Consider the following 55,757-nt stretch of genomic DNA (forward strand, 5'->3'; position numbering starts at 1 on the left):
CAACCGAGGCGCGCATTCTACAGCGCCCCGTGTATYTGTCAAGCGGTTATTTTAAGARGTTTTCAAAGTTTCCTTTGCAACTTCAACCACTTGCGCTTCCGATCTCTCGTTAGCGGGAGGCGAATTCTACAGCGTTACTCGCTGCTGTCAACACCTCTTTTTCACCGCTTTCGACCGAGAAGATCGAACCGCCAATAGAGCCAAACAACACCGCTCTATCTGCTCCTTCCGGGCTTCGATGAACTGAAGCCCAACACCTTCGAAACTTACTTAACTCATTGAATCTCAAGGAGTTTTCCGTTTCGACTGCGCCGGAAGTGGGGCGAATTATAGACTTCCAGAATCTGCCGTCAACNTCGTTAGCGGGAGGCGAATTCTACAGCGTTACTCGCTGCTGTCAACACCTCTTCTTCACCGCTTTCGACCGAGAAGATCGAACCGCCGACAGAGCCAAACAACACCRCTCTATCTGCTCCTTCCGGGCTTCGATGAACTGAAGCCCAACACCTTCGAAACTTACTTAACTCATTGAATCTCAAGGAGTTTTCCGTTTCGACTGCGCCGGAAGTGGGGCGAATTATAGACTTCCAGAATCTGCCGTCAACCCTTAATTTCGCTTTTCTATCAATAAGTTGCGCAACACAGGCAAACCCGCTGCTTTGCCCTTAAGAACCTCCCTCTATATAGAAGAGAAGACTCAAAGAACCCCCGCCTCCCTGAATGCCGTCACCGCAGCTTCGTCCAGCCCCAACACTCGCTGCAACACCTCCAGCGTATGCTCCCCTAATAAAGGCGGCGCATTGCGATATTCCACCGGCGTCTCGGAGAGTCGAATCGGACTGGCCACCTGGGGCACGCTACCAGCCAGTACGTGAGGTAATTCCATCGCCAATCCACGCGCCTGTACCTGAGGATCGGCAAACACCTGGGCAAGATCGTTGATTGGCCCACACGGCACGCCCGCCTGCTCCAATTGAGTCACCCACTCGGCGGTGGTCTTGAACACCGTCGCCTGGCGAATCAACGGAATCAACACCGCCCGATTCGCCACCCGCAGCTTGTTTGTGGCAAAACGCGGGTCATCAGCCCACTGCGGTTGACCGGCAACCTCAGCGAATTTTCGGAACTGGCCGTCATTACCCACCGTAAGGATGAAATCGCCATCAGCCGTAGGAAAATCCTGATAAGGCACGATGTTCGGATGTGCATTGCCCAGCCGTTTCGGCGCGTTGCCCGTGGTCAGGTAGTTCATCGCCTGATTGGCCAGGCAAGCCACTTGAACATCCAGCAAGGCCATATCGATGTGCTGCCCGCCGCCAGCATGATCACGATGCGCCAGCGCCGCCAAAATAGCAGCAGTCGAATACAGCCCCGTGAGGATATCCGTCAGCGCAACCCCCACCTTCACCGGCCCCGCCCCCTCATCGCCCTCGGGGCGGCCGGTCAGGCTCATCAAGCCCCCCAACCCCTGAATCATGAAGTCATACCCGGCGCGCTTGGCATAAGGGCCGGTCTGACCAAACCCGGTGATCGAGCAATAGATCAATTGCGGATTGATCGCCTTTAGCGAGTCATAGTCCAAACCATAAGCCGCAAGCCCGCCAACCTTGAAGTTTTCGATCAGGATATCGGACTTGGCCGCCAGCTCTCGCACCAGCCGCTGCCCCTCCGGACGCGTGAAATCGATGGTCACCGACTGCTTGTTGCGATTGGCCGACAGATAATAAGCAGCCTCGGTCGTGTTCTCGCCTCGGGCATCCTTCAGGAAAGGCGGCCCCCAAGCGCGGGTGTCGTCACCGTTGCCGGGGCGCTCGACCTTGATGACATCAGCCCCCAGGTCCGCCAGGATCTGTCCCGCCCACGGCCCGGCCAGGACCCTCGATAAATCCAATACCCGCAGATGCGAAAGCGCGCCCATGAACGTTCCCCTATTAATAGAACGCCTGGATACCGGTTTGTGCACGCCCCAGGATCAGCGCATGAACGTCGTGGGTGCCTTCGTAGGTGTTTACGACCTCCAGGTTCACGAGATGACGAGCGATGCCGAACTCATCGGAAATACCGTTGCCGCCCAGCATGTCCCTCGCCATGCGAGCGATATCCAGGGATTTGCCGCAGGAGTTGCGCTTCATGATCGAGGTGATCTCGACCGCCGCGGTACCTTCATCTTTCATACGCCCCAGACGCAGGCATCCCTGCAGGGCCAACGTGATCTCGGTCTGCATGTCGGCCAGCTTCTTCTGGATCAACTGATTGGCAGCCAGCGGACGCCCAAACTGCTGGCGGTCCAGTGTGTACTGGCGAGCGGTATGCCAGCAGAACTCAGCGGCCCCCAAGGCGCCCCAGGAGATGCCGTAGCGCGCCGAGTTCAGGCAGGTAAACGGGCCCTTCAGGCCACGGACATCCGGGAAGATGTTCTCTTCCGGAACGAATACGTTGTCCATCACGATTTCGCCAGTGATCGAGGCGCGCAACCCGACCTTGCCATGAATCGCCGGCGCACTCAGGCCCTTCCAGCCTTTCTCGAGGACGAAGCCGCGGATATCGCCGGCGTCATCCTTACCCCAGACGACAAAGACGTCGGCGATCGGACTGTTGGTAATCCACATTTTGCTACCCGTCAGGCTGTAGCCGCCTTCCACTTTGCGCGCACGAGTAATCATCGCGCCCGGGTCGGAGCCATGGTTCGGCTCGGTCAGACCAAAGCAACCGATCCATTCACCAGACGCCAGCTTCGGCAGATACTTCTGTTTTTGCGCCTCGGTACCGAATTCATTGATCGGCACCATGACCAGCGAAGACTGCACGCTCATCATCGAGCGATAACCGGAATCGACGCGCTCGACTTCACGAGCGATCAGGCCATAGCTGACGTAGTTCAGCCCACTGCCGCCGTACTGCTCTGGGATGGTTGCCCCCAGCAGGCCCACCTCACCCATCTCGCGGAAAATCTCTGGGTCGGTCTTCTCATGGCGGAACGCTTCCAGCACCCGCGGCGCGAGCTTCTGCTGGGCGAACTGCTCGGCAGTGTCGCGGATCATGCGTTCTTCTTCGGTGAGCTGCTGATCCAGCAACAATGGATCGATCCAGTTGAAGCTCGCTTTACCGGCCATGAAAGAGTCCTCGCCAATTAAATGAAAATCGTGGATTGATCCTAGGCGCGCTTTCCTACAAGGGCAAACGAGGATTGCGCACTATCTTGTGCTAATTTCTCACTCCGTAAACGCCATAAACCCCGTTTATGTCGATATCGAGTGAGGCTTGCGTACATGCGCCGTAAAATCCCCAGCACCACCGCCCTGATCAGTTTCGAGGCTGCCGCACGTCATGAGAGCTTCACCAAGGCGGCGCACGAGCTTTCTCTTACGCAAGGCGCGATCTGCCGACAGATCGCCAGCCTGGAAGACTTCCTCAGCGTGGAGCTTTTCCGACGCTCACGCCGAGGTGTCAAACTGACCGAAGCGGGCCTTTCCTACAGCCGTCGAGTGGCCACCCAACTGGATGCCGTCGAGCGCGACGCTCTTTCAGTGATGGGGCACACCGGTGCGAACGTGATCGAACTGGCCGTGGTTCCAACCTTCGGCACTCAATGGCTGCTACCACGCCTCAAGGATTTCCAGCAGCAACATCCGGAAGTCACCGTCAACCTGACCAACCGCACACGGCCCTTTCTCTTCGCGGACACAGAGTTTGATGCCGCCATCTATTTTGGTGATGCGGACTGGTCCGGTACCGAATCCCACAAACTGATGGGCGAAAATCCGATGCCGGTATGCAGCCCTACGTTACTGGGAGACCGGACGAGCCTGACACCAGAGGCCATCGCCGAATTGCCCTTGCTCCAGCAGACCACTCGCCCCTATGCCTGGCGCCAGTGGTTCAACGCCCAGAACCTGAACATTGCACGAGACCTGACAGGCCCGCGTTATGAACTATTCTCCATGCTTGCCCAAGCGGCCATGCACGACATGGGCATTGCGCTGATTCCGCCCTTCTTGATCCAGCGCGAGCTGGCAGAGAAACGACTGGTCGTGGCCAACCGTAGCGCGCTATCGAGCATCAAGGCCTACTACCTGATGATTCCAGAGCGAAAGGTCGAATCCGCCTCTCTTCGAGCTTTTCGCGATTGGCTCGTGAAGCAAGCAAGCAACTATCACCTTGATTAATAAAGAAAAACTTAAAACAGACTTAGGTAGTAAACTAACAGAAGACGCTACAGATATAAGTTTATGTCGCATTCAGTCAATCTGTTATGAAGTCCGTGCAGTAGTCTCCAAAGCGTTTAAATACATGGCTTTGAGCCATATTGCGCAGCGCATCAGGGCCTATTCATCTGGCCGATGGGAAAAGTTGTCAATTTGAACCTGAATCCTTGGAAAGCACGGCCTACAAGGGATGCCGATCGATAATTGCGACATTCGGTCACAGGGTGACTTGTAGTTAATTTTCCGTCACCCGTCATAATCCCTTGAAGGGCTGAATTTTCGCCTGCAAAATGCCGCGCCCCGCCTGGTTTGGCGGGATCGTGCTGATCGGCCGCCCCAGCCGCACCATCCGAAGTGCCTGGGTTTACTCAATAAGATCACGCAGGAGATTTGACGTGCACATTGGTGTTCCCCTCGAAACCCAAACGGGTGAAACACGGGTTGCTGCTACCCCGGAAACCATCAAGAAGCTGATCGGCCAAGGCCATAAAGTCACTGTTCAAAGCGGCGCCGGCATCAAGGCCAGCGTTATCGACAGTGCCTATGAGGCGGCGGGCGCAACCATTGGCAGTGCCAGTGATGCATTCGGAGCCGAGCTGATTCTCAAGGTGGTTGCCCCCAGCGACAGCGAACTGACGCTGATCAAGAGCGGCACCGTTCTGGTGGGCATGCTCAATCCGTTCAACAACGAAACCATCGCCAAGCTGGCCGAATGCGGCATCACCGCTTTCGCCCTCGAGGCCGCGCCACGTACCTCCCGTGCCCAAAGCCTGGATGTGCTGTCGTCTCAAGCGAACATTGCCGGCTATAAAGCCGTGCTGCTGGCCGCCCACCACTACCCGCGCTTCATGCCGATGCTGATGACCGCCGCAGGCACCGTGAAAGCGGCGCGCGTGCTCATTCTCGGCGCGGGCGTGGCCGGGTTGCAGGCGATTGCCACGGCCAAGCGCCTGGGCGCGGTGATCGAAGCCTCGGATGTGCGTCCGGCGGTCAAGGAACAAATCGAATCCCTCGGCGCCAAGTTCGTCGACGTGCCTTACGAGACCGACGAAGAGCGTGAATGCGCCGTCGGCGTCGGTGGTTACGCCCGGCCGATGCCGGCCAGCTGGATGCAGCGCCAGGCCCAAGCGGTGCACGAGCGCGCCAAGCAGGCGGACATCGTCATCACCACCGCTCTGATTCCGGGCCGCAAGGCACCGACACTGCTGAGTGCCGAAACCGTCGCGCAGATGAAACCCGGCTCGGTGGTCATCGACCTCGCGGCAGCCCAGGGCGGTAACTGCCCGCTGACCGTGGCCGATCAGGTGGTTGTCGAGAATGGCGTGACCATTTGCGGTCCGACCAACCTGGCCGGTGAAGTCGCGGCTGACGCTTCGGCGCTGTACGCCCGCAACCTGCTGGACTTCCTGAAGCTGGTCTTCACCAAGGAAGGTCAGTTCGACGTGAACCTGGAAGACGACATCGTTGCCGCGTGCCTGATGTGCCGCGACGGCCAAGTCATCCGCAAAAACGCCTAAGCAGGGATTCAGACAATGGAAGAGCTTATCTCCCCCGGTATCTACAACCTGATCATCTTCGTGCTGGCGATTTATGTCGGTTATCACGTGGTCTGGAACGTAACACCCGCGCTGCACACGCCGTTGATGGCGGTAACCAACGCCATTTCGGCGATCGTGATCGTCGGCGCCATGCTCGCTGCCGCGCTGACCGTAACGCCTCTGGGCAAGACCATGGGCACCCTCGCCGTGGCCCTCGCCGCGGTCAACGTATTCGGTGGCTTCCTGGTGACGCGCCGCATGCTTGAGATGTTCAAGAAAAAAGCCCCGAAAGCCGTAAAAGAAGAGGCGCCCAAGTAATGAGCATGAACCTGGTAACGACGCTCTACCTGATCGCGTCGATCTGCTTCATCCAGGCCCTCAAAGGCCTGTCGCACCCCACCACCTCTCGTCGTGGCAATCTGTTCGGCATGCTCGGCATGGCGCTGGCAGTGCTCACCACTGTGGGCCTCATCTATAAGCTGGGCGCTGAGCTAGCGACAGCCGGCATCGGCTACGTCATCGTCGGCCTGCTGATCGGCGGCACCGCCGGTTCGATCATGGCCAAGCGCGTCGAGATGACCAAGATGCCGGAGCTGGTAGCGTTCATGCACAGCATGATCGGCCTGGCGGCGGTGTTCATTGCCATCGCAGCGGTCGTCGAGCCGCAATCGCTGGGCATCGTCAAGCAACTGGGCGATTCGATTCCGGCCGGTAACCGCCTGGAGCTGTTCCTCGGCGCCGCCATTGGTGCAATCACCTTCTCCGGCTCGGTGATCGCTTTCGGCAAGCTCTCGGGCAAGTACAAGTTCCGTCTGTTCCAGGGCGCACCGGTACAGTTTGGTGGCCAGCACAAGCTCAACCTGATCCTGGGCCTGGCAACGCTGGGCCTGGGCCTGACCTTCATGTTCACCGGCAACCTCGGCGCGTTCGCCTTGATGCTGGCCCTGGCGTTTGTCCTGGGCGTGCTGATCATCATCCCGATCGGCGGCGCGGACATGCCGGTGGTGGTCTCGATGCTCAACAGTTATTCCGGTTGGGCCGCAGCAGGTATCGGTTTCTCGCTGAACAACTCGATGCTGATCATTGCCGGTTCGTTGGTAGGTTCGAGCGGTGCGATCCTGTCGTACATCATGTGCAAGGCGATGAACCGTTCGTTCTTCAACGTGCTGCTCGGCGGCTTCGGCAACACAGCAGATGCTGCTGGCCCTGCAGGCTCCAAAGAAGCCCGCCCAGTGAAATCCGGCTCGGCTGACGACGCGACCTTCCTGTTGACCAACGCCGACACGGTGATCATCGTCCCAGGCTATGGCCTGGCGGTGGCACGGGCTCAGCACGCGCTGAAAGAGCTGACCGAGAAGCTGACCCACCACGGCGTGACCGTTAAGTACGCGATCCACCCGGTGGCCGGTCGCATGCCTGGGCACATGAACGTATTGCTGGCCGAGGCCGAAGTGCCTTACGACCAGGTGTTCGAGATGGAAGACATCAACTCCGAGTTCGGCCAGGCCGATGTGGTGCTGGTACTGGGCGCCAACGACGTGGTCAACCCGGCGGCGAAGAACGATCCGAAGTCGCCGATCGCCGGCATGCCGATCCTCGAAGCCTTCAAGGCCAAGACCATCATCGTCAACAAGCGCTCGATGGCCAGCGGCTACGCGGGCCTGGACAACGAGCTGTTCTATCTCGACAAGACCATGATGGTGTTCGGTGACGCCAAGAAGGTCATCGAAGACATGGTCAAAGCGGTGGAATAACGCTAACGGCTTCACCATCAACGCCCCGACTTGTCGGGGCGTTTTGATTTGTATCAAGGCCGAACGTTACCGATCCGGTAATAATGTTTTGCCTGAAACACCCGTAATAGAGGCCTTAAATGCGACCTTTGTAGCGGGTCGGGCACCGCGCGAATTCACTAGACTGCGCATCTTGCTTTCCAGCCCGAGATAACAACCTATGTACCGTGATCGCATCCGCTTGCCTTCGTTATTGAATAAAGTGATGAGCGCTGCCGAAGCAGCCTTGTTGATTCAGGACGGCATGACCGTCGGCATGAGCGGCTTTACCCGCGCCGGAGAAGCGAAAGCAGTGCCCCACGCCCTGGCTGAGCGCGCCAAGGTCACTCCGTTGAAAATCAGCCTGATGACCGGTGCGAGCCTGGGTAATGACCTCGACAAGGAGCTCACCGAGGCCGGCGTGCTGGCACGGCGTATGCCATTCCAGGTCGACAGCACGTTGCGCAAGGCGATCAACGCAGGCGAGGTGATGTTCATCGACCAGCATCTCTCGGAAACTGTTGAGCAACTGCGCAACGGCCAGCTCAAGCTGCCCGACATTGCCGTGATCGAAGCGGTGGCCATCACCGAGCAAGGGCATATCGTACCGACCACATCGGTGGGTAACTCGGCCAGTTTCGCCATCTTCGCCCGGCAAGTGATCATCGAGATCAACATGGCCCACAACCCGAACCTGGAAGGGCTGCACGACATTTATATCCCGACTTATCGCCCGACCCGCACCCCAATCCCCCTGGTGAAAGTCGACGACCGTATTGGCAGCCCCGCTATACCGATCCCGCCGGAAAAAATTGCCGCCATTGTCATCACCAACCAAGGGGACTCGCCTTCGACCGTCGCGCCACCGGACAGCGACACCCAGGCCATCGCCGATCATCTGATCGACTTCTTCAAGCAGGAAGTTGCAGCCGGGCGCATGACCAACAAGCTCGGGCCGTTGCAGGCCGGGATTGGCAACATCGCCAACGCCGTAATGTGCGGGCTGATCGATTCCCCGTTCGAAGACCTGACCATGTATTCCGAGGTCCTGCAGGACTCGACATTTGACTTGATCGACGCTGGCAAGCTGAGCTTCGCCTCCGGCAGCTCTATCACGCTGTCGAGCCGACGCAACGCCGATGTATTCGGAAATCTGGAAAGGTATAAGGACAAACTGGTCCTGCGCCCACAGGAGATCTCCAACCATCCCGAGGTCGTACGCCGCCTGGGCATCATCGGTATCAACACCGCGTTGGAGTTCGACCTGTACGGCAACGTCAACTCCACCCATATCTGCGGCACTCGGATGATGAATGGCATTGGCGGTTCGGGGGATTTCGCCCGCAACGCCCACTTGGCGATTTTCGTTACCAAGTCGATTGCCAAGGGCGGTGCCATTTCCAGTGTCGTGCCGATGGTCAGCCACGTGGACCATACCGAGCACGATGTCGACATCCTGGTGACCGAGATCGGCCTGGCCGACCTGCGCGGCCTGGCGCCAAGGGAGCGGGCACGGGTGGTCATCGACAACTGCGTGCATCCGTCCTACCGCCAAGCTCTGAATGATTATTTCGAAGCAGCCTGCGCCCTGGGTGGGCATACCCCGCACATCCTGCGCGATGCACTGAGTTGGCACGTCAACCTCGAAGAGACCGGGCGCATGTTGGCCGTCTGATACAGCTGGATTACAGCTATCGCAAATACAGTTTTGATTGAAGGCCGCCACTCGAGCCTTGCGCGACAAAAACTGTACTGCTGTACCGGTGTTTTCTTACAGTCTTTTCCCACAAAACTTCTGTCAACCGCCTAAAACGCACCATTACAGTGCAGATAGGTACAGTTGCCTCAATATTGACCAGTACACCGCTCTTTAACAGTTAACTGGTCTCTCACAATACAGGTGAACTGTATCTAGAGAGACTGGCCAAACGAGAGGATCATGGGCACCAGTTAAACCACTACCTAATCCCGCCACAAGCGGAAGGATGTCAACCATGGAACGTACACTCAGTTCCGAGCTGTTTTTCGAAGACAAAGCTGAAAAAAACCAGGCTTCCCTGCCTCTTCGCGTTATCGCTAACCTGATGTTGTGGCAGCGCCGCATCGCCAGCCGCCACCAACTGGCTCGTCTGGATTCGCGCCTGCTGGCTGACGCCGGTATCAGCGAAGCACAACGTTACGAAGAGCTGAGCAAGCCGTTCTGGCGCTAACTCAGCGTCGCTGGCCCTGACCCACCGGGTCCACCGCCAGCACCGAATTGAATAAACAAGACCCGTCGCGGGAAACCGCGACGGGTCTTGTCGTTTCCGGGCCCGCTTTTATGGAAGACCGGAGAGATATAACAGTTACCTGAGAATTAAAAACATACCAGTACAGTTTATCTTGAGCCGTAGCGCCCAATGCGGGCATCATGCTGCCGATGACTGTCGCAAAGGGCTGCCAGCCAACGCGTTCTGTCCTAATATCGATGCGAACGTGGCGAAGCGAGTCGAGCATGCGTCTCTTCTTCCAGCTACACGCACCGGCATCACCTCATCCTTCAAGGAGTTTCCTCATGATCCGTCTTCGCCTGCTCAGCGCAGTTGCCCTGCTGGCCGTAGCCGCCCACTCCAACGCCAGCAGCTTTATCGTTACCACTGACTCCATCGTCGGCGCACTCAAGGCCACGTCCGACGTGACCTCTGATGCAACCTCATCACTGCGGGACAACAAGATCGTTCAAGCCGCCCGTGATGACGCCGCCAGCTTCGTGGCCAGCGAAGGCGCCATCCGTGGCGTGAAACTGGAAAGTGCCCTGGATTACATCCGCCAGCAGGCACCACAGCTCAACGCCACCGATGCACAGCTGGCCCAGGCCATCCTGGTGATCTGATGCAACATGAAACATCGGGCACCCAATGGTGTTCCGATGTTTCAGCGCTGGCTCTGGCCCGCAGGTTTGCGCTAGCCTTCAGGCTCGCCATCAACCGTCGAGTCCCATGCGCTTTTACTCAGATCTGTTCATCGCGTCTTTCTTCGTAGTTTTTTGCTGGTCTGTTCCGGCCCATGCCTTCGATGTGTCCACCCAGCAAGTGGTGGTCAGCGGCTATGCCACGAGCATGGTGACCTCTGCGCCCTTCGACCATAAACTGATCATCGCCGCTCACGATGACGCTGCGGCCTTCATTGCCAGTGACGGACAGTTGCGAGGTGCACAACTGGAATCGGCCCTGGATTACCTGCGCCGGACCCAGCCAAAACTTCACGTCAGCGACCTTGAACTGGCACAGGCAATTCTCGTCCAATAGTTATCCTTATTTCTCCGGAGTCGTTCCATGCGTAGCCCGCTGATTGCTGCCGCCCTAGGCCTGCTGGTGTTGGCCGATGTGGCCCAGGCACATACCCTGGTAGCCACCAGTAACATCATCGTTCGCGCTTCCCAGCGCACGATTGATTTCACTTCCGACACCACCACCTCCATCCGTGATTCGAAAATCGTCCGCGAAGCCCATGACGATGCGGCCAGTTTTGTCGCCAGCAATGGTGAAATTCGTGGCGCTCACCTCGAGGCCGCCTTCGACACCTTGCGCACCCGCGTGCCGGAAGCCCGCGACGCCAGTGACCAGGTTCTCGCCGAAGCCATCCTCGCATTGTGAGGCGGTTCGCCGCCTGGCTGGCGGCCGGGGTCTTGCTGCTCACGGGCAGCATGGCCCAGGCCGGCCTGCGACTGCACCTCAACGTCGAAGGACTGAGCCCGGCCCAACAGCAGGCCAGCCAGGCGCTGCTCGATGAAGCCATGCAGGCGCTGCCGCCGCGCTTCATCGAGCGGCTGGACCGGCGCATCGATGTCGGCTGGACCGACCAGATGCCGGCCAACGCCTACGGCCAGGCCTCGCTGGTGTCGCAACTGGACCTCAATAGCAACCTGCTCGACAGCCTTGTCGACGGCAGTGCCGCGACGCAAAAGACCCATCGCCCCCACGGCACCGTGCGACGGGAAATGCTCGCCACGGTCCTGCACGAACTGACCCACATTTATGACCGCTCGCGTCTCTGGCCAGATGCCGAGCGTACGCTGATCCAGCGTTGCACTCGACGCAACAGCAGCGCCGGGTTAATCGGCCTCCCCGATGAGTGCCGGGGCCAGAACGACCGCCGCTTCACCCTCAGCGATGATCCTCGGTTGCTGGACCTCGCCGGCTGGCCACAATACGTCGGCCGACGCGGTGAGCGGGAACAGCACAATCGCCAGGTCGCCCGCAGCCCGGATCTCTATGAAACGAGCAGCCCCAAGGAGTTCGTCGCGGTCAACATGGAGTACTTTCTCCTCGACCCGAGCTACGCCTGCCGACGCCCCGCCCTGTATCGCTATTACCAGGAACACTTCGGCTGGGCACCCGCCGCCAAGGACACCTGCGCCAAATCGTTCGCCTTCCTCAACGCCGGCAACGACTTCGCCAAGACGCCACTGGGCAAGGTCGATCCAGAGCGAGTCTATGCCATTGATTACCTGCTGGCCGAAGCCAACCAGAACTGGGTGAGCCGCTGGGGGCACAGCATGCTCCGGCTGGTGATCTGTGCACCGGGTCGCCCACGTGGCCCGGACTGCCGACTGGACCTGGACCAACACCTGGTGCTGTCGTACCGCGCCTTCGTCGGCGATGTGCAGCTATCGAGCTGGGACGGGCTGGTCGGAAAATATCCGTCGCGCCTTTTCGTATTGCCGTTGGCCCAGGTGATCGATGAATACACCAAGACCGAACTGCGCAGCCTGGCGTCGGTGCCGCTGAACCTGTCGCGCACCGAGATCGAGGAAACGGTCGAGCACGCCGCCGAAATGCATTGGAGCTACGACGGCAACTATTACTTCCTGTCCAATAACTGCGCCGTGGAAAGCTTGAAGCTGCTGCGCAGCGGCAGCAATAACGCGCAGCTCAACGGCCTGGACAGCATCATGCCCAACGGTTTGCTGGAAGTCCTCAAGGGCCGGGGCCTGGCGGACACCAGCGTGCTGGATGATCCCAAGGAAGCCTTGCGCCTGGGCTACCGCTTCGACTCATTCCGCGAGCGATACCAGGCGATGTTCGATGTGCTGAAGAAGTATCTGCCGATCAAGCAGCAAACGGTGGAAGACTGGCTGGCCCTGGATGCCGTCGAACGCCGCGTCTGGTTCGAACAGGCCGACCTGCGCACCAGCGCGGCGCTGTTACTGCTGGAACAGGCCAGTTATCGTCGGCAACTGTTGTTGGCCCAGGATGAAGTCAAACAGCGTTATCTCGGAGCCCGTGAATTGCAGAATGGCGGCATGGAAAGGGCTAATGCAACGCTGCAGCAGATCCTCGCCAACAGCGGCTTCCTGAGCCGTCCGGCCGAACTGCTGGGCAGTAGCGGCTACGGCTTGCCGCAACCCAGCGAGTGGCAACGCTTGGAATCGGAAAGCAGCTTGCGTCAGAAACAGCTTCAAACGCTGACAGGCGACCTGGACAAGGAAGTCCGGGCATTGCTTGAGCCGAGTCGCGCCGCTGAAATTGCTGCCAGCGAGGCCAATGTGAAAGCGATCGGCGAGCATTTGCGCAAACTGCACAAGGCCGGAGGCGGGTTGGAGTTGCCCTGATCCCATTGTGGCGAGGGCGCTTGCTCCCGCTGGGTCTGTAGGAGCTGACGAGCGAAGCGAGGCTGCGATCTTTTCACTGCCCATTGAGTCTGGAGCGGAAGATCAAAAGATCGTCCGAACGCGGCCCGAGCCTTCGCCAGCTCCTACAGAGCCGAACCAGGATTCAGCCCAGACGCGCCTTGCGCACACCCTCAGCCAGGGCGGCACACAAGCTCAACACGCCATCAATCGCCTGTTCCGGCGTATCGGCGTTGGCGATATGGTCGATCAGCGCCGAGCCAACCACCACCCCATCAGCCAATCGTGCGATGGCTGCCGCCTGCTCCGGCGTACGAATACCGAAACCAATGCTGATCGGCAAATCGGTGTGGCGACGCAGGCGCGCCACGGCTTCTTCCACATGCTCCAGCGTCGCGGCACCGGCACCGGTCACACCCGCCACCGACACGTAATATACAAAGCCGGAACTGCCATTGAGCACCGTTGGCAAACGCACGTCGTCGGTGGTTGGCGTGGTCAGGCGGATGAAGTCCAGGCCAGCTGCCTGGGCCGGCTCGCACAGTTCGCTGTTGTGCTCGGGCGGCATGTCCACAACGATCAGGCCATCCACGCCAGATTCCAGCGCCTCGCCAATGAAACGCTGCACGCCATAACGGTGGATCGGGTTGAAGTAGCCCATCAGCACCAGCGGTGTCTCGCTGTTTTCTTTGCGGAACTCACGAACCATCTGCAAGGTTTTCGCCAGGTTCTGCTGGGCACCCAAGGCACGAATATTCGCCAATTGGATCGCCGGGCCGTCGGCCATCGGGTCGGTGAACGGCATGCCCAGCTCGATGACATCGGCACCGGCCGCTGGCAGGCCCTTGAGGATTGCCAGCGAGGTGTCGTAGTCCGGGTCGCCAGCCGTGACGAAAGTCACCAGGGCGGCGCGGTTCTGTTCCTTGAGTTCGGCAAAACGGGTTTGCAGGCGGCTCATCAGTGTTTCTCCTGCTGGGACTGTTCCATGTGGTGCATCACGGTTTGCATGTCTTTGTCGCCACGGCCGGACAGGTTGACCACCATCAGGTGATCTTTCGGCAGGTTGGGTGCGCGTTTGAACACTTCCGCCAGGGCATGGGCGCTTTCCAATGCAGGAATGATCCCTTCCAGGCGGCAGCATTTGTGAAAGGCTTCCAAGGCTTCGGCGTCGGTCACCGAGGTGTACTGGACGCGGCCAATGTCGTGCAACCAGGCGTGTTCCGGACCGATGCCGGGGTAGTCGAGACCGGCGGAAATCGAATGGGCGTCGATGATCTGACCGTCGTCGTCCTGCAACAGGAAGGTGCGATTGCCGTGCAGTACACCTGGGACGCCGCCGTTCAGGCTCGCCGCATGCTTACCGGTCTCGATGCCATAACCGGCGGCTTCGACGCCGATGATCTCGACGCTCTTGTCGTCCAGGAACGGGTGGAACAGGCCCATGGCGTTGGAACCGCCGCCGATGCACGCCACCAGGCTGTCCGGCAGGCGACCTTCCTGGGCTTGCAGCTGCTCGCGGGTTTCCTTGCCGATCACGGCCTGGAAGTCACGCACCATCGCCGGATATGGATGCGGGCCAGCCACGGTACCGATCAGGTAGAACGTGCTGTCGACGTTGGTGACCCAGTCGCGCAGGGCCTCGTTCATTGCATCTTTCAGGGTACCGGTGCCAGCGACCACCGGGATCACTTCAGCGCCCAGCAGCTTCATGCGGAACACGTTGGCCTGCTGGCGCTCGATGTCGGTGGTACCCATGTAGATCACGCAATCGAGGCCAAAACGCGCGGCCACGGTGGCGGTGGCCACACCGTGCATGCCGGCGCCGGTTTCGGCGATGATGCGTTTTTTGCCCATGCGCCGCGCCAGCAGGATCTGGCCGATGCAGTTGTTGATCTTGTGCGCGCCGGTGTGGTTCAGCTCTTCACGCTTGAGATAGATCTTGGCGCCGCCGCAGTATTCGGTCAGGCGCTCGGCGAAGTAGAGCGGGCTCGGACGTCCGACGTAATCACGCTGGAAGTAGGCCAATTCCTCCAGGAACGCCGGATCTTCCTTCGCCACTTCGTATTCGCGGGCCAGATCCAGGATCAGCGGCATCAGGGTTTCGGCCACATAGCGGCCACCGAACGCACCGAACAGGCCGTTGGCATCGGGACCGCTGCGCAGGTTGAAAGGGGTCGTGGACTGGGTCATCGGGCGCTCCAAGCAAATGCGTTGAAAGACAATGAGGTTCACTCTACCCCTGACATCCGCCACTGAAAACCGATAAGATCGCCACGACCTGTCAGAAAAACTCACAGATAACATGAGCCACGACCTTCCCCCCCTCAACGCCTTGCGCGCCTTCGAGGCCACCGCCCGCCTGAACAGCGTAAGCCAGGCGGCCGAACAGCTGCACGTCACCCATGGCGCTGTAAGTCGACAGCTGAAGGTGCTGGAAGAACATTTAGGTGTCAGCCTGTTCATCAAGGATGGGCGCGGCTTGAAACTCACAGATGCCGGCATGCGCCTGCGCGATGCCAGCACTGACGCGTTCGAGCGACTGCGTGGTGTTTGTGCGGAGCTGACGCAAAGCACGGCCGATGCCCCGTTCGTCCTGGGCTGCTCGGGAAGCTTGCTGGCACGCTGGTTTATTCCCCGCCTGGGCAGGCTCAATGCCGACCTGCCGGATTTGCGCCTGCACCTGTCCGCTGGCGAGGGCGACCTGGACCCCAGGCGACCAGGACTGGACGCCTTGCTGGTATTCGCCGAACCACCCTGGCCGGCCGACATGCAGGTGTATGAACTGGTGAGCGAGCGGATCGGCCCCGTGATGAGCCCGCACTACGCCGGGTTCGCCCGCCTGCAGGCCGCACCGGCCAGCGCGCTGCTGGACGAGCCGTTGCTGCACACTACCTCCCGTCCACAGGCCTGGCCGACCTGGGCACAGCAAAACGACCTTGATCCCCGGGCATTGAAATTCGGGCAAGGATTCGAGCATCTGTATTATTTGCTGGAGGCCGCTGTAGCGGGGCTTGGCGTGGCGATCGCGCCCGAGCCGCTGGTGGCTGAGGACGTGCGCGCCGGTCGCCTGGTCGCGCCGTGGGGTTTCGATGAAACGGCGGCGCGACTGGCGTTGTGGCTACCCAAGCGCGCCGCAGATGGGCGCGCTCGGCAATTGGCCCAGTGGCTCAGGCATGAGCTGAGCCAACCGACTCAGTCTCCGCGTTTGCACAGCAAGTAAGCAGCCAGCAAACCAAGCGCACCGACCGCGACACCCGCGGTGGTCCAAGGGTGTTCCTGCGCGTAGTCGCGTGTGGCGATCCCGGTTTCACGGGTTTTCACCTTGACCTCTTCATACGCGTCGCTGAGCAGATGGCGAGAATGTTTCAAGGCGTTCTCGGCATTGGCCTTGAGCGACTTGAGGGTCTTACGCGACTCGTCCGAAGCGTCGTCCTTCAGGCTTTCCAACGACTTGAGCAGACTCTCGATCTCCGCTTCCATGCTTTGCAACGAGGCTTTGCGTAACGAATTGCTGGCCATGGTGGCTCTCTCCTGCAGTGGTTGAGTGGCGTGTGTGAATTGGGACTGCGGCCGTTTCTGAAAGTGCAGTAAATCTGAACTTCAGCGCGCAAACGGCGACACACGTATGACGAAAAATCGCTGCTAGGCTGTTAAAAACAACCAAGGAGAATCTCATGAGTGATCATCACACTTACAAAAAAGTCGAGCTGGTCGGCTCGTCTCCCACCAGCATTGAAGACGCCATTAATAATGCCCTGGCCGAGGCCAGCAAAAGCCTCAAGCATCTGGAGTGGTTCGAAGTCACGGAAACCCGCGGACACATCGAAAACGGCCGCGCCGCGCACTTTCAGGTCACCCTCAAAGTCGGGTTCCGGATTGTGAATAGCTGAGGAGCGATGAACTTGCACGCTGGCGGAGTGCCATAGGGAATGGCGATGCGCTATGGTATGCGCATTCTGTTTTTCCAATACCTGCCCTATTTGATCCGACCAAGGAGTGCGAGCGATGAAAAAGTTGATGGTAGCCCTGGGTTTGCTGAGCCTTGCCGGTGGCGCGTTTGCGGCCGGCAAGCCCTGCGAAGAGCTGAAAAACGAGATCGCAGCGAAGTTGGATGCCAAGGGCGTGTCAGGTTATTCGCTGGAAATCGTCGACAAAGGCGCAGCGACCGACGGAAAAGTTGTAGGCACCTGTGAGGGCGGTACGAAAGAAATCGTCTATAAAAAGTGATTCCTTTCGAACGTCAAAGCCGGCGCAGTGCGTCGGCTTTTTTATGTGCGTCATTCAGCCTTTCATGACCTGCGCCAGCAACTCGTATGAGTGCAAGCGATCGGCGTGCTCATACAGGTCGCTGGTAAAAATCAGTTCATCGGCCTGGGTTTGCTCGATCAGCACCTCCAGCTTGGCGCGAATCTTCTGCGGGCTGCCGACCATGGCCAGTCCCAGGAAATCGCCAACCGCTTCTTTCTCATGGGGCAACCAGAGGCCGTTCATTGTTTCGACCGGCGGACGCTGCACCAGGCTCTGACCGCGCATCAGCGCCAGGATTCGCTGGTACACCGACGTCGCCAGGTAATCGGCCTGTTCATCCGTGTCCGCCGCCACCAGCGGCACGCCGAGCATCACATAAGGCTTGTCGAGCACCGCCGACGGCTTGAAGTGGTTGCGGTAGATGCGAATTGCCTCGTGCATGTAGCGCGGTGCGAAATGAGAGGCGAACGCGTAGGGCAAACCGCGCTCACCGGCCAATTGCGCACTGAACAGGCTCGACCCCAGCAGCCACACCGGCACGTTGGTCCCGGTGCCGGGCATGGCGATGATGCGTTGGTCCGGGGTGCGTGGGCCCAGATAGCGCATCAGCTCGGCCACGTCCTCGGGGAAATCGTCCGCGCTGCCGGAGCGCTCGCGACGCAGGGCTCGGGCGGTCATCTGGTCGGAACCTGGCGCACGCCCCAACCCCAGGTCGATTCGACCCGGGTAGAGGCTTTCCAGCGTGCCGAACTGTTCGGCGATGATCAACGGCGCATGATTGGGCAACATGACGCCGCCGGAGCCGACACGAATGGTCGAAGTGCCCCCCGCCAGATACCCCAGCAGCACCGCCGTCGCGGAGCTGGCGATACCGTCCATGTTGTGGTGCTCGGCCACCCAGAAGCGGGTGTAGCCATATTTTTCCACGTGCTGCGCCAGGTCCAGCGAGTTGCGCAAGGACTGGGCGGCATTACCATCGGCTCGGACAGGCACCAGGTCGAGGGTTGAGAATTTCACTTCGGACAGCTGTTTCATGGGCCGGGATCTCCAACGGCGTTCCGGGCTTTTCCTACGGGCAAAAGCCTGCCGTTTCTAAAGGTGTGTTCCATGCAATGTGGGCATATACCCGAGTTTCAATAGCTGCGAAGAATTTTCCTACTAAATTCGTCGGTTAATCGACAAGGTGAACTTTTCCGGGCGGTCTATCCTCACAACCCAGACAGTTAAAAAAACACCCAGGCGCGTCTCTCGCGCCGGATCTTCAGGAGGCAGACATGGCTATCATCAAGAAAGCATCGGCTCATTGGGAAGGTGACCTGAAAACCGGTATCGGCTCCATTTCCACGGAAACCGGTGTGCTGCGCGAAGCGCCCTACGGCTTCAAGGCGCGCTTTGAAGGCGGCAAGGGCACCAACCCGGAGGAATTGATAGGCGCGGCCCATGCCGGCTGCTTTTCCATGGCCTTTTCGATGATCCTCGGCGATGCCGGGCTCAAGGCCGACAGCATCGACACCAACGCTGAAGTGACCCTCGACCAGGTCGATGGCGGTTTCGCGATCACGGCAGTCAAGTTGGTACTCAAGGCGAAAATCCCCGGTGCCAGCCAGGCGCAATTCGACGAACTGAGCAAGAAGGCCAAGGAAGGGTGCCCGGTGTCCAAGGTACTGAACGCCCAGATCACCCTGGATGCGACACTGTTGAGCTGACGAATGAAAGGGTCGCAGCCTTCGCAGGTGCTGCCGAAGGCTGCGATTTCTTGAATACGGTCGAGCTGTTTACCCTGGCGCAATTATGATCGAATGAAGCCTGCAGTTTCAGCGCACAAAGGCAGTGCGCGCTGCCATGAGGAATTCGAACATGAAACGATCAGCCCTGGTGGTCATTGGTTGCGCATTCGCTGCATCAGCCCTTGCAGCCCCCAAATCCTGCGAAGAGCTGAAAGCGGAAATCGAAGCGAAGATCCAGGCCAATAAAGTGTCGTCCTACACGTTGGAAATCGTCACCAACGACGAAGTCCACGACCAGAACATGGTCGTGGGCACTTGCGAAAACGGTACGAAGAAAATCATCTACCAGAAGAACGACCGCTAGGACGCTCTACGGAACGCAATTGATTTGTCGCTCTTCGGCCACGATTTGACGCTTGGCGTCATAGAGCCGGGCGCTGGGCGTGAACGCCAGGTTGCGAGCCTCCAGTCGATAGCGTTGGCCGGCTTCGAAATGGTCATAACGCACGAGCATGTAGCACAACCGCTCCTGCGGTTCGGCTTGCATACCCAACCCACCACCGCTAAACACCTCGAAGTCGAAGCGTACTTTCAGTTCGTGGCTGCCCGGCGAAACCTGAAAGAACCGTCCGTCTCGCAATCGCTGGCCATCCAGGCTCTCAGCCATCAGCATTTTGCCGCCCGGCATGGGGGTAGCGAAATCGATCCACGCCATGTTCGGGTCGACCTGGGGCAGCGGGCTCGTTGCACAACCGCTCATGGAGACCAAGGCCAGTAACAGCAGAGGTAAGCGCATGGTGAGTTTCCTGAAAATCAGGTATTGAGCATAGCGCTAATCAAGTTTGTTGGCAGCCCGCCGGCGTACCTTGCCCCACCACTTTACGTTGCTGATCGTAAAGCTTGGCCCATGGCCGGAAACCGATGCTGCCGGCCTGCAACTGGTAACGTTGGCCCGCGTTGAAGTCCTTGAATTTCACGTTCAACCGGCAATCACGCCACAGCGGCTCGGCATCCGGGCCGATGTTGCCGGGCTCGACAGCAAATTGATAACGCACCGTCAGTTCATGGCTACCGGGCTGCACTTCGAAATAGCGTCGGTCGATGGACGTCTTGTCATCGACTTTTAGCGCTTGCAGCGCGGTGTCCTGCTGGTTTCCCAAGTCGATCCACGCTTGGGATGGATCAGGATCAGGCAAACCGGCGCAACCGGTCAGCAGCAACAGGCCGCTCGTCAGCATCAACACGCGCATAGCGAAGCTCCAGGCAAGCGAGATAGTCTTGTGGACAGACTTCCCAGGGTGATTCCAATTGATCAGGCCGCGTTCAAGCCATCGGTTACTCGACCGTGTTTTCCGGATTTTGTTTCCAGGCCTCCTGCTTTTGTTACTGAACGGTTGCACAAGCGCCGGTTATTACAGCCAGCTCGTCGGTGGGCAACTGCGGTTGTTGCAGGCCCGGGAGCCTGTCGACCAGGTCATTGCCGACCCTGCTCGCGATGCCCAACTGAAGGCGCACCTGACCCAGGCGCGTGAGGCACGGGCGTTCGCCAGCGCTCACCTGCACTTGCCGGACAATCAAAGCTATCGCCTGTATGCGGACATTGGCCGGCCATTCGTCGTCTGGAATGTCTTCGCCACGCCAGAATTTTCCCTGGCGCCGCAGAATCATTGTTTCCCCATTGCCGGTTGCGTGGCTTATCGCGGTTACTACAGCCAGGGAGCCGCCCGTGGCGAGGCCGCATTGCAGCGCTTGCAGGGCATGGACGTGTCGATCGGTGGTGTAGAGGCCTACTCGACGCTGGGCTGGTTCAACGATCCGATCCTGAGTTCGATGATGCATTGGGGTGACGAGCGCCTGGCGACGCTGATCTTCCATGAGCTGGCGCACCAGCGCTTTTATGTAAAGGACGACACCGAATTCAATGAGTCCTTCGCCACCTTCGTCGAGCAGGAAGGCAGCCGGCAATGGCGAGCCAGTCGTGGGTTGGCGCCGGATAACGGCAAGCAGATGCGCCAGCGCGACCAATTCATTCAATTGATCCTCGACACCCGCCAGCGCCTGGAAAAGCTCTACACCCAACCCCTGCCGGCCGAACAGATGCGCCAACGCAAGGCACAGGCATTCGAACGCCTGCGCACCGACTATGAGCAGTTGCGCGACACTCAATGGGCCGGTGACAAACGCTACGACGCCTGGGTCTATGCCCCACTGAACAATGCGCGGTTGCTGCCGTTCGGGCTGTATGACCAGTGGGTGCCGGCGTTTGCGGCGCTGTTCAGGCGCGAGGGCGGGGACTGGGTCGGGTTTTACGCGGCGGTGGAAAAGCTCGGCAAATTGCCGATCGACGAGCGCAAGGCAGCTTTGAAGGCGTTGGCAGCGCCGAAGACTTCTGCGGATTAGGCGGACGTTACCGCGTGTAGGAGCTGCCGAGCGAAGCGAGGCTGCGATCTTTTCCCTGACGCTTGAGCCTTAAGCGAAAGATCAAAAGATCGCAGCCTTCGGCAGCTCCTGCACAAGGCAATACAAAAAAGGGCATACCGAGTCATCGGTATGCCCTTTTTGATTGCTGCTTTCTTCCCCCTGGCCGAGGTACTCGCCGCAATTACGGGTTGACGCTGTCCTTCAAGGACTTGCCTGGTTTGAAGGCAACGGTGTTGCTGGCCTTGATCTTCACCGGCTCACCGGTCTGTGGGTTCTTGCCAGTGCGGGCGCCGCGGTGGCGTTGCAGGAAAGTGCCGAAGCCCACCAGGGTGACGCTGTCCTTGCGGTGCAGGGCGCCGGTGATTTCTTCGAGGACGGCGTTGAGGACGCGGTTGGCTTGTTCTTTGGTGAGGTCTGCTTTTTCCGCGATAGCGGCGGCGAGTTCTGGTTTACGCATGAATGAAGCCCCTTTGACGGTTTTTTTGTTGTTATGTCCGTGCCGTTCTCTTTGGAACGGCCCCTAAGGCGCCGCAGGCTCTACTCTGCGGCAGACGGGAGTGAGGATGGCACGCTGCCGAAAACGGCGCCAGTGGCCGGGCGACCTTTGTGGGACCAAAAGTAGGGTTTTTGCGACAGAACGACCAGTATTTACGCCAGCAGGGGTGGAAGTTCCTTGTTCAGTGCCAGTTTCTCCATCACCGCCGTGCCTGTCAGGGCGTAGCCCAGCAGGTTGCCTTGAGCGTCGCGGCATAGCGCCTTGATGTCCGCGCCCTGCCCTTCGACGCTCCACACGCCCTCACTGCCTCGCGGTGGTGGCGACACCACCAGTGGGCACACCGGGGTTTTTACCGTAATCGGCATGGCGCCGTAGCTGACGGTCGTCGGGTTGCCGACCAGCGTCTGGGCCAGGGCCCGGGCGCAGCTCATCAGCGGCATGACATACAGCAGGTTCAAGCCATCGACCTCGGCGCAGTCACCCAGGGCATAGATGTTGGCGTGGGAGGTTTTCAGATGACGGTCGACCACGACGCCGCGGTTGACCACCAGGCCCGCCGCGGCTGCCAGGTCGATGCGTGGGCGCAGACCGATGGCCGAGACCACCAGGTCACAGGCAATCACCTGGCCGTCGGACAGGTGCGCCTCCAGCCCGTCGGCGACCTTCTGCAAGCGGTTGAGTACCGGGCCCAGGTGGAAACGCGCGCCAAGGCTTTCCAGCCCGGCCTGGACCGCTGCGGCAGCGGCCGGGTGCAACAGCGTCGGCATGACTTGCTCGCACGGCGCCACCAGTTGCACTTCGTAGCCGCCCAGGCTCAGGTCGTTGGCGAACTCGCAACCAATCAGGCCGGCGCCAAGCAACAACACCCGGCGCTTGCCGGCGGCCGCGGCCCTGAAGCGTGCGTAGTCTTCCAGGTCGTTGATCGGGAAGATCAGCTCCGCCGCATCGCCCTGCACCGGCACGCGCACGGTTTCGGCGCCCCAGGCCAGGATCAGATCGCGGTAGTTCACCGCCTCTTCGCCGATCCACAGCCGTTTGTGGCCCGGATCGATGCCGCTGATACGGGTGTGGGTGCGAACTTCGGCCTTGAGTTGCTCGGCCATGGCCCCCGGTTCGGCCATGCTCAGGCCGTCGGCATCCTTGTTTTTACCAAAGCCTGTGGAGAGCATCGGCTTGGAGTACGAGCGACCGTCGTCCGCGGTGATCAGCAGCAGCGGGGTTTCGCTATCGAGCTTGCGAAACTCCCGGGCCAGGTTGTAACCGGCCAGCCCAGTACCGACGATAACGACAGGTGCACTCATGTTGCTCTCCATTTGATGAAACGATCAGTTGATTTCGATCATTTCGAAATCCATTTTGCCGACGCCGCAGTCCGGGCACAGCCAGTCTGCCGGTACGTCCTCCCAGCGAGTGCCGGGCGCGATGCCATCGCCAGGCCAGCCGTCAGCTTCGTTGTAGATCAGGCCGCAGACGATACATTGCCACTTCTTCATTCCAATACTTCCTCAAGATGTCAGGCCTTGGCCGGTATTTTCCAGCTCAGGGCCGTTTTGTACTGATCGGTTGCGACAGATGCAAGCACGATCAGCAGGTCAGCCGGCCGGGCCAGTCAAAATCAGCGACCGACATGGTAAGCTCGCGCCCTCATTTGCTGCCATTCAAGACCTCTGTGCCGCATACAAATTCGATATTTCCAACACTCCAATGGTTGCCCCAGCCCCTGCTGTCGCCTCGCCCCGATGAGGGTGTCCTCGACTGGCTGTTTGACGAAGGCTCCCTGACCCGGCGCCTCACGCGCCTGTCAGACGGCCATTTCAGTGTGACGCCGTTGTTCGAAGGCTGGAAGCCATTGCGCGCCGACGAATGCGCCGCCCTGGACCTGGCCGAGGGCAGCGAGGGCTGGGTACGCGAGGTGTATCTGCGCGGCCATGACCAGCCGTGGGTGTTCGCCCGCAGTGTGGCGGCGCGCAGCGCCTTGCAGGGCGACGGCTTGCAGATGGACGAACTGGGCAGCCGTTCCCTGGGGGAGCTGCTGTTTTGCGACCAGGCGTTCCAGCGCCGAGCCATCGAAGTTTGCCATTACCCCGACGCCGGGTTGCCGGAAGAAGTGCGCGCCAGCGGGCTGTGGGGTCGCCGTTCACGTTTCGATCGCGGTGCGTTGAGCGTGCTGGTGGCGGAAATTTTCCTGCCGCGCCTGTGGACCGTCGCCCGCGCCTATTCGGAGAATTGCTGATGTATGTGCAACTGCTCAAATCCTTGAACCGCCTGAACCCGCGGGCCTGGGACTTCGTGCAACTGACCCGCATGGACAAGCCCATCGGCATCTACCTGCTGCTGTGGCCGACGTTGTGGGCGTTGTGGATTGCCGGTGAAGGCTCACCGTCCATCGCCAACGTGGTGATTTTCGTCCTCGGCGTGGTGCTGACCCGCGCCGGCGGCTGTGTGATCAATGACTGGGCCGACCGCAAGGTCGACGGCCACGTCAAGCGCACCGAGCAGCGCCCACTGGTGAGCGGCAAGATCAGTTCGAAAGAGGCGCTGGTGTTCTTCGCGGTGCTGATGAGCGTGAGTTTCCTGCTGGTGCTGTGCACCAACGCCCCGACCATCCTGCTCTCCCTCGGTGGCCTGGCGCTGGCGTTCAGCTACCCGTTCATGAAGCGCTATACCTACTACCCGCAAGTGGTCCTGGGCGCGGCGTTCTCCTGGGGCATGCCGATGGCGTTCACCGCCGAAACCGGTCATCTGCCGGCCGCCGCCTGGTTGCTGTACATCGCCAACCTGCTGTGGACGGTGGGCTACGACACCTATTACGCGATGACCGACCGGGACGATGACCTGCGCATTGGCGTGAAGTCCACGGCGATCCTGTTTGGCGATGCCGACCGGGTGATCATCCTGACGCTGCAAGGCCTGGCCTTGGGCTGCCTGCTGTTGGCCGGGTCGAAATTCCAACTCGGCGGCTGGTTCCACCTGGGGCTGGTGGCCGCTGCCGCGTGCTTCGCCTGGGAGTTCTGGTACACCCGGGGCCGGGATCGGATGCGCTGCTTCCAGGCATTCCTGCACAACCATTGGGCCGGGTTGGCGATTTTCGTGGGGATCGTGCTGGATTACGCCCTGAGGTGATTCCCCCCGTGGCGAGGGGATTTATCCCCGTTTGCTGTGGGAGCAAAGCTTGCTCGCGAAACAGGCACCTCGATTTCTAAGAGACCGCAGCGCCTTCATCGCGGGCAAGCCTTGCTCCCACATAAATCCCCTCGCCACAGATGATCTGTCGTTACCTTGGTGGAAATATTTCAGTCAGGGTTTGGCGACTTTCCAGGCACCATTCATCAAGCCATCACCCGTCATGTCTCCAGCTTTTGTATCCCTCACAAAGGTGTACAACGGCTTGCCATCGTAGGCCCATTGCTTCGTACCATCATCACGGGTGATCACGCTCCATTTGCCCATGGACTTGTCACCGTCTTCAGCCTTGAGCGGCGGCCAGTTGGCCGCGCATTTGTCGTTGCACATTGACTTGCCGTCTTGGTCGTTGGCAAACGTGTACAACGTCATGCTCTGATGATCTGTCCACATGCCCCCTTCTTTCATCGCCGGTTCAGCCGCGAACGCCAATGCCGGCAGCGCCAGGGCAGCCGTTACCGCCAGCGCCTGGATGGATCGGGTGAAGTAATTCATGGAAACCTTCCTTTGTAGTTGTCAGGATTCGGACTGAAAAGCGTAGTCCAGGATCCCTTTCACCGCCGCACGACGAAATAACTGTCACACGACTGCAATAATTCCGTTATCTAATGCGGCGCAAGACAGTTAAATGACAAGAGGATTACCCCATGGTTGGCAGGAGCATTCTGATCGTCGACGACGAAGCGCCCATCCGCGAGATGATCGCCGTTGCGTTGGAGATGGCCGGCTATGACTGCATGGAAGCAGAAAACTCTCAACAGGCCCACGCCATCATCGTCGACCGCAAACCCGACCTGATCCTGCTGGACTGGATGCTGCCCGGCACGTCTGGCATCGAACTGGCAAGGCGTCTCAAGCGCGACGAGCTGACCGGTGATATTCCGATCATCATGCTCACGGCCAAGGGCGAAGAGGACAACAAGATCCAGGGCCTGGAAGTCGGCGCCGACGACTACATCACCAAGCCGTTTTCGCCACGGGAGCTGGTGGCGCGTCTGAAAGCCGTGCTGCGACGCGCCGGACCGACGGATGGCGAAGCCCCCATCGAAGTCGGTGGCCTGCTGCTCGACCCGATCAGCCACCGCGTGACCATCGACGGCAAACCCGCCGAGATGGGCCCGACCGAATACCGCCTGCTGCAATTCTTCATGACTCACCAGGAACGTGCCTACACCCGCGGCCAACTGCTGGACCAGGTCTGGGGCGGCAACGTCTATGTCGAGGAGCGCACCGTGGACGTGCACATCCGGCGCCTGCGCAAGGCCCTCGGCGATGCCTATGAAAATCTGGTACAAACCGTGCGCGGCACCGGATATCGTTTTTCGACAAAGGCTTGAGAGCAGCTGCAAGCTTTCAGCTACTAGCGGCAAGTTAAAGCCGCGTAGCGCTTAGCTTGCCGCTTGAAGCTTGGAGCTGCTTTTCTCCCAAGGATTTTCCGTGAATCAAAACTGGCATGGCACCCTGATTCGCCACATGTTGTTGCTGGTGACCGGCTGTTTGCTGATCGGCCTGATCAGTGGTTATTACGGTTGGAGCCTGGCCGCGGGCCTGGGGCTTTACCTGGCCTGGACACTCAAGCAATTGCTGCGCCTGCATGAATGGCTGCGCCTGCACCAACCCGACGAAGCACCGCCCGACGGCTATGGCCTGTGGGGTGAGGTGTTCGACAGCATCTACCACCTGCAACGGCGCGACCAGCGCGTTCGCGGGCGCCTGCAGGCGGTGATCGACCGGGTCCAGGAGTCCACCGCCGCGCTGAAAGACGCGGTGATCATGCTCGACAGCGACGGCAACCTGGAGTGGTGGAACCGCGCCGCCGAGACCCTGCTGGGCCTCAAGACGCCACAGGACAGCGGCCAGCCGGTGACCAACCTGGTGCGTCATCCGCGCTTCAAGGAATATTTCGAACAGGCCAATTACGCCGAGCCGCTGGAGATCCCTTCGCCCACCAATGATCGTCTACGCATCCAGCTGTACATCACGCGCTATGGCAACAATGAGCACTTGATGCTGGTGCGCGACGTCACGCGTATCCATCAGTTGGAACAGATGCGCAAGGACTTCATCGCCAACGTTTCCCACGAACTGCGCACGCCGTTGACGGTGATCTGTGGTTATCTGGAAACCCTGCTCGACAACGTCGAGGAGGTGAACCCGCGCTGGAGCCGGGCCTTGCAGCAGATGCACCAGCAAAGCGGGCGCATGCAGACCCTGCTCAACGACTTGTTGCTGCTGGCGAAGCTGGAAGCCACCGACTACCCGTCGGACAACCAGCCAGTGCCCATCGACGACCTGCTGCAAATCATTGTCGAAGATGCGCAGGAACTGTCCGGTGCCAAGCAGCAGACCATCACCCTGGAAGCCGACCCGGCCGTGCAGCTCAAAGGCAGCGAGGCGGAACTGCGCAGTGCGTTTTCCAACCTGGTGTTCAACGCGGTCAAGTACACGCCCGAGCAAGGCCGGATCCATGTGCGCTGGTGGGGCGATGAGCAAGGCGCGCACCTGAGCGTGCGCGATTCAGGCATTGGCATCGACAGCAAGCACCTGCCGCGCCTGACCGAACGTTTCTACCGTGTCGACTCCAGCCGCAACTCCAATACCGGCGGCACCGGGCTGGGCCTGGCCATCGTCAAACACGTCCTGCTGCGCCACCGCGCCCGCATGGAAATCAGCAGCGTACCCGGCCATGGCAGCACCTTTACCTGCCATTTCGCCCCGGCCCAGGTGGTTCGCGCACGCCTCGCACGCCCCGCTGATTAAACGCACCCCCTAGGCAATCGCCGAGTCAGCCGCTACATTGGCTGACTTGCGCCTGCCTTTTCAGGCGCTCATTTTTAATTCCTACGACTTTACGGAAACCGCAAAACCCCATCATGGACCCTTCCCCTGGCTTGTCCCTCGTCACACTTTTCGCCGAATTCGGCATGATTCTTTTTGCGCTGATCCTGGTTTTGCTCAACGGCTTTTTCGTTGCGGCCGAATTCGCCATGGTCAAGCTGCGTTCGACCCGGGTCGAGGCCATTGCCGAGCAGAACGGCTGGCGCGGACACATCCTGCGCACCGTCCACAGCCAGCTCGACGCTTACCTGTCGGCGTGCCAGCTGGGTATTACCCTGGCGTCCCTGGGCCTGGGCTGGGTCGGTGAGCCGGCGTTCGCCCACATCCTCGAGCCGCTGCTGGGCGCTGTCGGCGTACAGTCGCCGGAAGTGATCAAGGGCGTGTCGTTCTTCACCGCGTTCTTCATCATTTCGTACCTGCACATCGTGGTCGGTGAACTGGCGCCCAAATCCTGGGCCATTCGCAAACCCGAACTGCTGTCGCTGTGGACCGCCGTGCCGTTGTACCTGTTCTACTGGGCCATGTACCCGGCGATCTACCTGCTCAACGCCAGCGCCAACGCCATTTTGCGCATCGCCGGCCAAGGCGAGCCCGGCCCGCATCACGAACACCATTACAGCCGCGAAGAACTGAAACTGATCCTGCACTCCAGCCGTGGTCAGGACCCGAGCGACCAAGGCATGCGCGTGCTGGCCTCGGCCGTGGAAATGGGCGAGCTGGAAGTAGTGGACTGGGCCAACTCCCGGGAAGACCTGGTGACGCTGGAGTTCAACGCGCCGCTCAAGGAAATCCTGGCGATGTTCCGTCGCCACAAGTTCAGCCGTTATCCGGTGTATGACAGCGAGCGCCAGGAGTTCGTCGGCCTGCTGCACATCAAGGACCTGCTGCTGGAATTGGCGGCCCTGGATCACATCCCCGAATCGTTCAACCTGGCCGAACTGACCCGGCCGCTGGAGCGCGTGTCGCGGCACATGCCGCTGTCGCAATTGCTGGAGCAGTTCCGCAAGGGCGGCTCGCACTTCGCCCTGGTCGAGGAAGCCGACGGCAACATCATCGGCTACCTGACCATGGAAGACGTGCTGGAAGTGCTGGTGGGTGACATCCAGGACGAACACCGCAAGGCCGAACGCGGCATCCTGGCCTACCAGCCGGGCAAGCTGCTGGTACGGGGTGATACGCCGCTGTTCAAGGTCGAGCGCCTGCTGGGGATCGACCTGGACCACATCGAAGCCGAAACCCTGGCTGGGTTGGTCTATGAAACCCTCAAGCGCGTACCGGAAGAGGAAGAAGTGCTGGAAGTCGAAGGCCTGCGGATCATCATCAAGAAGATGAAAGGGCCGAAGATCATTCTGGCGAAGGTGTTGATGCTCGATTGAGTCTGTAGGAGCTGACGAGCGAAGCGAGGCTGCGATCTTTTCACTGCCAATTGAGTCTGGAGCGAAAGATCAAAAGAGAGCAGAAAGACCACGTCGCCTTAGTCGCGGGCAAGCCTTGCTCCCACAGATAAATCCCCCGCCACGAAACGCCTTCGCATCTGCAGATGCTATTGCTTGCCCAACGCAAAGTTGGGCAGGTCGCCCACCGGTTGATTGAACTGGTAGGGAATCGACACCAGCCCCAGGCCGGTATTGCGCTGCACCACGAAATGCAGGTGCGGGCCGGAGCTGTTGCCGGTATTGCCCGACAACGCCAACGGCGCGCCCACCCCGACCCGCTGCCCTTCCCGTACGCTCACCGAACCTTTCTGCAAGTGCAGGTAGACGCCCATGGTCCCATCATCGTGCAGCACCCGCACGAAGTTGCCCGAAGGGTCGTCCCCACGGCCGGTCTGCTCGTTTTCGGTCTTGATGACCACGCCGCCCCGCGCCGCGATGATCGGCGTACCGACGGGCATGGCAATGTCCATGGCGTAGCGGTTCTTCGGGCCGTAATGGCTGTACTGGCCGTTGGCACCCTGGCTCAGCCGGAACGGCCCGCCACGCCAAGGTAACGGGTACTGATAGGCCTGTGCCGCGCCTGCGGGGTCGCCCAGGGAGTATTCGAACCTTGGGGTATACACCAGCGGCCTGCCCGGCTGCGTGGCCGTGAGCAGCGCCAGGCGCAGGTTGCTGCGCGCCGGTAGCACCCGCCGAATCGGCCGGCTCGGTGCCCCGCTCACATTGCGCAGCCCGGCGAAACTCAACTCGATCTCCACCGGCGCATACAGGTCGTTGCGCACGAACACCGCATCCGCGCCGTTCTGTTTCTTGATATCGAGGAATACCTGTCGCTCCAGGCGCTCGACCATGCGGTCGCGGAACACGAACACCTGGGCGCCCTTGCTGGGGCGGTCGCTATAGGACACCACGCCATTGGCATCGGTGGATTTGTAGATCGTCATGGCCACGGCCGAGGTGGAGGCCAGGACAAGACCACAGGCAAACAGCAGGGGAGCGAGCATGGGTAAGGGTTCTGTCGAAAAATGAAGGCCTGCACAGCAGCCTAGCAGCTGGGATGGACCAGCGTAGTCGACGGATGTTTCAAAATTGGATCAGCGATCGGTGTTGGTGATCGTTCCCACGCTCTGCGTGGGAATGCAGCCAGGGACGCTCCGCGTCCCCTCAAGAGCCGAACGCAGAGCGTCCGTAGAGGCGTTCCCACGCGGAGCATGGGAACGATCCGCATGGCCGAATCAGGCGCCAGGTACGAAGTGCTTCTGGGCGGTGCCGCGAGCGATCAGGCGGGAGATGTAGTCGAGTTTCTGCGGGTCCTTGTCGACGAAGCGGAACGTCAGTTGCAGCCATTCGCTGTCGGGCGTCTGCTCATGGGCGACGATGGCGTGCAGGTAGCCGTTCAGACGAGCGGTCTCGGCGTTATCGCCTTGCTCCATGTCCAGCACTGCGCCTTCGAGTACTTGCGGCAGGGTGTCGGAGCGTTTGACCACCAGCAGCGCTTCCTTGAGGCTCAGGGCCTTGATCACGCATTGCTGGGTGCCGCTGGACAGGCGCAACTGGCCTTGGCCGCGGTTGGTCGTCGAAGCGGCGGCTGGTGCCTTGACCGGTGGGTTGTTGAGCAAGCCACGCGCCGGAGCGGCGGCTGGTGCGGCGGCAGGGGCCGAAGCAACAGCGGCTATCGGAGCCTTGCCGCCCGTCAGGGCGCTTAGGGAGTCATTGCCGAACGCCGAGTTCATCTTGGTCGGGGCACTGTTCATCAGCGTGTCGAGCTTGCCGACCTTATGCAGGGCCTGCTTGACCTTGGTCAGTAGCTGCTCGTTGGTGAACGGCTTGCTGACGTAGCCGGAAACGCCGGCCTGGATCGCCTGGACCACGTTTTCCTTGTCGCCGCGGCTGGTGACCATCACGAACGGCATACCCTTGAGGTTGTCCTGCTGGCGGCACCAGGTCAGCAGTTCCAGGCCGGACATTTCCGGCATTTCCCAATCGCACAACACCAGGTCGAACGCTTCGCGAGCCAGCAGGGCTTGGGCTTTCTTGCCGTTCACCGCGTCTTCGATGCGCACGCCCGGGAAGTAGTTGCGCAGGCACTTCTTCACCAGGTCACGAATGAACGAAGCATCGTCCACGACCAACACACTGACCTTACTCATCCAGATACACCTCTAAAAAATCCCGGCAAGCATACCGCTTTTACTGATGGCACATTGCCAAAAACCGTCAGTCACGCCGGGACTTTTCGTTCGCGGGGTGCTGCTTTCGATTAAAAAAAATCCAAAAAAAAGCCCGACCAGAAGGCCGGGCACTTTTCCTGGCAATCTTACTTATCGTCAGCTTCGCCCGGAACATTAGCAGTTTCGGACGGGGTGCCCTCAACTTCTTCCTTCATGCGCTTGAGCCCCAGATGCCGCACATCGGTGCCGCGCACCAGGTAGATGACAAGTTCCGAGATGTTGCGCGCATGATCGCCGATACGCTCCAGGGAACGCAGCACCCAGATGATGCTCAACACTCGGGAGATGGAGCGCGGGTCTTCCATCATGTAAGTCGCCAGCTCGCGCAGGGCGGTCTTGTATTCGCGGTCGATGATCTTGTCGTACTGGGCCACCGACAACGCCAGGTCGGCGTCGAAGCGGGCAAAGGCGTCCAGTGCATCGCGAACCATGTTGCGCACCTGGTCGCCAATGTGGCGAACCTCGACGTAACCGCGCGGCGCCTCGCCTTCTTCGCACAACTGAATGGCACGACGGGCGATCTTGGTGGCTTCGTCGCCGATCCGCTCAAGATCGATCACCGACTTGGAGATGCTGATGATCAGGCGCAGATCCGAAGCCGCCGGCTGACGACGGGCCAGGATACGCAGGCACTCCTCGTCAATGTTGCGCTCCATCTGGTTGATCTGGTCATCGATTTCGCGCACCTGCTGGGCGAGGCCGGAGTCGGCCTCGATCAGCGCGGTCACCGCATCGTTGACCTGCTTTTCCACCAGCCCGCCCATGGCCAGCAAGTGACTGCGCACTTCCTCAAGCTCAGCGTTGAACTGTGCGGAAATGTGGTGAGTAAGGCCTTCCTTCGAAATCATCTTGTTCGCTCCGCGAAAGTTGCAAGCTTCAAGCTGCAAGCTTCAAGCAGTTAAATGTTGATCCTGATAGCGCAGTGCGGCTATGCAGCAGCCTCGACTAGCCGTAACGACCGGTGATGTAGTCCTCGGTCTGTTTCTTGGCCGGATTGGTGAACAGGGTATCGGTATCGCCGAATTCCACCAGTTTGCCCATGTACATGAACGCCGTGTAGTCGGAAACCCGCGCCGCCTGTTGCATGTTGTGGGTCACGATGACGATGGTGAACTTGGACTTGAGCTCGTAGATCAATTCTTCGACTTTCAGCGTCGAGATCGGATCCAGGGCCGAGCACGGTTCGTCGAGCAGCAGCACTTCCGGCTCCACGGCGATGGTGCGGGCGATCACCAGACGCTGCTGTTGACCGCCGGACAGGCCCAGGGCCGACTCATGCAGGCGGTCCTTGACCTCATCCCACAGCGCCGCGCCCTTGAGGGCCCATTCCACGGCTTCGTCGAGGATGCGCTTCTTGTTGATGCCCTGGATGCGCAAGCCGTAGACCACGTTCTCGTAAATGGTTTTCGGGAACGGGTTGGGCTTCTGGAACACCATGCCCACGCGACGACGCAGCTCGGCCACATCTTCGCCCTTGCGGTAGATGTTGTTGCCGTAGAGGTTGATTTCCCCTTCGACACGGCAGCCGTCCACCAGGTCGTTCATGCGGTTGAAGGTACGCAGCAAGGTTGACTTGCCGCAGCCCGACGGGCCGATGAACGCGGTGACGCGCTGTTTCGGGATGTTCAGGCTGACGTCATACAGCGCCTGCTTGTCGCCGTAGAACAGGTTCAGGCCGGGCACTTCGATGGCGACGGTTTCCTGGGCCAGGTCCAGGCTCTGCTTGTCGCGGCCCAGGGCCGACATGTTGATACCGTGTGTATGTGCTTCGTGTTGCATGGGAGGCTCCCTGTGCTAACAAATTCGGTTCGGTTGGCCACTGAGCGGCCATGCCAATCTGTGTATGTGTCTGTGTGGGAGCGAGCCTGCTCGCGATTCAGGCGACTCGGTCTGGCTTTGAACCGAGGTGATGCCATCGCGAGCAGGCTCGCTCCCACAGAAAATCAATGTGTAATCAGCTATCCAGTGCCTTGTACTTCTCGCGCAGGTGGTTACGGATCCACACCGCCGACAGGTTGAGCGTGGCGATCACCAGCACCAGCAGCAGCGCCGTGGCGTACACCAGCGGTCGCGCCGCTTCGACGTTCGGGCTCTGGAAGCCCACGTCATAGATATGGAAGCCCAGGTGCATGATCTTCTGGTCCAGGTGCAGGTACGGGTAGTTGCCGTCCAGCGGCAGCGACGGCGCCAGTTTCACCACGCCCACCAGCATCAACGGCGCCACTTCACCGGCGGCACGGGCCACGGCGAGGATCATCCCGGTCATCATCGCCGGGCTCGCCATGGGCAGGACGATTTTCCACAGGGTCTCGGCCTTGGTCGCGCCGAGGGCCAGGGAGCCTTCGCGCACGGTACGTGGAATCCGCGCCAGGCCTTCCTCGGTGGCCACGATCACCACCGGTACCGCCAGCAGCGCCAGGGTCAGGGATGCCCAGAGCAGGCCCGGGGTGCCGAAGGTCGGCGCCGGCAAGGCCTCGGGGAAGAACAGCCGGTCGACCGAACCACCCAGCACGTAGACGAAGAAGCCCAGGCCAAACACACCGTAGACGATGGCTGGAACGCCGGCGAGGTTGTTCACCGCGATACGGATCAAGCGGGTCATCGGGCCTTGGCGGGCATATTCACGCAGGTAGACCGCCGCCAGCACGCCGAACGGCGTCACGATCATCGCCATGATCAGGGTCATCATCACGGTGCCGAAAATCGCCGGGAAGATGCCACCTTCGGTGTTGGCTTCACGCGGGTCGTCGCTGAGGAATTCCCAGACCTTGCTGAAGTAGAAACCTATCTTGGTGAACGTGCCCATGCCGTTTGGCTGGTAAGCGTGCACCACTTTGCCGATTTCGATCTCCACTTCCTTGCCGTTGGCATCGCGGGCGGTCAGGCTATCGCGGTTGAACTGTGCATGCAGGTCAGCCAGGCGCGCTTCGATGTCCTTGTAACGGGCATTGAGTTCGGCGCGCTCGCTTTCCAGGTCGGCTTGGGCGGCGGCATCGAGCTTGCCGTCCAGCTCCAGTTTGCGACCGTGCAGGCGGATACGCTCCAGGCCGGCGTTGATTGCGCCGATGTCGACTTTTTCCAGGGTCTTGAGCTCGGCGGCCAACTGGTTGACCCGCTGGACGCGAGCCTGCAGTTGCGGCCAGGCGGCCTCGCCTTCGGCGATGACCTTGCCGCCTTCCTTGACGTTGACCAGGTAGCCGTAGAAGTTGCCCCACTCACGACGCTCGATGGCCATCAGCTCCGGCGGCGTGGTCTGGTTGATCAGCCAGTCGCCGACGATCCAGGTAAAGTCGGTGCCGTTCAGGTCCCGGTTACCCACCTTGATCAGTTCGCGGGTCATGAACTCGGGGCCTTCGTCCGGCACCGGCAGGCCAGCGCTTTTCAGGCGCTCACGAGGCACTTCTTCCTTCTGCACGACTTCGCCGACCACCAGGTGCGCAGGCATTCCCGGCACGTTGTAGCTGGCGTGGACCAGGTCCGCCGGCCAGAAGTGACCCAGGCCCCGCACGGCGATCACCGCCAGCAGGCCAATGGTCATGATGACCGCGATGGACACCGCGCCGCCGCTGATCCAGACGCCGGGGGCGCCGCTCTTGAACCATCCTTTCAGGGAGTTCTGTTTCACAGACTTCTACCTTTCTTAAAGCGACGAATATTTCTTGCGCAGACGCTGACGGATCAGCTCGGCGAGGGTGTTCATGACGAAGGTGAACAACAGCAGCACCAGTGCCGACAGGAACAGCACGCGGTAATGGCTGCCGCCGACTTCCGACTCGGGCATCTCCACCGCCACGTTGGCCGCCAGGGTGCGCAGGCCTTCGAACAGGTTCATTTCCATGACCGGCGTGTTACCGGTGGCCATCAGCACGATCATGGTCTCGCCCACCGCACGGCCCATGCCGATCATCAGCGCCGAGAAGATGCCGGGGCTGGCGGTGAGGATGACCACGCGGGTCATGGTCTGCCACGGCGTGGCACCAAGGGCCAGGGAGCCCAGGGTCAGGCCGCGCGGCACGCTGAACACGGCGTCTTCGGCAATGGAGTAGATGTTCGGGATCACCGCGAAACCCATTGCCAGGCCGACTACCAGGGCGTTGCGCTGGTCGTAGGTGATACCCAGGTCATGGGAGATCCACATACGCATGTCGCCGCCGAAGAACCAGGCTTCCATGTACGGGCTCATGTACAGCGAGAGCCAGCCGACGAACAGGATCACCGGGATCAGCATCGCGCTTTCCCAGCCTTCTGGAACCCTCAGGCGGATGGATTCCGGCAGGCGGCTGAAGACGAAACCGGCCACCAGGATGCCAATCGGCAGCAACATCAGCAGGCTGAAGATGCCCGGCAAATGCCCTTCAACATAGGGCGCCAGGAACAGGCCGGCGAAGAAACCGAGAATCACCGTTGGCATCGCCTCCATCAGCTCAATTACCGGCTTGACCTTGCGGCGCATGCCCGGAGCCATGAAGTAGGCGGTGTAGATCGCCGCGGCAACCGCCAGCGGCGCAGCCAGCAGCATCGCGTAGAACGCTGCTTTCAGGGTACCGAAGGTCAGCGGCGAGAGGCTCAGCTTGGGTTCGAAGTCAGTGTTGGCGGCGGTCGATTGCCAGACGTATTTAGGTTCGTCGTAGTTTTCGTACCAGACCTTGCTCCACAACGCGCTCCACGAGACTTCCGGGTGCGGGTTGTCCAGCGTCAGCGGTTGCAGCTTGCCGCCCTGCTCCACGATCAAGCGGTTGGCCCGTGGCGACATGCCGAACAGGCCTTGGCCATCGACCACCTGGTCCACCAACAAGGTGCGGTGGGCGGTGCTGTGGAATACGCCGAGCTTGCCGGCCGCGTCGAGCGCAACGAAGCCCTTGCGACGCTCTTCGGCGCTGATCTCAACGATCGGTGTGCTGCCCATCTGGAACGTACGAATCTGTTTGAAGCGCAGCTCGCCGTCGGGATCACGGGCCATGAACCACTGGGCCAGGCCGCCCTTGGAGTCGCCGATGATCAGCGAGATCCCGCCCACCAGCTGGGTGGCGGCGGTGACTTGGGCGTCGGCGTCCTCGAGCAGTTTGTAGCGACCGTTGAGGCTCTTGTCCCGCAGGCTGAACACGTCGGCCTGGGCCCGCCCGTTGACCACATACAGCCATTGCTGGCGCGGGTCGACGAAAATGTTCTTCACCGACTCAGTCATCTGCGGCAGGTCGATGCGCGTCTGCTCGCTGGTGATCTCACCGGTCATCATGTTTTCTTCGCTGGTGAGCGACAGCACTTGCAGCTGGGCACCGCTGGAACCGGCCAGCAACAGGGTCGAATCGGTGGCATTGAGGCTGACATGTTCCAGAGCCGCGCCTTGTTCGTTCAACGCGATCGGCGTCTCGCCGTAAGGGTATTCGACGGCAGGCGAAATGGTTTTCTTGCCGTCTGGGTAGCTGACCTTATAGGTGTGACGGAACACCAGGGCTTGGCCGTTGGACAGACCGATTGCCACCAATGGGCTGCCGGGCTGATCTTCGCCAATGGCGGTCACGCTGGCGCCAGCCGGAATCGGCAGGTCGACGCGGCGCAGTTCGACACCGCTGTCGAGGTCGTAGAACAGCGCCTGGCCCTTGTCGGAAACCCGCATGGCCACTTGGTTCTGTTCTTCGATGGCGATCATCAGCGGTTTGCCGGCGTCTTGCATCCAGGCCGGGGTAATCGAATCCTTGGCCGTCAGGTCCGCACCTTGGAACAAGGGTAGAACCACGTAGGCCAGGAAAAAGAAGATCAACGTAATGGCAGCGAGGACAGCGAGGCCGCCGACCAGCACGTACCAGCGGGTCAGGCGATCCTTGAGCGCGCGAATACGGCGCTTGCGTTGCAGCTCAGGCGTATTGAAGTCAATGCGCTTGGGAGGGGAAGTCGTAGTCATTGTGGAATTGGCCAGATCATTCATTCGCACACCCTAGCGATCCTGTATGACAGAAAGATGACAATGCAGTGACGCAACAAATCCGCCGCCGAGGGAACCGGCAGCGGACAGGAATTTGGGGTGTGGGAGGGTTTGCTCGCGAAGTCAGTCAACATCCCTGTTGAATGCACTGACCTCTTCGCGAGCAAGCCCGCTCCCACAGGAGTCCGGGCGTTGGCCCGGGCTCAGGTATTACTTCTTGGCGACGCTGCCGCCTTCTTGCAGACCCAGGTCAGCCAGTGCCTTGGCGGCCACTTTGGCTGGCAACGGGATGTAGCCGTCCTTGACCACGACTTCCTGGCCTTGCTTGGACAGGATCAGCTTCACGAACTCGGCTTCCAGCGGGGCCAGAGGCTTGTTCGGTGCCTTGTTGACGTAAACGTAGAGGAAGCGCGACAGCGGGTACTTGCCGTTCAGGGCGTTTTCTTCGCTGTCTTCGATGAACTCGCCGCCTTCTTTCTTGGCCAGGGCAACGGTTTTCACGCTGGCGGTCTTGTAGCCGATACCCGAGTAGCCAACGCCGTTGAGCGAGCTGCTGATCGACTGTACAACCGAGGCCGAGCCAGGCTGTTCATTGACGTTGGACTTGTAGTCGCCTTTGCACAGGGCTTCTTCTTTGAAGTAGCCGTAGGTGCCGGACACCGAGTTGCGACCGAACAACTGGACTGGCTTGTTGGCCAGGTCACCGGTCACGCCCAGGTCGCCCCAGGTCTTGACGTCGGCCTTGGCGCCGCACAGACGAGTGGAGGAGAAAATCGCATCAACCTGAGCCATGGTCAGGCCTTTGATCGGGTTGTCCTTGTGCACGAATACCGCCAGGGCGTCCACGGCAACCGGGATGGCGGTAGGCTTGTAACCGTATTTGGTTTCGAAAGCCTGCAGCTCGTTATCCTTCATCTTGCGGCTCATCGGGCCCAGGTTGGAGGTGCCTTCGGTGAGCGCAGGTGGTGCGGTGGAGGAACCGGCAGCCTGAATCTGGATGTTTACGTTCGGATATTCTTTCTTGTAGTTCTCGGCCCACAAGGTCATCAGGTTAGCCAGGGTATCGGAGCCGACGCTGGACAGGTTGCCCGATACACCAGTGGTCTTGGTGTAAGACGGGATTGCCGGGTCAACACCAGCGGCAACCGCGCTGGCAGTCGCAACGCCAGCAGCGACAAAAGTCATTGCCGCCATCAAACGCTTCAGTTTCATGCCTTACTCCTAGCAGATAGGGTGTGTTAAGTCGGCCAAGTATCGGTAAGCCGTGTGAACACTCTATGGCTGAAATATGACAATTGGATGAAAGGCCAGTATCGAGTTTTACAAGATGATTCATGCAGCCCCAATCGCGAGCAAGCTCGCTCCCACAGGGGCTTTGCGGTGAACGCAGAACCCTTGTGGGAGCGAGCTTGCTCGCGATGAGGCCAGTGCAGTCAGTGAAAGATTCGGGCCTAGCGCCCCTTCTTCCAGAGATACCCGCCCACCACAATCCCGATCCCGCAGATGGCCGCCACGTAATACGCCGGCCCCATCGAGCTCTCTTTCAACAGCAGGGTGACGATCATCGGCGTCAACCCGCCGAAGATTGCATAGGCCAGGTTGTAGGAGAACGACAAGCCGCTGAAGCGCACCACGGCCGGGAAGGCATTGACCATGACGTAAGGCACTGCGCCGATGGTACCTACCAGCAAGCCACTCAGGGCATACAGCGGGAACAGCCATTCGGGGTGGTCGAACAGGCAGTGGTAGAAGGTCCAGAAGGTGATCAGCAGCAAACCGCTACCGAAGACAAACACCCGGCCAGCACCAAAACGGTCGGCCAGCACACCCGCACCGATGCAACCGAAACTCAGGAACACGATCGCCAGGCTGTTGGCCTGCAACGCGGTGGTCGGACTGAAGTGGTACACCGTCTGCAGCACGGTCGGTGTCATCAGGATGACCACAATGACGCCGGCCGACAGCAGCCAGGTCAACAGCATGGAAATGACGATGGCGCCGCGATGATCACGCAGCACGGCCCGCAGCGGCACTTCCTCGGCCAGGGCCTTGCGCAGTTGCAGCTCGGCGAACACCGGGGTTTCGTGCAACCAGCGACGCAGGTACACCGAAAACAGCCCGAACACGCCACCCAGCAGGAACGGGATCCGCCAGGCGTAATCGGCCACTTCCACCGGTGTATAGATGCTGTTGATCGCCGTGGCGACCAGCGAACCCAACAAAATCCCCGCGGTCAGCCCGCAGGTCAGCGTGCCGCAGGCATAGCCGATGTGGCGCGCCGGAACGTGTTCGGAAACGAATACCCAGGCACCCGGCACTTCCCCGCCGATGGCCGCGCCCTGGATCACCCGCATCAGCAACAGCAGGATGGGCGCCCACATGCCGATCTGTGCATAAGTGGGCAGCAGGCCCATGATCAGGGTCGGCACGGCCATCATGAAAATGCTCAGGGTGAACATCTTCTTGCGCCCCAGCAGGTCGCCGAAGTGGGCCATGACGATCCCGCCCAGCGGCCGGGCCAGGTAACCGGCGGCAAAAATGCCGAAGGTCTGCATCAAGCGCAGCCACTCGGGCATTTCGGCAGGGAAGAACAATTTGCCGACCACGGTGGCAAAGAACACGAAAATGATGAAATCGTAGAACTCCAGCGCACCGCCCAAGGCAGAAAGCGACAGGGTCTTGTAATCGTTGCGGGTCAATGGACGTGCGGGTTGTGCGGGCGTCGCCGTGCTCGAAGGCGCAGTGGTCATGGCAAGGACTTCTCTTATAGTTGGTTCTGCAACCCTGTTAACACGGGTTGGGGGCCTGGGCAGGTCCGGCACGATAGCAAATTGTTCGAAAAAGCACATAGAGGTGCGTATTTGATAGTCAAAATCAGAACCGGGTGGTCGTCTCGACGTCTATCGCCCGATATACTCGCAACCTTGCAGTACTCTGTAAGGGGTTGCTGTGCGAAAACGTCGTTGGTGGTGTAGTACCAGAACCAGCCGGTTTCGCAGAGTTTCCCTTTGGCACGCCTTTACGAAAAACGTGACGAACGCAGTATGTTCGGGCTGAATCGTTTTTTACAAAGACGGCTATTCACCTGAAGTACAAGACAGCGTTACGGGTCAGAGGCACCCCCGGCATGATAGAGCTCGAACAAGAAGATCCAATCCCGCAAGGCGACCTGGCCCTGCAAATCACCGCGCTCCCTCGCGAGACCAACGGCTTCGGCGATATTTTCGGCGGCTGGCTGGTGTCCCAGATGGACCTGGCCGGCACCGCCATGGCCAGCAAAGTGGCGGGCGGACGCGTGGCCACCGTGGCGATCGATCGCATGGCGTTCCTCGTGCCGGTGGCAGTGGGGGCGCAGCTTTCCTTTTATACCCAGGCGCTGGAGATCGGCCGCAGCTCGATCCAGATGATGGTCGAAGTCTGGAGCGACGACCCGCTGTCCAGTGAATGGCGCAAGGTGACCGAGGCGGTATTTGTCTTCGTCGCCATCGACGGCAGCGGTCGCACCCGCTCGGTTCCGCCGCGCGCCCGTTAAACACGGCGGCCGTTTTGCGGTCCATTGCAGTCCCTGTTCCCGAGCGAGATTTGCAACATGCCTACGCCCAACGTCGAAGCCGTCAAACTGGATGAACTGAACGCCTGGCGCATCCGCCACGGTCAGGCCGAGTTGCTGGTGGCCCAACAAGGCGCGCATATCCTCAGCTATCAAGTGGACGGCCAGCCGCCGCTGATCTGGCTCAACGACCAGGCCACGTTCAAGGCCGGCAAGAGCATCCGCGCGGGCGTGCCGGTTTGCTGGCCGTGGTTCGGCAACCTGACGCGCAACCCCGACAGCGTACAGGCCATGCGCGTGAGCAACGACCCGGCCACCGCCCACGGCCTGGTGCGGGCGATGGATTGGACGTTGAAGGGCATCGAAGCCGAAGGTGAAAGCCTCAAGGTGGAATTCGTGCTGCCCTACCCCGAGAATGGCCTTGCGGGCTGGCCTCACCAGGTCGACCTGACGCTGGCCATCGTGATGGACGAGCAACTGCATATCCGCCTCACCAGCCATAACCGTGGCAGCGAAACCGTCAGCCTCAGCCAGGCGCTGCACAGCTACTTTGCCGTGAGCGACGTGCGCAACGTGCAGGTCGAAGGGGTCGATGGCTTGAGCTACATCGAGACCCTGGACGACTGGAAAACCGTTACCCAGGCCGGCAACCTGCACTTTGCTGGCGAGACCGACCGCATCTACCTCGATACCCCGCCAAAGCTGAGCATCATTGACCCGCAGTGGGAACGCCGGATCGAGCTGACCAGCAGTGGTTCGCGCTCGGCGGTGATCTGGAACCCCTGGACCGAACGCGCCAAGGCCTTCAGCGACATGGCCGACGACGGCTGGCAGCGCATGCTGTGCATCGAGACGGCGAACGTGATGGACGATGTGGTGACGCTGTTGCCGCAGGCCAGCCATACCCTGGGCGTGAGCATCGGCAGCAAGCCGCTCTAAGCTACAGCACAAACCCCAATGTGGGAGCTTGCTCGCTCCCACATTGGGGTTTGTGTCAGGCCAACCGGCCTATTACAAATCCGCTTCCTGCACCACCCGCACCTTCTGCGCCTCCAGCGCATACGCCGCACTCGCCAGATCGTTGTCGACCTTTTCGATCTTCAGCGTGCCGGTCACCCACAGCGGTGTATAGATGTCATCCAGCTTCAGGCCTTTGGGATAACGCACCAGCACCAGTTGGTTAGGCGGCGGTGGCGGGACGTGGATGCAGGCGCCGGGGTAAGGCACCAGGAAAAACAGCGTGCTGCGGCCCTTGGCGTCGGTTTCCAGCGGCACCGGGTAACCACCGATGCGGATGTGCTTGTCGTTCATCGCCGCCACGGTCTTGGTCGAATACATCACCGCCGGCAAGCCTTTGCTTTGCTTCAGGCCACCTTTTTCGGTGAAGGTGCCGCTGGCTTCGGGGGAGTTGTGGTCAATTTCAGGCATGGCCTCGAGGGCTTTCTGGTCCGACTTGGGCATCAGTTCGAGCCAGTCGGTTTCCGGCAGTTCGGCAGCATGGGCCAGGCCACTGCCCAGCAGAAGAAGGGTCAACACTAGACGGCGCATGAAAGGGCTCGGCAATGAGTGGAAAGTGCAACGCCGAGCATTCTAGCCCCCTCTGCGCGCCAGGCAGAGAGGGCTTTATCGCATTTGAATCAGTTTCTTTTGATCAGGCCGTAGATCACCAGCAATACCACCGCGCCCACCAGGGCACCGATGAAACCAGCACCTTGGCCGGCCTGGTAGATGCCCAGGGCCTGGCCGCCGTAAGTGGCTGCCAACGAACCGCCGATACCGAGCAGGATGGTCATGATCCAGCCCATGCTGTCATCGCCCGGTTTCAGGAAGCGTGCCAGCAGGCCAACGATCAAGCCGATAAAAATGGTTCCGATGATTCCCATGGCATTGCCCTCTGGTTGGATAGCGATGCCAAAGCCCGATCAGGCTTTGGCACTTAGCCATGAGAGAGGTTAGCCGACGAATGGTTCCACCGATGTTGCGGATTATTGCTCGGCGATCAGCGTCTCGACCTTGATGATCTGCTGGGCCAACGTCGCCCGGTCCGCGCAGCGCAGGTTGGCGTGGCCGACCTTGCGCCCGGCCTTGAATGCCTTGCCATAGTGATGCAAATGGCAGTCAGCGATCGACAGGACTTTCTCGCTGTCCGGCACCTTGCCGATGAAGTTGAGCATCGCGCTCTCGCCGATCTTGGCGGTCGACCCCAGCGGCAGCCCGGCCACCGCCCGCAGGTGGTTTTCGAACTGGCTGCACTCGGCGCCTTCGGTGGTCCAGTGCCCGGAGTTGTGTACCCGAGGTGCGATTTCGTTGGCCTTGAGGCCGCCGTCCACTTCAAAGAACTCGAACGCCATCACGCCGACATAATCGAGCTGCTTGAGCACCCGGCTGGAATAGTCTTCGGCCAGGGCCTGCAACGGATGATCGGTGCTGGCAACGGACAGCTTGAGGATGCCGTCCTTGTGAGTGTTGTGCACCAGCGGGTAGAAACGGATTTCACCGTCACGGGCACGCACGGCAATCAGCGAGACTTCCCCGGTGAACGGCACGAAGCCTTCCAGCAGGCAGCCCACGCTGCCGAGTTCGGCGAACGTACCGACCACGTCTTCAGGCTTGCGCAGGACTTTCTGGCCCTTGCCGTCGTAACCCAGGGTACGGGTCTTGAGCACGGCGGGCAGGCCGATCGCAGCGACGGCGGCGTCCAGGTCGGCCTGGGACTGAATGTCGGCAAAAGCCGGCGTAGGGATGCCCAGGTCCTTGAACATGTTTTTTTCGAACCAGCGGTCACGGGCAATCCGCAAGGCTTCGGCGCTCGGGTAGACCGGAACGAACTGGGACAGGAAAGCCACGGTTTCGGCCGGGACGCTTTCGAATTCGAAGGTCACCAGGTCGACTTCATCGGCCAATTGACGCAGGTGATCCTGGTCGCCGTAGTCGGCCCGCAGGTGTTCACCCAACGCAGCGGCACAGGCGTCCGGCGCCGGGTCCAGGAAAGCGAAGTTCATCCCCAGCGGCGTACCTGCCAGGGCCAACATGCGACCCAACTGGCCGCCACCGATTACACCGATCTTCATTCGTCAACAACCTCAGGCAATGCGTGGGTCTGGATTGTCCAGGACGCTGTCTGTCTGCTCAGCGCGGAATTTTTTCAGCACGGTATGAAATTGTGGATGCTTGGCGCCCAGGATGCTCGCCGACAGCAGGGCCGCGTTGATCGCGCCAGCCTTGCCGATGGCCAGGGTCGCGACCGGGATGCCGGCTGGCATCTGCACGATCGACAGCAACGAATCGACGCCCGAGAGCATCGAAGACTGGACCGGCACGCCCAGCACCGGCAGGTGGGTCTTGGCCGCACACATGCCTGGCAAATGGGCGGCGCCACCGGCACCGGCGATGATCACCTCGATGCCACGCGCCTCGGCCTCTTCGGCGTACTGGAACAGCAAGTCCGGGGTACGGTGGGCGGAGACCACTTTCACCTCGTAAGGGATGCCGAGCTTTTCCAGCATATCGGCGGTGTGGCTAAGGGTGGACCAATCGGACTTGGAGCCCATGATCACGCCAACCAGTGCACTCATCGTCGTGCCTCTTCTCTCTGGGCGCCCGCAGGCGCGTCAAAAAACAACAAGCCACGCAGGAAACCGGCGTGGCTTGTTGTACGAATTATGGCCGGGCAAGCCGACCGAAGGCCGGGCAGTATACCGAAAATGGTGCGTTAAACGCACTTTCGCCGACCATCTGTCATTTGCGGTGAAGTGGCGGTTTTATTGACCTCAAAGTCAGTCTTGAGGCAACGCAAATTCCTTGTGGGAGCGAGCCTGCTCGCGATAGCGGCGTATCAGTCAATGCAAATATTGACTGCAAGTCAGCTATCGCGAGCAGGCTCGCTCCCACAGGGTTTGCAGTGCTATCAAGATCCCGCGGCACCCTGCGCCACGCCGCCTTCGAGCTTGCGCCACAACAACCGCACATTGGCCTTGCGCACCAAGGCGCAGCGGTACAGGCGAATCTCCAACGGTACGTGCCATTGCGGGCCGCCGCAGATCACCAGTTCGCCCCGGGCCAGTTCGGCGCGTACGCTCAGGTGCGGCACCCAGGCGATGCCCAGGCCTTCCAGGGCCATGCTTTTCAGGCTGTCGGCCATGGCCGTTTCGTAGATCGTGGTGAACCGCAGCGCCCGCTGGCGCAACAACTGGTTGACCGAACGCCCGAGGAACGCCCCGGCGCTGTAGGCCAGCAGTGGCACGCTGGCCTCTCCTTCAAGGTCGAACAGCGGCTTGCCATCGGCATCGGCGGCGCACACCGGAAGCATCTCGGTCTGGCCCAGGTGCAGCGATGGGAAGATCTCCGGGTCCATCTGCATGGCCGAGTCCGGATCGTAGAAGGCCAACATCAGGTCGCAGCCCCCTTCACGCAAGGCGTGGACGGCGTCGCCGACGTTGGTCGCCACCAGCCGCGTGGCGATGTTCATTCCCTCGTTGCGCAGTTGCGCAATCCAGCGCGGGAAAAAGCCCAGCGCCAGGGAGTGGGCAGCGGCCACTTGTATGACTTCGCCCTGCCCGCCCTCCAGGTGATGCAAATGGCGCAACACTTCACCCAGTTGCTCGACCACCGTGCGCGCCGTCACCAGGAACAACTGCCCCGCCGCCGTCAGCTCGACGGGCGTGCGCGAACGGTTGACCAGGGTCAGTCCCAGCGCCGCCTCGAGGCTGCGGATTCGCCGGCTGAAGGCCGGTTGCGTCACGAAGCGCCGTTCGGCCGCCTGGGAGAAACTGCGAGTCGCGGCCAGGGCACTGAAGTCCTCAAGCCATTTGCTTTCAAGATTCATCACGTCCTCCCTTACACGCACCAAAACAGGTCACACGTTCGTCGCACCGCCGACGTCACACCGACATTATGCCGAATATGCATAGGCCAGTGCTTAACAGCATTGGCCCTATTTTTTTTGAGAGCCTAGGATTCGCAGCGTTCCGGCTCAGACCGGGTCCTTATCGAGATGATTTCCATCATGTCCTCCGCTGCATCATTCCGCACAGAAAAAGACCTGCTTGGCGTACTCGAAGTACCAGCGCAAGCGTATTACGGCATCCAGACCCTACGAGCGGTAAACAACTTCCGTCTCTCAGGCGTCCCGATCTCGCATTACCCTAAGCTGGTGGTCGGTCTGGCAATGGTCAAACAGGCCGCCGCTGACGCCAACCGCGAACTGGGCCAGCTCAGCGAAGCCAAGCATGCAGCCATCAGTGAAGCCTGTGCACGATTGATCCGCGGCGATTTCCACGAAGAATTCGTGGTGGACATGATCCAGGGCGGCGCCGGCACGTCGACCAACATGAATGCCAACGAAGTCATCGCCAACATCGCACTGGAGGCCATGGGCCACCAGAAAGGCGAGTACCAGTACCTGCACCCCAACAACGACGTGAACATGGCGCAGTCCACCAACGACGCCTACCCGACCGCGATCCGCCTGGGTCTGCTGCTGGGCCACGACGCGTTGCTGGCCAGCCTCGACAGCCTGATCCAGGCGTTCGCGGCCAAAGGTGAAGAATTCAGCCACGTCCTGAAAATGGGCCGCACCCAGCTGCAAGACGCCGTGCCGATGACCCTCGGCCAGGAATTCCGCGCCTTCGCCACCACCCTGAGCGAAGACCTGGCGCGCCTGAAAACCCTGGCGCCTGAACTGCTCACTGAAGTGAACCTGGGCGGCACCGCCATCGGCACCGGCATCAACGCCGACCCGCGCTACCAGGCCCTGGCCGTACAGCGCCTGGCGACCATCAGCGGCCAGCCGCTGGTTCCGGCCGCCGACCTGATCGAAGCCACCTCCGACATGGGCGCCTTCGTGCTGTTCTCCGGCATGCTCAAGCGCACTGCGGTCAAGCTGTCGAAGATCTGCAACGACCTGCGCCTGCTGTCCAGCGGCCCGCGCACCGGCATCAACGAAATCAACCTGCCGGCCCGCCAGCCAGGCAGCTCGATCATGCCCGGCAAGGTCAACCCGGTGATCCCGGAGGCGGTCAACCAGGTGGCATTCCAGATCATCGGCAACGACCTGGCCCTGACCATCGCGGCCGAAGGCGGCCAACTGCAACTGAACGTGATGGAACCGCTGATCGCCTTCAAGATCTTCGACTCGATCCGCCTGCTGCAACGGGCCATGGACATGCTGCGCGAGCACTGCATCGTCGGCATCACCGCCAACGAAGCGCGCTGCCGCGAACTGGTCGAGCACTCGATCGGCCTGGTCACCGCCCTGAACCCGTACATCGGCTATGAAAACGCCACCCGCATCGCCCGTGTTGCCCTGGAAAGTGGCCGCGGCGTGCTGGAACTGGTGCGCGAAGAAGGCTTGCTCGACGACGCCATGCTCGACGACATCCTGCGCCCGGAAAACATGATTGCTCCGCGTCTGGTCCCGCTCAAAGCGTGATCGACACGACCACCGCTCACCAGGTCGAGGGACTAGACACCTCTCACCTTTTGAGGGCTTGGGGATCTTCCCCAAGCCCTTTTTTTAATTGATAGCAGCAAAGGATGACTGAACCTGTGGGAAGGAACCTGCTCGCGATAAACGACGACGCGCTGCCCGTTGTAAACCGCGTCGCCAGCCAACGCGAGCAGGCTCGCCCCCACAAGAACCTGACCGAAGGGCCAGGTGTTTCAAAGGGTTCGTTTCGTCGGACGCACCACAACTGTGCAGACGGGCACCGCACTGATAGGTATAGTGCCGCCCCTCTTCGCGTGAGTGGTCGTCTGCAGCGAGACCCTTAAACATGCGAAAACCGAACTAATAACAACCCGCGAAAATGGACCGGGACGAAACATCGCCTCACCTGTTGGGCCGCGCGCCGACCGATGTAACGCGATATTTCCAAATGGCCAGCATTTGCTTAAACAAAAAACAGCGAGGAATACTCATGCTTGAAGTCATCAACGACTTCCTCTCAGGGAAAGTGCTGATCGTGCTCATTGTCGGGCTCGGGAGCTACTTCACGATCCGCTCGCGTTTCGTCCAGTTCCGTCATTTCTTTCACATGTTCGCGGTGTTCCGTGACAGCCTGAAAAGCAGCACTGACCAGCTCAGTTCCTTCCAGGCCCTGATGCTCAGCCTGGCCGGTCGTGTCGGCGCGGGCAACATCGCCGGTGTCGGTATCGCCGTGACCCTTGGCGGTCCTGGTGCGGTGTTCTGGATGTGGGTGACCGCGCTGGTCGGCATGTCCAGCAGCTTCTTCGAATGCTCCCTCGGTCAGCTCTACAAGCGCTGCGACTCCGAAGGCCAGTTCCGTGGCGGCCCGTCCTACTACATCCAGCACGGCCTGCAGAAGCGCTGGTTGGGCATGATCATGGCGGTCCTGCTGCTGGTCACCTTCGGCTTCGCCTTCAACGGCCTGCAAGCCCACGCAGTCACTCACTCCCTGAACAACGCCTTCGGCTTCGACACCACCTACACCGGCCTGGGCCTGGCGGTGCTGCTGGGCCTGGTGTTCATTGGCGGGATCAAGCGCATCGCCAAGGTCGCCGACCTGCTGGTACCGGTCAAGACCCTGGCGTACATCGCCGTGACCATCTACGTGATCGTGCTGCAGTTCGAACATGTACCGGGCATGCTGGCGACCATCGTCAAGAGCGCCTTCGGTCTGGACCAGGCCTTTGGCGGCCTGATCGGCAGCGCCATCGTCATGGGCGTCAAGCGTGGCGTGTTCGCCAACGAAGCCGGCCTGGGCAGTGCGCCTAACGTAGCCGCCGTCGCGTCGGTCGAGCACCCGGTAGCCCAGGGCGTGGTACAGGCGTTCAGCGTGTTCCTGGACACCTTCGTGATCTGCACCTGCACCGCGCTGCTGATCCTGCTGTCGGGCTTCTACACCCCGGGCTTCGAAGGCGACGGCATTGCCCTGACCCAGAACTCCCTGGCGGCCGTCGTGGGTGACTGGGGCCGGATCTTCATCTCCGTGGCCCTATCCTTGTTCGTGTTCACCTCGATCCTCTACAACTACTACCTGGGCGAGAACAACCTGCGCTTCATGCTGGGTGAGAACCGCAAGGCGCTGATTGCCTACCGCACGCTGGTCCTGGTCCTGATTTTCTGGGGCGCCGTCGAAAACCTCAGCACCGTGTTCGCCTTCGCCGACATCACCATGACCCTGCTGGCGTTCGTGAACCTGATCGCGCTGTTCCTGCTGTTCAAGGTCGGCATGCGCATCCTGCGTGACTACGATGACCAACGTTCGGCCGGCATCAAGACCCCAGTCTTCGATTCCAGCAAGTTCCCGGACCTGGATCTGGACCGCAAGGCTTGGCCGGCCAACCCATCGGCGTCGGCTGCCAAACCTGACACCGCTGTTGCTGGCGCGACCGCAGCGCAACGCTGATCGGTAAAAGCTGTTTGTAAAAACCGGACGCATCCCCTGCGTCCGGCGTGACACAGCCTAAGGTCGGCGTCATGCTCGACCTTATGTTGTGGCGGCTAACCCAGGCTGCCTTTTCGTCCTCGGAGAACAACCCCATGAATGGCTCGACCTACCCTGCCGCCCAGCACGTCATGGTGCTCTACACCGGTGGCACCATCGGCATGCAGGCCAGCGCCCACGGCCTGGCCCCGGCATCCGGCTTCGAAGCGCGTATGCGCGACTACCTGCACAGCCAACCCGAACTCGTCGTGCCGCAATGGCGCTTCCGGGAAATGTCGCCGCTGATCGACAGCGCCAACATGACCCCGGCCTACTGGCAGCAACTGCGCGAAGCGGTGGTCGATGCCGTGGATGTGCAGGGCTGCGACAGCGTGCTGATCCTGCATGGCACCGACACCCTGGCCTACAGCGCCGCGGCGATGAGCTTCCAACTGCTGGGCCTGCATGCGCGGGTCTGCTTCACCGGTTCCATGCTGCCCGCCGGCGTGACCGACAGCGACGCCTGGGAAAACCTCAGCGGCGCGCTGGTCGCGCTTGGCCAGGGTCTGGCGCCAGGCGTGCACCTGTACTTCCACGGTGAGCTGCTGGCGCCAACCCGTTGCGCGAAAGTGCGCAGCTTCGGGCGCCACCCGTTCAAGCGCCTCGAACGCCAGGGCGGCGGCGTCAAAGCCTCCTCGCTGCCGGCGCAGTTGAATTACAACCAGCCCAAGCAACTGGCGAACATCGCGGTGTTGCCGCTGTTTCCCGGCATCAGCGCGCAGGTCCTCGATGGCCTGCTGGGCAGCGGCATCCAGGGCCTGGTGCTGGAATGCTACGGCAGCGGCACCGGGCCAAGCGACAACCCGGCCTTCCTCGCCAGCCTCGAGCGGGCGCGGGACAGCGGCGTGGTAGTCGTGGCGGTGACCCAATGCCATGAAGGTGGCGTCGAGCTGGACGTGTATGAGGCTGGCAGCCGCTTGCGCGGCGTCGGCGTGCTGTCCGGCGGCGGTATGACCCGCGAGGCCGCGTTCGGCAAGCTACAGGCCTTGATTGGCGCGGGGCTGCCGGTGGAAGAGGTTCGGCGGCTGGTAGAGCTGGACCTGTGTGGCGAGCTGAGCTGACACACTGCACAACCTGTGGGAGCGAGCCTGTGGGAGCAAAGCTTGCTCGCGATGCAGGCGACACGGATCAACTGTAAGGTCGCGTCATCGTTCTTCGCGAGCAAGCTTTGCTCCCACAGGTTTACTCCCACATTAGAGGTTGTGTTGAACCTTCGATTTTCGCCCGGCATATAACTTGCTCCATCTCCAGCCTTCCCCAGGCAGGAAACGGGCATGCTTCATTCCCACCTCACCACCCTCAACGCCGTCTCCCTGGTGCTGAGCACCTTCAAGAACCAAGGGCTGTCCAGTGAGGCATTGCTGGCCGGCAGCGGCATCAGCGCGGCGGACCTGAGCCGGGCCGATACGCGCATCACCACCAACCAGGAGATGCAGGTCTGCGCCAACGCCGTGGCCCTCAAGCGCGACATCGGCCTGGAGCTGGGCCTGCGCATGCACGTTTCGTCCTACGGCATGCTCGGCTATGCGCTGCTCACCAGTGCCACCTTAGGTGACGCCTTGCGCCTGGCGCTGCGCTATCCGGCGCTATTGGGAACACTCTTCGAGCTGAACCTGGATGATGACGGCCAGTACATCTGGTTCAGCGCCAGCGATTATCGGGAGAACCCGGCCCTGGCGGTGTTCAATGCCGAGTTCTGCATGGTTTCACTGAGGGTCATCTGTAACGACCTCCTTGGTCATGCACTGCCCTTGCGTGCGGCACGCTTCGACCATCCGGCGCCCGATTACCAGGCGCGCTACGCAGCGCTCTTCGATTGCCCGGTGCGCTTCGACAGCGTCGATAACGCGTTCGCCTTCGAGCGCCACTGGCTCGACCAACCCTTGCCCCTGGCCGACCCCATCACCCATCACGCCATGGCCGAACGTTGCCGCCGGCAGAACACCGAGTTCACCGGACGCCAGGCCTGGCTGGGGCGGATCCGCCAGTTGCTCGACGCCCAACTGAACGCCGCCCCCGGGCTGGAAGGCCTGGCCGAACAGATGAACTGCTCGGCGCGCACCTTGCGGCGCCACCTCAAGGACCTGGGCTGCAGCTATCAGGAACTGCTGGACGAACTGCGCTTCGAACGAGCCAAGCAGATGCTCTGCGAGGACCAATTGCCGATCTATCGAATCGCTGAACGACTGGGCTTCAGCGAAACCGCCAGCTTCCGCCATGCCTTCGTGCGCTGGAGCGGCGTGGCGCCAAGCCAGTTCAGGGCCTGATTCCCCGTGGGAACAAGGCTTGCCCGCGATGGCGTCAGCCCAGACACATCCTGCTCCAACATTCCAAGTCGGATCCGCTTCTGCTGTCCTAGCCTTGAAATAAAGGACAGATCAAGGAGGATCACTTGTGACAACACTGCCTCATTCCCAACAGTTGCGTTTCGGACGTTATTCGCAGTCTGGACAAATCTATTTACTGACCGTGAATACGCGCGACCGCGAGCCGTTTTTTGGCCGCTTCGAGACAGGACGCTTGGTGGTTGACGCCTTCCGAAAGGCTCAGGAAGAACAATTTGCCCATTCGTTGGCCTGGGTGGTGATGCCAGACCATTTTCACTGGCTGATCGAATTGCAGGGTATAGAACTCTCCAAGCTGATTGCGCGAACAAAGTCTCGGACCACGGTTGTCTTCAATCGATTGACGCAGCGGGAAGGATCGCTTTGGCAGGAGGGATTTCATGACCGAGCCATTCGCAAGGAGGAAGATCTGCAAACAGTCGCTCGATATGTCGTGGCAAACCCGCTGCGAGCCGGTTTAGTTAAGAAAATTGGGGACTACCCATTGTGGGACGCGATATGGGTCTGATTCGATTTAGGCTGCGTTCATAATGGCCTCATCGCGGGCAAGCCTTGCTCCCACAGGTATTCCAAATGCTGCTTTTTGGGGGGAGCAAGCCTGCTCCCCCAGGCATTCCAGATGCTGCTTTTGTGGGGAAGCCTTACTCCCGCAGGTACTCCAGATGCTGCTTTTTGGCGGAGCAAGCCTTGCCCCCATAGCATTCAAGGCGCTGCCCTGTGGGAGCAAGGCTTGCCCGCGATGGCAATATGACTAACCCCGCAAAAACGCCTGATGCAACTCATCCACCGTCTCGAAGTGATACGCCGGGCCCTCGGCGCTGAGTTCTTCATGGCTGCCGAATCCATACCCCACCGCCGCTGCATCCAGGCCGTTGCTGCGGGCGCCGATCAGGTCGTGCTTGCGGTCGCCGATCATCAGGGTGGTCGCTGGGTCGAGGCCTTCTTCGGCCAGCAGGTGGGCAATCAACTCGACCTTGTTGGTGCGGGTGCCGTCCAGTTCGCTGCCGTAGATCACCTTGAAGTGCCGGGCGAAGTCGAAGTGGCGGGCGATTTCCCGGGCGAACACCCAGGGTTTGGAAGTGGCGATGTACAACTGGCGCCCCTGGCCGCCCAAGGTTTCCAGCAGAGGCATCACGCCGTCGAAGACGCGGTTTTCGTACAGCCCGGTGACCTTGAACCGCTCGCGATAGAAATTCACCGCCTCCCAGGCCTTCGCTTCGTCGAAGTCGTAAAACTGCATGAAGGCCTGCAACAGCGGCGGGCCGATGAAATGCTCGAGGCGGGTCAGGTCGGGTTCGTCGATGCCCAGTTTGCTCAAGGCGAACTGGATCGAACGGGTGATGCCCTCGCGGGGGTCGGTGAGGGTGCCGTCGAGGTCGAAGAGTACAGTCTGGTAGTGCATGGCTGTTCCTGGGGAATATCACTGAATTGTGAGTGCTTCGCACTCAAGCGGGAGCAAGCTCCCTCGCCACGATGAACCTCATCAAGGCTGGTCGTAGCCTTCGGCCAGGTGCAGGTCCTTGAGCTTCACGTAGTTCGCCGCGCTGTAGGTGAAGAAGGCGCGCTCCTTGTCCGTCAGCGGCCGGGCCTGCTTCACCGGGCTGCCCACATATAAAAAGCCGCTTTCCAGGCGTTTGCCCGGCGGTACCAGGCTGCCGGCACCGATGATCACATCATCTTCGACCACCGCGCCGTCCATGACGATGCTGCCCATGCCGATCAGGACCCGGCTGCCCACGGAGCAACCATGGAGCATGACCTTGTGGGCGATGGTCACGTCGTCGCCGATCAGCAACGGGAAACCCTCGGGATTGAACGGCCCGGCGTGGGTGATGTGCAGCACGCAACCATCCTGGACGCTGGTACGCGCACCGATACGGATGCGGTGCATGTCGCCGCGAATGACCGTCAGCGGCCAGACGGAGCTGTCTTCGCCGATTTCGACGTCGCCGATCACCACCGCGGTGCTGTCGACAAAAGCGCCACGGGCTAGCCGTGGGCTGTGGTTCTGGTACGTGCGAAGGGTCACGATAGGCTCTCTCTTATCCGGTGATAGGCGCTGCTAGCTGCGGTGAGCGTCGATTGTAATTAAGATGGGCCCATGTTTCTTCCAGCCAAGGTGTCGACCGTGAGCGTGAACAACCCTCTTTTGCAGCCCTATGACCTGCCGCCATTCTCGGCGATCCGTGCCGAGCACGTGCAACCGGCCATCGAGCAGATCCTGGCTGACAACCGTGCCGCCATCGCCGAGCTCCTCAAGACCCAAGTCCAGCAGCCTACCTGGGCCGGCCTGGTATTGGCGATGGACGAGCTCAATGATCGCCTGGGCGCGGCCTGGAGCCCGGTCAGTCATTTGAACGCGGTGCGCAACAGCCCTGAACTGCGCGAAGCCTACGAGGCCTGCCTGCCGGCGCTGAGTGCCTACTCCACCGAGCTGGGCCAGAACCGCGAGCTGTTCCAGGCCTTCGAAGCCCTGGCGAGCAGCCCTGAAGCCGCCGGTTTCGACGTGGCGCAGAAAACCATCCTGGAACATTCCCTGCGTGACTTCCGCCTGTCGGGTATCGACCTGCCGCCGGAGCAGCAGAAGCGCTACGCCGAAGTGCAGAGCAAACTGTCCGAACTGGGCAGCCGCTTCTCCAATCAACTGCTGGACGCGACCCAGGCCTGGACCAAGCACGTCACCGACGAAGCCGCCCTCGCCGGCCTGACCGACTCGGCCAAGGCGCAAATGGCCGCGGCCGCCCAGGCCAAAGAGCTGGACGGCTGGCTGATCAACCTGGAATTTCCCAGCTATTACGCGGTGATGACCTACGCCGAAGACCGCGCCCTGCGTGAAGAAGTCTACGCCGCCTACTGCACCCGCGCCTCGGACCAGGGCCCGAATGCCGGCCAGAACGATAACGGCCCGGTGATGGAACAGATCCTCGACCTGCGTCAGGAACTGGCCCAATTGCTCGGTTTCGCCAACTTCGCCGAGTTGAGCCTGGCGACCAAGATGGCCGAATCCAGCGATCAGGTGCTCAGTTTCCTGCGGGACCTGGCCAAGCGCAGCAAGCCGTTCGCCGCCCTGGACCTGGAACAGCTCAAAGCCTTCGCCGCCGAACAGGGCTGCCCCGACCTGCAAAGCTGGGACAGCGGTTTCTACGGTGAAAAACTGCGCCAGCAGCGTTACAGCGTGGCCCAGGAAGCCCTGCGTGCGTACTTCCCGATCGACAAGGTACTGGGCGGCCTGTTCGCCATCGTGCAACGCCTCTACGGCATCGAGATCGCCGAACTGAAAGGCTTCGACACCTGGCACCCGGACGTGCGCCTGTTCGAAATCAAGGAAAACGGCCAGCACGTCGGCCGCTTCTTCTTCGACCTCTACGCCCGCGCCAACAAGCGTGGCGGGGCCTGGATGGATGGCGCCCGCGACCGTCGTCGCACCTTCGAGGGCGTCCTGCAAAGCCCGGTCGCCAACCTGGTGTGCAACTTCACCCCGGCTGACAGCGGCAAGCCGGCGCTGCTGACCCACGATGAAGTCACCACCCTGTTCCACGAATTCGGCCATGGCCTGCACCACCTGCTGACCCGCGTCGAACACGCCGGCGTGTCCGGCATCAACGGTGTGGCCTGGGATGCCGTGGAGCTGCCAAGCCAGTTCATGGAAAACTGGTGCTGGGAGCCTGAAGGCCTGGCGCTGATTTCCGGCCACTACGAAACCGGCGAGCCACTGCCCCAGGACCTGCTGGAGAAAATGCTCGCGGCGAAAAACTTCCAGTCCGGCCTGATGATGGTCCGCCAGTT

General features: G+C 60.7%; 57 protein-coding genes (1 of these 57 running past the window's edge). 29 read left to right on the forward strand and 28 right to left on the reverse strand.

Annotated elements, in window-relative coordinates; all coding sequences use genetic code 11:
* Positions 1-109: 109 nt before the first annotated feature.
* The 3 genes from ASC85_RS33020 to ASC85_RS09995 form a co-directional block, all read right to left on the reverse strand.
* On the reverse strand, positions 110-355 hold a 246-nt coding region (locus ASC85_RS33020; RefSeq protein ID WP_236712342.1), incomplete at its 5' end, for a hypothetical protein.
* A 342-nt stretch (positions 356-697) separates the two neighbouring features.
* Entirely contained in the window at positions 698-1,918 is a 1,221-nt protein-coding gene (locus ASC85_RS09990) for a CaiB/BaiF CoA transferase family protein (RefSeq protein WP_057449209.1), read from the reverse strand.
* A 13-nt stretch (positions 1,919-1,931) separates the two neighbouring features.
* Complete coding sequence (locus ASC85_RS09995) at positions 1,932-3,113, reverse strand: acyl-CoA dehydrogenase (RefSeq protein WP_057449210.1); 1,182 nt, start codon at positions 3,111-3,113, stop codon at positions 1,932-1,934.
* Between the two features lie 156 nt (positions 3,114-3,269).
* Here ASC85_RS09995 and ASC85_RS10000 point away from each other — a divergent pair, with 156 nt between their 5' ends.
* From ASC85_RS10000 to ASC85_RS10050, 10 genes are all read left to right on the forward strand, one after another.
* Entirely contained in the window at positions 3,270-4,166 is an 897-nt protein-coding gene (locus ASC85_RS10000; RefSeq protein ID WP_057449211.1) for a LysR family transcriptional regulator, read from the forward strand.
* Positions 4,167-4,600: 434 nt separating this feature from the next.
* Positions 4,601-5,722: a Re/Si-specific NAD(P)(+) transhydrogenase subunit alpha gene (locus tag ASC85_RS10005; RefSeq protein WP_003196448.1), complete on the forward strand. Its 1,122-nt coding sequence runs from the start codon at positions 4,601-4,603 to the stop codon at positions 5,720-5,722.
* Between the two features lie 15 nt (positions 5,723-5,737).
* A complete protein-coding gene (locus ASC85_RS10010) occupies positions 5,738-6,061 on the forward strand; it encodes an NAD(P) transhydrogenase subunit alpha (protein WP_003187010.1) in 324 nt (107 codons plus the stop codon).
* Complete coding sequence (locus tag ASC85_RS10015; protein ID WP_030139190.1) at positions 6,061-7,497, forward strand: NAD(P)(+) transhydrogenase (Re/Si-specific) subunit beta; 1,437 nt, start codon at positions 6,061-6,063, stop codon at positions 7,495-7,497. The genes ASC85_RS10010 and ASC85_RS10015 overlap by 1 nt, the downstream gene beginning before the upstream one ends.
* 199 nt (positions 7,498-7,696) lie before the next feature.
* The gene (locus ASC85_RS10020) at positions 7,697-9,190 is read left to right on the forward strand and encodes an acetyl-CoA hydrolase/transferase family protein (protein ID WP_057449212.1); all 1,494 of its coding nucleotides are present in this window, start codon (positions 7,697-7,699) and stop codon (positions 9,188-9,190) included.
* Positions 9,191-9,509: 319 nt separating this feature from the next.
* Positions 9,510-9,725, forward strand: a complete 216-nt coding sequence (locus ASC85_RS10025) for a DUF1127 domain-containing protein (RefSeq protein WP_003187014.1) — start codon at positions 9,510-9,512, stop codon at positions 9,723-9,725.
* Positions 9,726-10,069: 344 nt separating this feature from the next.
* Complete coding sequence (locus ASC85_RS10035) at positions 10,070-10,387, forward strand: DUF2388 domain-containing protein (protein ID WP_003196441.1); 318 nt, start codon at positions 10,070-10,072, stop codon at positions 10,385-10,387.
* A gap of 106 nt (positions 10,388-10,493) precedes the next feature.
* Positions 10,494-10,802, forward strand: coding sequence for a DUF2388 domain-containing protein (locus ASC85_RS10040; RefSeq protein WP_057449214.1), 309 nt, complete (start codon positions 10,494-10,496; stop codon positions 10,800-10,802).
* A gap of 27 nt (positions 10,803-10,829) precedes the next feature.
* Positions 10,830-11,150, forward strand: a complete 321-nt coding sequence (locus tag ASC85_RS10045) for a DUF2388 domain-containing protein (RefSeq protein WP_003187020.1) — start codon at positions 10,830-10,832, stop codon at positions 11,148-11,150.
* Positions 11,147-13,108 (forward strand): DUF7844 domain-containing protein, encoded by a 1,962-nt coding sequence (locus ASC85_RS10050; protein WP_057449215.1) that lies wholly within the window; start codon positions 11,147-11,149, stop codon positions 13,106-13,108. The genes ASC85_RS10045 and ASC85_RS10050 overlap by 4 nt, the downstream gene beginning before the upstream one ends.
* 163 nt (positions 13,109-13,271) lie before the next feature.
* Here the strand turns inward: ASC85_RS10050 and trpA are convergent, their stop codons facing one another.
* Positions 13,272-14,084 carry a tryptophan synthase subunit alpha gene (gene trpA, locus ASC85_RS10055; RefSeq protein WP_057449216.1) on the reverse strand — a complete coding sequence of 271 codons (813 nt, stop codon included), beginning with the start codon at positions 14,082-14,084 and terminating at the stop codon, positions 13,272-13,274.
* Positions 14,084-15,316: a tryptophan synthase subunit beta gene (gene trpB / locus ASC85_RS10060; protein ID WP_014335911.1), complete on the reverse strand. Its 1,233-nt coding sequence runs from the start codon at positions 15,314-15,316 to the stop codon at positions 14,084-14,086. Before trpB ends, trpA begins: the two co-directional genes overlap by 1 nt.
* A 112-nt stretch (positions 15,317-15,428) precedes the next feature.
* Here trpB and ASC85_RS10065 point away from each other — a divergent pair, with 112 nt between their 5' ends.
* On the forward strand, positions 15,429-16,346 hold the full coding sequence (locus ASC85_RS10065; protein ID WP_057449217.1) for a LysR family transcriptional regulator: 918 nt from the start codon (positions 15,429-15,431) through the stop codon (positions 16,344-16,346).
* Here ASC85_RS10065 and ASC85_RS10070 read toward each other — a convergent pair.
* Complete coding sequence (locus ASC85_RS10070; protein ID WP_003196426.1) at positions 16,319-16,645, reverse strand: DUF883 family protein; 327 nt, start codon at positions 16,643-16,645, stop codon at positions 16,319-16,321. The two genes, ASC85_RS10065 and ASC85_RS10070, sit on opposite strands and share 28 nt — an antisense overlap.
* A gap of 155 nt (positions 16,646-16,800) precedes the next feature.
* Between ASC85_RS10070 and ASC85_RS10075 the strand changes: the two genes are divergently transcribed.
* Together ASC85_RS10075 and ASC85_RS10080 are read left to right on the forward strand one after the other, a co-directional pair.
* A complete protein-coding gene (locus ASC85_RS10075; RefSeq protein ID WP_003196424.1) occupies positions 16,801-17,016 on the forward strand; it encodes a dodecin in 216 nt (71 codons plus the stop codon).
* A gap of 115 nt (positions 17,017-17,131) precedes the next feature.
* Positions 17,132-17,353, forward strand: a complete 222-nt coding sequence (locus ASC85_RS10080) for a DUF1161 domain-containing protein (protein ID WP_057449218.1) — start codon at positions 17,132-17,134, stop codon at positions 17,351-17,353.
* 54 nt (positions 17,354-17,407) lie between these two features.
* Here the strand turns inward: ASC85_RS10080 and ASC85_RS10085 are convergent, their stop codons facing one another.
* Entirely contained in the window at positions 17,408-18,409 is a 1,002-nt protein-coding gene (locus tag ASC85_RS10085) for an LLM class flavin-dependent oxidoreductase (RefSeq protein WP_057449219.1), read from the reverse strand.
* A gap of 239 nt (positions 18,410-18,648) precedes the next feature.
* On the opposite strand from ASC85_RS10085, the gene ASC85_RS10090 reads away from it, so the two are divergent.
* Positions 18,649-19,080 (forward strand): OsmC family protein, encoded by a 432-nt coding sequence (locus ASC85_RS10090; RefSeq protein ID WP_057449220.1) that lies wholly within the window; start codon positions 18,649-18,651, stop codon positions 19,078-19,080.
* A gap of 151 nt (positions 19,081-19,231) precedes the next feature.
* Positions 19,232-19,465, forward strand: coding sequence for a DUF1161 domain-containing protein (locus tag ASC85_RS10095; RefSeq protein WP_057449221.1), 234 nt, complete (start codon positions 19,232-19,234; stop codon positions 19,463-19,465).
* A gap of 6 nt (positions 19,466-19,471) precedes the next feature.
* Here the strand turns inward: ASC85_RS10095 and ASC85_RS10100 are convergent, their stop codons facing one another.
* Both ASC85_RS10100 and ASC85_RS10105 read right to left on the reverse strand, forming a co-directional pair.
* Positions 19,472-19,897 (reverse strand): PA0061/PA0062 family lipoprotein, encoded by a 426-nt coding sequence (locus tag ASC85_RS10100; protein WP_014335904.1) that lies wholly within the window; start codon positions 19,895-19,897, stop codon positions 19,472-19,474.
* A gap of 40 nt (positions 19,898-19,937) precedes the next feature.
* Positions 19,938-20,351, reverse strand: coding sequence for a PA0061/PA0062 family lipoprotein (locus ASC85_RS10105; RefSeq protein ID WP_057449222.1), 414 nt, complete (start codon positions 20,349-20,351; stop codon positions 19,938-19,940).
* A 58-nt stretch (positions 20,352-20,409) separates the two neighbouring features.
* On the opposite strand from ASC85_RS10105, the gene ASC85_RS10110 reads away from it, so the two are divergent.
* A complete protein-coding gene (locus tag ASC85_RS10110; RefSeq protein WP_057449223.1) occupies positions 20,410-21,501 on the forward strand; it encodes an aminopeptidase in 1,092 nt (363 codons plus the stop codon).
* Between the two features lie 202 nt (positions 21,502-21,703).
* On the opposite strand, the gene ASC85_RS10115 is transcribed toward ASC85_RS10110, so the two are convergent.
* From ASC85_RS10115 to ASC85_RS10125, 3 genes are all read right to left on the reverse strand, one after another.
* A complete protein-coding gene (locus tag ASC85_RS10115) occupies positions 21,704-21,979 on the reverse strand; it encodes an HU family DNA-binding protein (protein WP_003213368.1) in 276 nt (91 codons plus the stop codon).
* A 191-nt stretch (positions 21,980-22,170) separates the two neighbouring features.
* The gene (locus ASC85_RS10120) at positions 22,171-23,319 is read right to left on the reverse strand and encodes an NAD(P)/FAD-dependent oxidoreductase (RefSeq protein WP_057449224.1); all 1,149 of its coding nucleotides are present in this window, start codon (positions 23,317-23,319) and stop codon (positions 22,171-22,173) included.
* 24 nt (positions 23,320-23,343) lie between these two features.
* Positions 23,344-23,511, reverse strand: a complete 168-nt coding sequence (locus tag ASC85_RS10125) for a rubredoxin (RefSeq protein WP_057449225.1) — start codon at positions 23,509-23,511, stop codon at positions 23,344-23,346.
* Positions 23,512-23,687: 176 nt separating this feature from the next.
* Here ASC85_RS10125 and ASC85_RS10130 point away from each other — a divergent pair, with 176 nt between their 5' ends.
* Both ASC85_RS10130 and ubiA read left to right on the forward strand, forming a co-directional pair.
* Positions 23,688-24,251: a chorismate--pyruvate lyase family protein gene (locus ASC85_RS10130; protein WP_057449575.1), complete on the forward strand. Its 564-nt coding sequence runs from the start codon at positions 23,688-23,690 to the stop codon at positions 24,249-24,251.
* Entirely contained in the window at positions 24,251-25,141 is an 891-nt protein-coding gene (gene ubiA, locus ASC85_RS10135; protein WP_014335898.1) for a 4-hydroxybenzoate octaprenyltransferase, read from the forward strand. The genes ASC85_RS10130 and ubiA overlap by 1 nt, the downstream gene beginning before the upstream one ends.
* Positions 25,142-25,315: 174 nt before the next feature.
* Here the strand turns inward: ubiA and ASC85_RS10140 are convergent, their stop codons facing one another.
* Complete coding sequence (locus ASC85_RS10140; protein ID WP_057449226.1) at positions 25,316-25,696, reverse strand: COG4315 family predicted lipoprotein; 381 nt, start codon at positions 25,694-25,696, stop codon at positions 25,316-25,318.
* 152 nt (positions 25,697-25,848) lie between these two features.
* On the opposite strand from ASC85_RS10140, the gene phoB reads away from it, so the two are divergent.
* From phoB to ASC85_RS10155, 3 genes are all read left to right on the forward strand, one after another.
* Positions 25,849-26,538 (forward strand): phosphate regulon transcriptional regulator PhoB, encoded by a 690-nt coding sequence (phoB, locus tag ASC85_RS10145; protein ID WP_003177195.1) that lies wholly within the window; start codon positions 25,849-25,851, stop codon positions 26,536-26,538.
* A 136-nt stretch (positions 26,539-26,674) separates the two neighbouring features.
* Positions 26,675-27,961 (forward strand): phosphate regulon sensor histidine kinase PhoR, encoded by a 1,287-nt coding sequence (gene phoR / locus ASC85_RS10150; RefSeq protein ID WP_236712347.1) that lies wholly within the window; start codon positions 26,675-26,677, stop codon positions 27,959-27,961.
* Positions 27,962-28,074: 113 nt separating this feature from the next.
* On the forward strand, positions 28,075-29,415 hold the full coding sequence (locus ASC85_RS10155) for a hemolysin family protein (RefSeq protein WP_014335895.1): 1,341 nt from the start codon (positions 28,075-28,077) through the stop codon (positions 29,413-29,415).
* A gap of 167 nt (positions 29,416-29,582) precedes the next feature.
* Here ASC85_RS10155 and ASC85_RS10160 read toward each other — a convergent pair whose 3' ends face one another.
* The 8 genes from ASC85_RS10160 to ASC85_RS10195 all read right to left on the reverse strand — a co-directional run bounded on the left by ASC85_RS10160 (position 29,583) and on the right by ASC85_RS10195 (position 40,379).
* The gene (locus ASC85_RS10160; RefSeq protein ID WP_057449228.1) at positions 29,583-30,479 is read right to left on the reverse strand and encodes a peptidoglycan DD-metalloendopeptidase family protein; all 897 of its coding nucleotides are present in this window, start codon (positions 30,477-30,479) and stop codon (positions 29,583-29,585) included.
* A gap of 231 nt (positions 30,480-30,710) precedes the next feature.
* Positions 30,711-31,625 (reverse strand): response regulator, encoded by a 915-nt coding sequence (locus tag ASC85_RS10165; protein WP_057449229.1) that lies wholly within the window; start codon positions 31,623-31,625, stop codon positions 30,711-30,713.
* Between the two features lie 167 nt (positions 31,626-31,792).
* On the reverse strand, positions 31,793-32,554 hold the full coding sequence (phoU, locus tag ASC85_RS10170) for a phosphate signaling complex protein PhoU (protein ID WP_057449230.1): 762 nt from the start codon (positions 32,552-32,554) through the stop codon (positions 31,793-31,795).
* Between the two features lie 97 nt (positions 32,555-32,651).
* Complete coding sequence (gene pstB, locus ASC85_RS10175; RefSeq protein WP_014335891.1) at positions 32,652-33,485, reverse strand: phosphate ABC transporter ATP-binding protein PstB; 834 nt, start codon at positions 33,483-33,485, stop codon at positions 32,652-32,654.
* Between the two features lie 175 nt (positions 33,486-33,660).
* Positions 33,661-35,331: a phosphate ABC transporter permease PstA gene (gene pstA, locus ASC85_RS10180; RefSeq protein ID WP_057449231.1), complete on the reverse strand. Its 1,671-nt coding sequence runs from the start codon at positions 35,329-35,331 to the stop codon at positions 33,661-33,663.
* A 15-nt stretch (positions 35,332-35,346) separates the two neighbouring features.
* Positions 35,347-37,632 (reverse strand): ABC transporter permease subunit, encoded by a 2,286-nt coding sequence (locus ASC85_RS10185; RefSeq protein ID WP_057449232.1) that lies wholly within the window; start codon positions 37,630-37,632, stop codon positions 35,347-35,349.
* A 207-nt stretch (positions 37,633-37,839) separates the two neighbouring features.
* A complete protein-coding gene (locus ASC85_RS10190) occupies positions 37,840-38,841 on the reverse strand; it encodes a phosphate ABC transporter substrate-binding protein PstS (protein ID WP_057449233.1) in 1,002 nt (333 codons plus the stop codon).
* A gap of 239 nt (positions 38,842-39,080) precedes the next feature.
* Positions 39,081-40,379, reverse strand: a complete 1,299-nt coding sequence (locus ASC85_RS10195; protein ID WP_057449234.1) for an MFS transporter — start codon at positions 40,377-40,379, stop codon at positions 39,081-39,083.
* Positions 40,380-40,756: 377 nt separating this feature from the next.
* On the opposite strand from ASC85_RS10195, the gene ASC85_RS10200 reads away from it, so the two are divergent.
* Positions 40,757-41,161 (forward strand): acyl-CoA thioesterase, encoded by a 405-nt coding sequence (locus tag ASC85_RS10200; RefSeq protein WP_003177184.1) that lies wholly within the window; start codon positions 40,757-40,759, stop codon positions 41,159-41,161.
* A 57-nt stretch (positions 41,162-41,218) separates the two neighbouring features.
* Complete coding sequence (locus ASC85_RS10205; protein WP_057449235.1) at positions 41,219-42,118, forward strand: D-hexose-6-phosphate mutarotase; 900 nt, start codon at positions 41,219-41,221, stop codon at positions 42,116-42,118.
* Between the two features lie 72 nt (positions 42,119-42,190).
* Here ASC85_RS10205 and ASC85_RS10210 read toward each other — a convergent pair whose 3' ends face one another.
* The 5 genes from ASC85_RS10210 to ASC85_RS10230 all read right to left on the reverse strand — a co-directional run bounded on the left by ASC85_RS10210 (position 42,191) and on the right by ASC85_RS10230 (position 46,004).
* Positions 42,191-42,727 carry a DUF3299 domain-containing protein gene (locus ASC85_RS10210; protein ID WP_057449236.1) on the reverse strand — a complete coding sequence of 179 codons (537 nt, stop codon included), beginning with the start codon at positions 42,725-42,727 and terminating at the stop codon, positions 42,191-42,193.
* An 89-nt stretch (positions 42,728-42,816) separates the two neighbouring features.
* Complete coding sequence (locus tag ASC85_RS10215) at positions 42,817-43,062, reverse strand: GlsB/YeaQ/YmgE family stress response membrane protein (protein ID WP_003196372.1); 246 nt, start codon at positions 43,060-43,062, stop codon at positions 42,817-42,819.
* A gap of 102 nt (positions 43,063-43,164) precedes the next feature.
* Positions 43,165-44,250 carry a 5-(carboxyamino)imidazole ribonucleotide synthase gene (locus tag ASC85_RS10220; RefSeq protein ID WP_057449237.1) on the reverse strand — a complete coding sequence of 362 codons (1,086 nt, stop codon included), beginning with the start codon at positions 44,248-44,250 and terminating at the stop codon, positions 43,165-43,167.
* A 12-nt stretch (positions 44,251-44,262) separates the two neighbouring features.
* Positions 44,263-44,754, reverse strand: coding sequence for a 5-(carboxyamino)imidazole ribonucleotide mutase (gene purE / locus ASC85_RS10225; protein ID WP_003196369.1), 492 nt, complete (start codon positions 44,752-44,754; stop codon positions 44,263-44,265).
* Positions 44,755-45,086: 332 nt separating this feature from the next.
* On the reverse strand, positions 45,087-46,004 hold the full coding sequence (locus ASC85_RS10230; protein ID WP_057449238.1) for a LysR substrate-binding domain-containing protein: 918 nt from the start codon (positions 46,002-46,004) through the stop codon (positions 45,087-45,089).
* A 180-nt stretch (positions 46,005-46,184) separates the two neighbouring features.
* Here ASC85_RS10230 and aspA point away from each other — a divergent pair, with 180 nt between their 5' ends.
* The 5 genes from aspA to ASC85_RS10255 all read left to right on the forward strand — a co-directional run bounded on the left by aspA (position 46,185) and on the right by ASC85_RS10255 (position 52,479).
* Positions 46,185-47,609 (forward strand): aspartate ammonia-lyase, encoded by a 1,425-nt coding sequence (aspA, locus tag ASC85_RS10235; RefSeq protein WP_003196363.1) that lies wholly within the window; start codon positions 46,185-46,187, stop codon positions 47,607-47,609.
* A 487-nt stretch (positions 47,610-48,096) separates the two neighbouring features.
* On the forward strand, positions 48,097-49,548 hold the full coding sequence (locus ASC85_RS10240) for an alanine/glycine:cation symporter family protein (protein ID WP_057449239.1): 1,452 nt from the start codon (positions 48,097-48,099) through the stop codon (positions 49,546-49,548).
* A 134-nt stretch (positions 49,549-49,682) separates the two neighbouring features.
* On the forward strand, positions 49,683-50,687 hold the full coding sequence (locus ASC85_RS10245; protein WP_057449240.1) for an asparaginase: 1,005 nt from the start codon (positions 49,683-49,685) through the stop codon (positions 50,685-50,687).
* Positions 50,688-50,900: 213 nt separating this feature from the next.
* Positions 50,901-51,893, forward strand: a complete 993-nt coding sequence (locus ASC85_RS10250; RefSeq protein WP_057449241.1) for an AraC family transcriptional regulator — start codon at positions 50,901-50,903, stop codon at positions 51,891-51,893.
* A 127-nt stretch (positions 51,894-52,020) separates the two neighbouring features.
* Entirely contained in the window at positions 52,021-52,479 is a 459-nt protein-coding gene (locus ASC85_RS10255) for an REP-associated tyrosine transposase (protein ID WP_057449242.1), read from the forward strand.
* A gap of 243 nt (positions 52,480-52,722) precedes the next feature.
* Here the strand turns inward: ASC85_RS10255 and ASC85_RS10260 are convergent, their stop codons facing one another.
* On the reverse strand, positions 52,723-53,373 hold the full coding sequence (locus tag ASC85_RS10260) for an HAD family hydrolase (RefSeq protein WP_057449243.1): 651 nt from the start codon (positions 53,371-53,373) through the stop codon (positions 52,723-52,725).
* 81 nt (positions 53,374-53,454) lie between these two features.
* Positions 53,455-54,000, reverse strand: coding sequence for a gamma carbonic anhydrase family protein (locus ASC85_RS10265; RefSeq protein WP_003196351.1), 546 nt, complete (start codon positions 53,998-54,000; stop codon positions 53,455-53,457).
* Positions 54,001-54,072: 72 nt separating this feature from the next.
* On the opposite strand from ASC85_RS10265, the gene prlC reads away from it, so the two are divergent.
* Positions 54,073-55,757, forward strand: the 5' portion of a protein-coding gene (prlC, locus tag ASC85_RS10270; protein ID WP_013691985.1) for an oligopeptidase A. It continues 394 nt past the right edge of the window; 1,685 of the gene's 2,079 nt are visible here — the first part of the coding sequence; it begins with the start codon at positions 54,073-54,075; its stop codon lies beyond the right edge, outside the window.

It is taken from the genome of Pseudomonas sp. Root401, assembly GCF_001425105.1.
In the GTDB taxonomy this organism is placed as follows: Bacteria; Pseudomonadota; Gammaproteobacteria; order Pseudomonadales; family Pseudomonadaceae; genus Aquipseudomonas; species Aquipseudomonas brassicacearum.

Bases quoted from the DNA above. Each gene is read 5' to 3' on its own strand.
- ASC85_RS09990 (WP_057449209.1), bottom strand. From the start codon at position 1,918: ATGGGCGCGCTTTCGCATCTGCGGGTATTGGATTTATCGAGGGTCCTG.
- ASC85_RS09995 (WP_057449210.1), bottom strand. From the start codon at position 3,113: ATGGCCGGTAAAGCGAGCTTCAACTGGATCGATCCATTGTTGCTGGAT.
- ASC85_RS10000 (WP_057449211.1), top strand. From the start codon at position 3,270: ATGCGCCGTAAAATCCCCAGCACCACCGCCCTGATCAGTTTCGAGGCT.
- ASC85_RS10010 (WP_003187010.1), top strand. From the start codon at position 5,738: ATGGAAGAGCTTATCTCCCCCGGTATCTACAACCTGATCATCTTCGTG.
- ASC85_RS10015 (WP_030139190.1), top strand. From the start codon at position 6,061: ATGAGCATGAACCTGGTAACGACGCTCTACCTGATCGCGTCGATCTGC.
- ASC85_RS10020 (WP_057449212.1), top strand. From the start codon at position 7,697: ATGTACCGTGATCGCATCCGCTTGCCTTCGTTATTGAATAAAGTGATG.
- ASC85_RS10025 (WP_003187014.1), top strand. From the start codon at position 9,510: ATGGAACGTACACTCAGTTCCGAGCTGTTTTTCGAAGACAAAGCTGAA.
- ASC85_RS10035 (WP_003196441.1), top strand. From the start codon at position 10,070: ATGATCCGTCTTCGCCTGCTCAGCGCAGTTGCCCTGCTGGCCGTAGCC.
- ASC85_RS10040 (WP_057449214.1), top strand. From the start codon at position 10,494: ATGCGCTTTTACTCAGATCTGTTCATCGCGTCTTTCTTCGTAGTTTTT.
- ASC85_RS10045 (WP_003187020.1), top strand. From the start codon at position 10,830: ATGCGTAGCCCGCTGATTGCTGCCGCCCTAGGCCTGCTGGTGTTGGCC.
- trpA (WP_057449216.1), bottom strand. From the start codon at position 14,084: ATGAGCCGCCTGCAAACCCGTTTTGCCGAACTCAAGGAACAGAACCGC.
- trpB (WP_014335911.1), bottom strand. From the start codon at position 15,316: ATGACCCAGTCCACGACCCCTTTCAACCTGCGCAGCGGTCCCGATGCC.
- ASC85_RS10065 (WP_057449217.1), top strand. From the start codon at position 15,429: ATGAGCCACGACCTTCCCCCCCTCAACGCCTTGCGCGCCTTCGAGGCC.
- ASC85_RS10070 (WP_003196426.1), bottom strand. From the start codon at position 16,645: ATGGCCAGCAATTCGTTACGCAAAGCCTCGTTGCAAAGCATGGAAGCG.
- ASC85_RS10075 (WP_003196424.1), top strand. From the start codon at position 16,801: ATGAGTGATCATCACACTTACAAAAAAGTCGAGCTGGTCGGCTCGTCT.
- ASC85_RS10080 (WP_057449218.1), top strand. From the start codon at position 17,132: ATGAAAAAGTTGATGGTAGCCCTGGGTTTGCTGAGCCTTGCCGGTGGC.
- ASC85_RS10085 (WP_057449219.1), bottom strand. From the start codon at position 18,409: ATGAAACAGCTGTCCGAAGTGAAATTCTCAACCCTCGACCTGGTGCCT.
- ASC85_RS10090 (WP_057449220.1), top strand. From the start codon at position 18,649: ATGGCTATCATCAAGAAAGCATCGGCTCATTGGGAAGGTGACCTGAAA.
- ASC85_RS10095 (WP_057449221.1), top strand. From the start codon at position 19,232: ATGAAACGATCAGCCCTGGTGGTCATTGGTTGCGCATTCGCTGCATCA.
- ASC85_RS10100 (WP_014335904.1), bottom strand. From the start codon at position 19,897: ATGCGCTTACCTCTGCTGTTACTGGCCTTGGTCTCCATGAGCGGTTGT.
- ASC85_RS10105 (WP_057449222.1), bottom strand. From the start codon at position 20,351: ATGCGCGTGTTGATGCTGACGAGCGGCCTGTTGCTGCTGACCGGTTGC.
- ASC85_RS10115 (WP_003213368.1), bottom strand. From the start codon at position 21,979: ATGCGTAAACCAGAACTCGCCGCCGCTATCGCGGAAAAAGCAGACCTC.
- ASC85_RS10120 (WP_057449224.1), bottom strand. From the start codon at position 23,319: ATGAGTGCACCTGTCGTTATCGTCGGTACTGGGCTGGCCGGTTACAAC.
- ASC85_RS10125 (WP_057449225.1), bottom strand. From the start codon at position 23,511: ATGAAGAAGTGGCAATGTATCGTCTGCGGCCTGATCTACAACGAAGCT.
- ubiA (WP_014335898.1), top strand. From the start codon at position 24,251: ATGTATGTGCAACTGCTCAAATCCTTGAACCGCCTGAACCCGCGGGCC.
- ASC85_RS10140 (WP_057449226.1), bottom strand. From the start codon at position 25,696: ATGAATTACTTCACCCGATCCATCCAGGCGCTGGCGGTAACGGCTGCC.
- phoB (WP_003177195.1), top strand. From the start codon at position 25,849: ATGGTTGGCAGGAGCATTCTGATCGTCGACGACGAAGCGCCCATCCGC.
- phoR (WP_236712347.1), top strand. From the start codon at position 26,675: ATGTTGTTGCTGGTGACCGGCTGTTTGCTGATCGGCCTGATCAGTGGT.
- ASC85_RS10155 (WP_014335895.1), top strand. From the start codon at position 28,075: ATGGACCCTTCCCCTGGCTTGTCCCTCGTCACACTTTTCGCCGAATTC.
- ASC85_RS10160 (WP_057449228.1), bottom strand. From the start codon at position 30,479: ATGCTCGCTCCCCTGCTGTTTGCCTGTGGTCTTGTCCTGGCCTCCACC.
- ASC85_RS10165 (WP_057449229.1), bottom strand. From the start codon at position 31,625: ATGAGTAAGGTCAGTGTGTTGGTCGTGGACGATGCTTCGTTCATTCGT.
- phoU (WP_057449230.1), bottom strand. From the start codon at position 32,554: ATGATTTCGAAGGAAGGCCTTACTCACCACATTTCCGCACAGTTCAAC.
- pstB (WP_014335891.1), bottom strand. From the start codon at position 33,485: ATGCAACACGAAGCACATACACACGGTATCAACATGTCGGCCCTGGGC.
- ASC85_RS10185 (WP_057449232.1), bottom strand. From the start codon at position 37,632: ATGAATGATCTGGCCAATTCCACAATGACTACGACTTCCCCTCCCAAG.
- ASC85_RS10190 (WP_057449233.1), bottom strand. From the start codon at position 38,841: ATGAAACTGAAGCGTTTGATGGCGGCAATGACTTTTGTCGCTGCTGGC.
- ASC85_RS10195 (WP_057449234.1), bottom strand. From the start codon at position 40,379: ATGACCACTGCGCCTTCGAGCACGGCGACGCCCGCACAACCCGCACGT.
- ASC85_RS10200 (WP_003177184.1), top strand. From the start codon at position 40,757: ATGATAGAGCTCGAACAAGAAGATCCAATCCCGCAAGGCGACCTGGCC.
- ASC85_RS10205 (WP_057449235.1), top strand. From the start codon at position 41,219: ATGCCTACGCCCAACGTCGAAGCCGTCAAACTGGATGAACTGAACGCC.
- ASC85_RS10210 (WP_057449236.1), bottom strand. From the start codon at position 42,727: ATGCGCCGTCTAGTGTTGACCCTTCTTCTGCTGGGCAGTGGCCTGGCC.
- ASC85_RS10215 (WP_003196372.1), bottom strand. From the start codon at position 43,062: ATGGGAATCATCGGAACCATTTTTATCGGCTTGATCGTTGGCCTGCTG.
- ASC85_RS10220 (WP_057449237.1), bottom strand. From the start codon at position 44,250: ATGAAGATCGGTGTAATCGGTGGCGGCCAGTTGGGTCGCATGTTGGCC.
- purE (WP_003196369.1), bottom strand. From the start codon at position 44,754: ATGAGTGCACTGGTTGGCGTGATCATGGGCTCCAAGTCCGATTGGTCC.
- ASC85_RS10230 (WP_057449238.1), bottom strand. From the start codon at position 46,004: ATGAATCTTGAAAGCAAATGGCTTGAGGACTTCAGTGCCCTGGCCGCG.
- aspA (WP_003196363.1), top strand. From the start codon at position 46,185: ATGTCCTCCGCTGCATCATTCCGCACAGAAAAAGACCTGCTTGGCGTA.
- ASC85_RS10240 (WP_057449239.1), top strand. From the start codon at position 48,097: ATGCTTGAAGTCATCAACGACTTCCTCTCAGGGAAAGTGCTGATCGTG.
- ASC85_RS10245 (WP_057449240.1), top strand. From the start codon at position 49,683: ATGAATGGCTCGACCTACCCTGCCGCCCAGCACGTCATGGTGCTCTAC.
- ASC85_RS10250 (WP_057449241.1), top strand. From the start codon at position 50,901: ATGCTTCATTCCCACCTCACCACCCTCAACGCCGTCTCCCTGGTGCTG.
- ASC85_RS10260 (WP_057449243.1), bottom strand. From the start codon at position 53,373: ATGCACTACCAGACTGTACTCTTCGACCTCGACGGCACCCTCACCGAC.